The sequence below is a fragment of the Photorhabdus kleinii genome (assembly GCF_025384885.1).
In the GTDB taxonomy this organism is placed as follows: domain Bacteria; phylum Pseudomonadota; class Gammaproteobacteria; order Enterobacterales; family Enterobacteriaceae; genus Photorhabdus; species Photorhabdus kayaii.
This window is the reverse complement of the sequence record NZ_JAJAFY010000025.1, coordinates 1-57,671: the sequence shown is the minus strand read 5'-3', so window position 1 is coordinate 57,671 and position 57,671 is coordinate 1. Positions and strand designations below refer to the sequence as shown.

At 39.2% G+C, this 57,671-nt stretch carries 54 protein-coding genes (1 of these 54 running past the window's edge); 21 read left to right on the top strand and 33 right to left on the bottom strand.

Annotated features, from left to right (window positions below; translation table 11 throughout):
• Both envZ and ompR read right to left on the bottom strand, forming a co-directional pair.
• Positions 1–469: the 5' portion of a two-component system sensor histidine kinase EnvZ gene (envZ, locus tag LG003_RS13170; protein WP_112879604.1), read on the bottom strand. The gene continues 863 nt to the left of window position 1, outside the view; 469 of the gene's 1,332 nt are visible here — the first part of the coding sequence; the start codon lies at positions 467–469; its stop codon lies beyond the left edge, outside the window.
• A complete protein-coding gene (gene ompR, locus LG003_RS13165; RefSeq protein WP_011144612.1) occupies positions 466–1,185 on the bottom strand; it encodes an osmolarity response regulator transcription factor OmpR in 720 nt (239 codons plus the stop codon). Before ompR ends, envZ begins: the two co-directional genes overlap by 4 nt.
• 915 nt (positions 1,186–2,100) lie before the next feature.
• Between ompR and greB the strand changes: the two genes are divergently transcribed.
• From greB to LG003_RS13130, 7 genes are all read left to right on the top strand, one after another.
• Positions 2,101–2,586 carry a transcription elongation factor GreB gene (gene greB / locus LG003_RS13160; protein WP_262980926.1) on the top strand — a complete coding sequence of 162 codons (486 nt, stop codon included), beginning with the start codon at positions 2,101–2,103 and terminating at the stop codon, positions 2,584–2,586.
• A gap of 183 nt (positions 2,587–2,769) precedes the next feature.
• Positions 2,770–3,006, top strand: a complete 237-nt coding sequence (locus LG003_RS13155) for a type II toxin-antitoxin system CcdA family antitoxin (RefSeq protein ID WP_088374722.1) — start codon at positions 2,770–2,772, stop codon at positions 3,004–3,006.
• Between the two features lie 2 nt (positions 3,007–3,008).
• Positions 3,009–3,323, top strand: a complete 315-nt coding sequence (locus LG003_RS13150; protein WP_262980925.1) for a CcdB family protein — start codon at positions 3,009–3,011, stop codon at positions 3,321–3,323.
• Between the two features lie 666 nt (positions 3,324–3,989).
• Positions 3,990–6,314, top strand: coding sequence for a Tex family protein (locus LG003_RS13145; RefSeq protein ID WP_262980924.1), 2,325 nt, complete (start codon positions 3,990–3,992; stop codon positions 6,312–6,314).
• 394 nt (positions 6,315–6,708) lie between these two features.
• Complete coding sequence (gene feoA / locus LG003_RS13140; RefSeq protein WP_112879608.1) at positions 6,709–6,942, top strand: ferrous iron transporter A; 234 nt, start codon at positions 6,709–6,711, stop codon at positions 6,940–6,942.
• A 52-nt stretch (positions 6,943–6,994) separates the two neighbouring features.
• Complete coding sequence (gene feoB, locus LG003_RS13135) at positions 6,995–9,307, top strand: Fe(2+) transporter permease subunit FeoB (RefSeq protein WP_262980923.1); 2,313 nt, start codon at positions 6,995–6,997, stop codon at positions 9,305–9,307.
• Positions 9,308–9,316: 9 nt separating this feature from the next.
• Positions 9,317–9,556 (top strand): FeoC-like transcriptional regulator, encoded by a 240-nt coding sequence (locus tag LG003_RS13130; RefSeq protein ID WP_112879610.1) that lies wholly within the window; start codon positions 9,317–9,319, stop codon positions 9,554–9,556.
• Positions 9,557–9,676: 120 nt separating this feature from the next.
• On the opposite strand, the gene LG003_RS13125 is transcribed toward LG003_RS13130, so the two are convergent.
• The 8 genes from LG003_RS13125 to LG003_RS13090 form a co-directional block, all read right to left on the bottom strand.
• The gene (locus LG003_RS13125; RefSeq protein WP_262980922.1) at positions 9,677–9,979 is read right to left on the bottom strand and encodes a helix-turn-helix domain-containing protein; all 303 of its coding nucleotides are present in this window, start codon (positions 9,977–9,979) and stop codon (positions 9,677–9,679) included.
• A gap of 126 nt (positions 9,980–10,105) precedes the next feature.
• A complete protein-coding gene (locus tag LG003_RS13120; RefSeq protein ID WP_262980921.1) occupies positions 10,106–11,098 on the bottom strand; it encodes a sterol desaturase family protein in 993 nt (330 codons plus the stop codon).
• Positions 11,099–11,119: 21 nt separating this feature from the next.
• Positions 11,120–11,599 carry a hypothetical protein gene (locus tag LG003_RS13115; protein WP_112878433.1) on the bottom strand — a complete coding sequence of 160 codons (480 nt, stop codon included), beginning with the start codon at positions 11,597–11,599 and terminating at the stop codon, positions 11,120–11,122.
• Between the two features lie 12 nt (positions 11,600–11,611).
• Positions 11,612–12,142: a Gfo/Idh/MocA family protein gene (locus LG003_RS13110; protein WP_262980920.1), complete on the bottom strand. Its 531-nt coding sequence runs from the start codon at positions 12,140–12,142 to the stop codon at positions 11,612–11,614.
• A complete protein-coding gene (locus LG003_RS13105) occupies positions 12,135–12,377 on the bottom strand; it encodes a pyrimidine/purine nucleoside phosphorylase (protein WP_262980919.1) in 243 nt (80 codons plus the stop codon). The genes LG003_RS13110 and LG003_RS13105 overlap by 8 nt, the downstream gene beginning before the upstream one ends.
• A 48-nt stretch (positions 12,378–12,425) precedes the next feature.
• A complete protein-coding gene (locus LG003_RS13100; RefSeq protein ID WP_112878436.1) occupies positions 12,426–13,028 on the bottom strand; it encodes a hypothetical protein in 603 nt (200 codons plus the stop codon).
• Between the two features lie 218 nt (positions 13,029–13,246).
• Positions 13,247–13,903 carry a ferritin-like domain-containing protein gene (locus LG003_RS13095; protein ID WP_262980918.1) on the bottom strand — a complete coding sequence of 219 codons (657 nt, stop codon included), beginning with the start codon at positions 13,901–13,903 and terminating at the stop codon, positions 13,247–13,249.
• Entirely contained in the window at positions 13,887–15,065 is a 1,179-nt protein-coding gene (locus LG003_RS13090) for an MFS transporter (protein ID WP_112878438.1), read from the bottom strand. Before LG003_RS13090 ends, LG003_RS13095 begins: the two co-directional genes overlap by 17 nt.
• Positions 15,066–15,550: 485 nt before the next feature.
• On the opposite strand from LG003_RS13090, the gene LG003_RS13085 reads away from it, so the two are divergent.
• Complete coding sequence (locus LG003_RS13085; protein ID WP_112878439.1) at positions 15,551–16,009, top strand: Abi family protein; 459 nt, start codon at positions 15,551–15,553, stop codon at positions 16,007–16,009.
• 280 nt (positions 16,010–16,289) lie between these two features.
• Here LG003_RS13085 and bioH read toward each other — a convergent pair whose 3' ends face one another.
• Positions 16,290–17,066, bottom strand: a complete 777-nt coding sequence (gene bioH, locus LG003_RS13080; protein ID WP_112878440.1) for a pimeloyl-ACP methyl ester esterase BioH — start codon at positions 17,064–17,066, stop codon at positions 16,290–16,292.
• Between the two features lie 39 nt (positions 17,067–17,105).
• On the opposite strand from bioH, the gene gntX reads away from it, so the two are divergent.
• The 7 genes from gntX to LG003_RS13045 all read left to right on the top strand — a co-directional run bounded on the left by gntX (position 17,106) and on the right by LG003_RS13045 (position 23,075).
• Complete coding sequence (gntX, locus tag LG003_RS13075; protein ID WP_112878441.1) at positions 17,106–17,789, top strand: DNA utilization protein GntX; 684 nt, start codon at positions 17,106–17,108, stop codon at positions 17,787–17,789.
• A gap of 59 nt (positions 17,790–17,848) precedes the next feature.
• Positions 17,849–18,424 (top strand): Fe-S biogenesis protein NfuA, encoded by a 576-nt coding sequence (gene nfuA / locus LG003_RS13070; RefSeq protein WP_112878442.1) that lies wholly within the window; start codon positions 17,849–17,851, stop codon positions 18,422–18,424.
• A 127-nt stretch (positions 18,425–18,551) separates the two neighbouring features.
• Complete coding sequence (gene glpE, locus LG003_RS13065; RefSeq protein ID WP_112878443.1) at positions 18,552–18,887, top strand: thiosulfate sulfurtransferase GlpE; 336 nt, start codon at positions 18,552–18,554, stop codon at positions 18,885–18,887.
• Between the two features lie 8 nt (positions 18,888–18,895).
• On the top strand, positions 18,896–19,744 hold the full coding sequence (gene glpG, locus LG003_RS13060) for a rhomboid family intramembrane serine protease GlpG (protein ID WP_262980917.1): 849 nt from the start codon (positions 18,896–18,898) through the stop codon (positions 19,742–19,744).
• Positions 19,745–19,761: 17 nt separating this feature from the next.
• The gene (locus LG003_RS13055) at positions 19,762–20,520 is read left to right on the top strand and encodes a DeoR/GlpR family transcriptional regulator (RefSeq protein ID WP_112878445.1); all 759 of its coding nucleotides are present in this window, start codon (positions 19,762–19,764) and stop codon (positions 20,518–20,520) included.
• 240 nt (positions 20,521–20,760) lie between these two features.
• On the top strand, positions 20,761–22,263 hold the full coding sequence (gene glpD / locus LG003_RS13050) for a glycerol-3-phosphate dehydrogenase (RefSeq protein ID WP_262980916.1): 1,503 nt from the start codon (positions 20,761–20,763) through the stop codon (positions 22,261–22,263).
• Between the two features lie 332 nt (positions 22,264–22,595).
• Complete coding sequence (locus tag LG003_RS13045; protein WP_112878447.1) at positions 22,596–23,075, top strand: Hcp family type VI secretion system effector; 480 nt, start codon at positions 22,596–22,598, stop codon at positions 23,073–23,075.
• Between the two features lie 244 nt (positions 23,076–23,319).
• Here LG003_RS13045 and LG003_RS13040 read toward each other — a convergent pair whose 3' ends face one another.
• Both LG003_RS13040 and LG003_RS13035 read right to left on the bottom strand, forming a co-directional pair.
• Positions 23,320–24,015: a hypothetical protein gene (locus tag LG003_RS13040; RefSeq protein WP_112878449.1), complete on the bottom strand. Its 696-nt coding sequence runs from the start codon at positions 24,013–24,015 to the stop codon at positions 23,320–23,322.
• A 273-nt stretch (positions 24,016–24,288) separates the two neighbouring features.
• Positions 24,289–24,522 carry a ribbon-helix-helix protein, CopG family gene (locus LG003_RS13035; protein ID WP_232832401.1) on the bottom strand — a complete coding sequence of 78 codons (234 nt, stop codon included), beginning with the start codon at positions 24,520–24,522 and terminating at the stop codon, positions 24,289–24,291.
• Between the two features lie 426 nt (positions 24,523–24,948).
• Between LG003_RS13035 and LG003_RS13030 the strand changes: the two genes are divergently transcribed.
• On the top strand, positions 24,949–25,824 hold the full coding sequence (locus tag LG003_RS13030; RefSeq protein ID WP_262980915.1) for a hypothetical protein: 876 nt from the start codon (positions 24,949–24,951) through the stop codon (positions 25,822–25,824).
• 478 nt (positions 25,825–26,302) lie between these two features.
• On the opposite strand, the gene LG003_RS13025 is transcribed toward LG003_RS13030, so the two are convergent.
• Both LG003_RS13025 and LG003_RS13020 read right to left on the bottom strand, forming a co-directional pair.
• Complete coding sequence (locus LG003_RS13025; protein ID WP_262980914.1) at positions 26,303–26,509, bottom strand: hypothetical protein; 207 nt, start codon at positions 26,507–26,509, stop codon at positions 26,303–26,305.
• A 174-nt stretch (positions 26,510–26,683) separates the two neighbouring features.
• Positions 26,684–26,827 carry a hypothetical protein gene (locus tag LG003_RS13020; protein ID WP_262980913.1) on the bottom strand — a complete coding sequence of 48 codons (144 nt, stop codon included), beginning with the start codon at positions 26,825–26,827 and terminating at the stop codon, positions 26,684–26,686.
• 88 nt (positions 26,828–26,915) lie between these two features.
• On the opposite strand from LG003_RS13020, the gene LG003_RS13015 reads away from it, so the two are divergent.
• Positions 26,916–27,188: a type II toxin-antitoxin system TacA family antitoxin gene (locus LG003_RS13015; RefSeq protein WP_046396352.1), complete on the top strand. Its 273-nt coding sequence runs from the start codon at positions 26,916–26,918 to the stop codon at positions 27,186–27,188.
• Positions 27,179–27,667 (top strand): GNAT family N-acetyltransferase, encoded by a 489-nt coding sequence (locus LG003_RS13010; RefSeq protein ID WP_262980912.1) that lies wholly within the window; start codon positions 27,179–27,181, stop codon positions 27,665–27,667. The genes LG003_RS13015 and LG003_RS13010 overlap by 10 nt, the downstream gene beginning before the upstream one ends.
• A gap of 215 nt (positions 27,668–27,882) precedes the next feature.
• Here LG003_RS13010 and LG003_RS13005 read toward each other — a convergent pair whose 3' ends face one another.
• The 6 genes from LG003_RS13005 to LG003_RS12980 are packed head-to-tail and all read right to left on the bottom strand — an operon-like array spanning position 27,883 to position 34,248.
• Positions 27,883–28,512 (bottom strand): bifunctional 4-hydroxy-2-oxoglutarate aldolase/2-dehydro-3-deoxy-phosphogluconate aldolase, encoded by a 630-nt coding sequence (locus LG003_RS13005; protein ID WP_262980911.1) that lies wholly within the window; start codon positions 28,510–28,512, stop codon positions 27,883–27,885.
• 15 nt (positions 28,513–28,527) lie between these two features.
• On the bottom strand, positions 28,528–29,472 hold the full coding sequence (locus LG003_RS13000; RefSeq protein WP_262980910.1) for a sugar kinase: 945 nt from the start codon (positions 29,470–29,472) through the stop codon (positions 28,528–28,530).
• Complete coding sequence (gene uxaC / locus LG003_RS12995) at positions 29,469–30,893, bottom strand: glucuronate isomerase (RefSeq protein ID WP_262980909.1); 1,425 nt, start codon at positions 30,891–30,893, stop codon at positions 29,469–29,471. Before uxaC ends, LG003_RS13000 begins: the two co-directional genes overlap by 4 nt.
• A gap of 22 nt (positions 30,894–30,915) precedes the next feature.
• A complete protein-coding gene (locus LG003_RS12990) occupies positions 30,916–32,370 on the bottom strand; it encodes a fructuronate reductase (protein ID WP_262980931.1) in 1,455 nt (484 codons plus the stop codon).
• A 42-nt stretch (positions 32,371–32,412) separates the two neighbouring features.
• Complete coding sequence (locus LG003_RS12985; protein WP_262980908.1) at positions 32,413–33,714, bottom strand: TRAP transporter large permease; 1,302 nt, start codon at positions 33,712–33,714, stop codon at positions 32,413–32,415.
• 27 nt (positions 33,715–33,741) lie between these two features.
• Positions 33,742–34,248 carry a TRAP transporter small permease gene (locus LG003_RS12980; RefSeq protein WP_112878457.1) on the bottom strand — a complete coding sequence of 169 codons (507 nt, stop codon included), beginning with the start codon at positions 34,246–34,248 and terminating at the stop codon, positions 33,742–33,744.
• A gap of 296 nt (positions 34,249–34,544) precedes the next feature.
• On the opposite strand from LG003_RS12980, the gene LG003_RS12975 reads away from it, so the two are divergent.
• From LG003_RS12975 to uxuA, 3 genes are all read left to right on the top strand, one after another.
• Positions 34,545–35,525, top strand: coding sequence for a TRAP transporter substrate-binding protein (locus LG003_RS12975; RefSeq protein ID WP_112878458.1), 981 nt, complete (start codon positions 34,545–34,547; stop codon positions 35,523–35,525).
• Between the two features lie 117 nt (positions 35,526–35,642).
• The gene (locus LG003_RS12970; RefSeq protein ID WP_112878459.1) at positions 35,643–36,404 is read left to right on the top strand and encodes an FCD domain-containing protein; all 762 of its coding nucleotides are present in this window, start codon (positions 35,643–35,645) and stop codon (positions 36,402–36,404) included.
• Positions 36,405–36,489: 85 nt separating this feature from the next.
• On the top strand, positions 36,490–37,677 hold the full coding sequence (gene uxuA, locus LG003_RS12965; protein ID WP_112878460.1) for a mannonate dehydratase: 1,188 nt from the start codon (positions 36,490–36,492) through the stop codon (positions 37,675–37,677).
• 337 nt (positions 37,678–38,014) lie between these two features.
• Here the strand turns inward: uxuA and LG003_RS12960 are convergent, their stop codons facing one another.
• From LG003_RS12960 to LG003_RS12905, 12 genes are all read right to left on the bottom strand, one after another.
• On the bottom strand, positions 38,015–38,185 hold the full coding sequence (locus LG003_RS12960) for a hypothetical protein (protein WP_158537786.1): 171 nt from the start codon (positions 38,183–38,185) through the stop codon (positions 38,015–38,017).
• A complete protein-coding gene (locus tag LG003_RS12955; protein ID WP_262980907.1) occupies positions 38,182–39,639 on the bottom strand; it encodes an anti-phage dCTP deaminase in 1,458 nt (485 codons plus the stop codon). Before LG003_RS12955 ends, LG003_RS12960 begins: the two co-directional genes overlap by 4 nt.
• A gap of 535 nt (positions 39,640–40,174) precedes the next feature.
• Positions 40,175–41,767 (bottom strand): serine hydrolase domain-containing protein, encoded by a 1,593-nt coding sequence (locus LG003_RS12950; protein WP_112878462.1) that lies wholly within the window; start codon positions 41,765–41,767, stop codon positions 40,175–40,177.
• A 171-nt stretch (positions 41,768–41,938) separates the two neighbouring features.
• Entirely contained in the window at positions 41,939–43,534 is a 1,596-nt protein-coding gene (locus LG003_RS12945) for a serine hydrolase domain-containing protein (protein ID WP_262980906.1), read from the bottom strand.
• 177 nt (positions 43,535–43,711) lie between these two features.
• Positions 43,712–45,307, bottom strand: a complete 1,596-nt coding sequence (locus LG003_RS12940; protein ID WP_262980905.1) for a serine hydrolase domain-containing protein — start codon at positions 45,305–45,307, stop codon at positions 43,712–43,714.
• A gap of 307 nt (positions 45,308–45,614) precedes the next feature.
• A complete protein-coding gene (locus LG003_RS12935; RefSeq protein WP_112878465.1) occupies positions 45,615–47,210 on the bottom strand; it encodes a serine hydrolase domain-containing protein in 1,596 nt (531 codons plus the stop codon).
• A 301-nt stretch (positions 47,211–47,511) separates the two neighbouring features.
• Positions 47,512–49,104, bottom strand: coding sequence for a serine hydrolase domain-containing protein (locus LG003_RS12930; RefSeq protein WP_112878466.1), 1,593 nt, complete (start codon positions 49,102–49,104; stop codon positions 47,512–47,514).
• Between the two features lie 370 nt (positions 49,105–49,474).
• Entirely contained in the window at positions 49,475–51,064 is a 1,590-nt protein-coding gene (locus LG003_RS12925) for a serine hydrolase domain-containing protein (RefSeq protein WP_262980904.1), read from the bottom strand.
• A 160-nt stretch (positions 51,065–51,224) separates the two neighbouring features.
• The gene (locus LG003_RS12920; protein ID WP_262980903.1) at positions 51,225–52,817 is read right to left on the bottom strand and encodes a serine hydrolase domain-containing protein; all 1,593 of its coding nucleotides are present in this window, start codon (positions 52,815–52,817) and stop codon (positions 51,225–51,227) included.
• A 678-nt stretch (positions 52,818–53,495) separates the two neighbouring features.
• The gene (locus LG003_RS12915) at positions 53,496–54,596 is read right to left on the bottom strand and encodes an amidinotransferase (RefSeq protein ID WP_112878469.1); all 1,101 of its coding nucleotides are present in this window, start codon (positions 54,594–54,596) and stop codon (positions 53,496–53,498) included.
• Positions 54,597–55,249: 653 nt separating this feature from the next.
• Complete coding sequence (locus LG003_RS12910; protein WP_112878470.1) at positions 55,250–55,555, bottom strand: Cro/Cl family transcriptional regulator; 306 nt, start codon at positions 55,553–55,555, stop codon at positions 55,250–55,252.
• 803 nt (positions 55,556–56,358) lie between these two features.
• Positions 56,359–57,297, bottom strand: coding sequence for an alpha/beta hydrolase family protein (locus LG003_RS12905; protein ID WP_112878471.1), 939 nt, complete (start codon positions 57,295–57,297; stop codon positions 56,359–56,361).
• Between the last annotated feature and the right edge of the window lie 374 nt (positions 57,298–57,671).

Genomic DNA, 57,671 nt, shown 5'->3' with positions numbered 1-57,671 from the left:
ATTGATTTTGTTCGATCTCAGTCAGAGGAACCCTGACCCAAATATCGGGGGCCAGATAAGAATTAAGCCAAAGTATAGGGCTATCTGTGTTTATCTCCAGACGAAGATCAGCCTTGCCGCCAAGGTACTCGCCCATCTTCTCACTCAGGAAATCATAACGTTTGGCCCAACGTAAACCTTGTATCTCCGCGTCAGATTCAGAATAGAGCGTAATACCCAACTCCTGATAAATCTCCCGGCGAACTACCGGCGATATCACCAGAAAAGAGCCATCCTCTAGCTTCAACTTTTCAGCCATTAGGGTACGAACTTCATACGCTAATACCTTATTGAACTGCTGCAAACTTGGCATAATAACGAAATTCACAACAACCAAGTAGCTGGTTACCAGACTGATGAACAGCATAGCCATAATCAAGAATAAAGTATGGGTAAACGTGCTGCGAGGGGAGAATCGCAATAATTTCATACACGAATTCCGTCTGGCACAAAGACATAGCCCAGACCCCAAATAGTCTGGATATAACGAGGATGTGTAGGATCTTCTTCAATCACACGGCGCAGACGTGAAACCAAGACATCAATCGATCGCTTCATCGTACTATATTCCCGGCCACGAGCTAAATTCATCAGTTTATTACGGGACAGTGGCACGCCAGGATAAGAAACCAGTACTTTCAATACGGCAAATTCTCCACTGGTTAATTGAATATGTTCATCTCCCTGAAACATTTCCCGCGTACTCAAATTGAGGCTAAACTTACCAAAATTAATAATCGCATCATCCTCAGCCGGTAGGCCCAATAACTTATTCGCCTGACGACGTAATACCGCCCGGATACGCGCTAATAGCTCACGGGGATTAAATGGCTTCGGAATATAATCATCAGCGCCAATTTCCAGCCCAACAATACGATCTACCTCTTCTCCTCTCGCCGTCACCATAATAATCGGTACCGGATTACTTTGGTTTCTCAGCCTTTGGCAAACAGAAAGCCCATCCTCTCCTGGTAACATTAAATCCAATACGATTAAGCTAACAGATTCCCGTGTCAGTAAGCGGTCCATCTGCTCCGCATTAGCAGCACTACGTACCTGAAAACCTTGTTCTGTCAGATAACGCTCTAATAACGTTCGTAAACGCATGTCATCATCCACCACAAGGATCTTGTTATCTACTTGCATTATCAAACTCCAAAAAACACTACATGCTTTGATAAATTTATCATTTTGAAAGAGATTAACCCAAAGATAGAAACCAGATATCTGTATTTTGAGACTATTCCTAATAGGACTTATTTCCACGGTTATTAATTCGAATGATTAATTTAGTGGTTTATTACTGACAATGAGAACGCAGTAATTCACTGTCAACTATCGAATTTCTACCGTTATTTTGCCACCCACCAACCCACCAATTAGCGCCCTGGTTACCGGCAAATCGATAGAAATCTATTTATTAGCTGGATTAAATTCATCAGGCAGACTAAACGAAAAATGCCCTTTGCTGCATATTATCTGCTTACCTCCGCCACGGTTTTTCCTTACTAACGAGGATCTGGATCGATAATGTTCAGTTCACCAACGTTTGAACAAAAAACTACTCGACGGTCGACTTTTCGTCACCTTTTCTCACTATAGTAAGCAATTTCGCTTGTTTTTTCTTCACTTAAACCTTAACCGCCTGTTTCATCACCAGCAAGATTCACAGCATACATACTATTCAGTACACAGAACCATAAATTATATGATGAACATTATAAATATTAGAGCCAAATATCATAATGAGTAGACAGGTAAAGCAATCTTGTTACCGAAAATGCTAACTCGAAACCGTCTGTTAACCATTTATCTCTCGTTTTAACATCCATGTTCACCGCAGTGGGAGCGTATCGTATTCTCTTGCCACGCAGCCGAATCCATCAACAGTGATAAATTTATTCAACCGACAACGCCCCAAATGTCACTAATGCGTTAATCTTGCAAAACAGCCGGGATTTATTGATTAATGACTAAAAACCGAGTCTTAATTTGACATCTACCAAAATGGGCGGTTTTATACACTTATGAGGTTAACTACAGTATCTACATCAAGATAAAATGAAAACTAAACTGATAACCCGCGAAGGCTACAACAAATTAAAGGAAGAACTGGATTATCTCTGGCGTGAAGAGCGCCCAGAAGTGACTAAAAAAGTGACTTGGGCAGCAAGCCTCGGTGACCGGAGTGAAAACGCAGATTATCAATATAACAAGAAGAGGCTACGGGAGATTGATCGCAGAGTCCGATATCTAACCAAAAGCTTAGAGGAATTGCGGTGTGTTGATTATTCCCCTCAACAAGATGGACGAGTGTTCTTCGGTGCATGGGTAGAGATCGAAAATGATCAAGGTGAGATTAAACGCTTCCGTATTGTCGGGTACGACGAAATTTTTGGTCGCAAAGACTACATATCCATCGATTCTCCAATGGCCCGGGCTTTATTGAAAAAAGAAGTTGGAGATAGTGCAATCGTTCATACACCAACAGGAAAAGTGTTGTGGTACGTGAATGAAATCGAATATATAAAATATCTTTCGACATGACGTAGTTAGCTATATATCGAAGAATAACAACCGAATGAATCGCACTCCAGCGATTCATTCACTCTGCAAAGGCGCAGGAAATGAATTAATAAGCATAACAAGCAGAAAAAACCGACATTCAGAACTACAATTCGTGTATATATACGTGTAGCATACACGTATACTCAATGCCGGAGATAAATCATGACAGCCAGACAACGCAATACACAGAGCGTCACAATGACTGTAGAACGAAGCTTACTGAGCCGGGCGCGTGAAGCAGGTATTAACTTTAGTGCCACACTGACCGCCGCCTTGGATGCCGAATTACGCAATTACGAAGCGCTGAAATGGCGGGAAGATAATAGGGAAGCTTTGGAGGCGTTAAACCGTTTCCATGATGAACATGGTTGTTTTAGTGATGAACACAGGACATTTTAACAATGCAATTCACCGTTTACCGTAATACTGGGAAAAACGTTGTTTATCCCCTATTGCTGGACGTCACGAGTGACATTATCGGGCAGTTAAACCGCAGAATTGTGATCCCACTGTTGCCAGTTGAAAAATATCCTGACAGCAGTCGCCCTGTTCGAATGATCCCCGTTATCAGGCTGATAGACGACAAAGAATATGCGGTCATGACTCACGAATTGGCCAGTATATCTGTTTATGCTTTGGGTGCTGAATTTTGCGATGCATCGCAATACCGTAATCAAGTAAAGGCGGCATTCGATTTCCTCTTTGACGGTATTTAAGTCGGATAAGAGCAGACTGTTGCCAGACTGCACTTATCGACGGCAGAGATCCAATTAGCATTGAAGAGACTAGAAGAATTAGACAGAATGAATAATCAGAATCCCCACTATTTCAGAGCACTTAGTTTAATTCATGACGCAATCAAAAACGCGAGATCAAATGATTCAACTCACATGCCATGCCGCAATGGGTAAAATCGATTATGTTAGCTGAACAGGTAAGAACTCGAATTTATTCATTAGCCTATTAAAAAATTTAAAATGGGTAGATTCACATAATTAAGTGCAACATTGTTAATCTGGAAGTAAACATGTTCGTATTCCATTAGATAAATTCTTTAGGTAATCCCTCCATTTTTAACGAAAATCAAAAGTAGATTTGTAATTAATTAGTTACCTGCTTCTGGAATAATGCGATGAAACTCAAGTTTTTCCTATTCTAGCTATCCTTTTAGTTTAATTCTGATATTCAGAAACAGCTCATAGCAAATCCGGTAACACACTTATGGTACCAACGACAACTTATCACATTTGAGTTCAATCGCGGTTGCTATAGCGTAACTCGTCAAAATAAGATTAGACGTAAACTGGAAATTATTTCTCTCAGAACGTATAAAGGGGGGTTTTATGAATATTTGAAGCTTATCCACCAGAAGAAAACGCAGCATGAATGAATCTCTGAGCCAAATTATTGCAAATGAGCTACAAGCGCGGCCACAACAGGTACTTTCTGCGATTAGCCTGCTTGATGAAGGGAATACTGTTCCTTTTATCGCACGCTATCGTAAAGAAGTTACCGGAGGTCTGGATGACACCCAACTCCGTCAACTTGAAACCCGCCTTAGTTATCTGCGCGAACTGTCGGACCGCCGCCAGACCATTCTTAAATCCATTGATGAGCAAGGCAAACTGACCCCAGAACTGGCAGAAGCCATTAATGGAACTCTCAGCAAAACAGAGCTGGAAGATCTTTATCTGCCATACAAACCGAAACGCCGTACTCGTGGACAAATCGCTATTGAAGCGGGTCTTGAACCACTAGCGGACGCCTTGTGGCAAGATCCACAGCAAGAACCAGAGCAGGTTGCCGCTACCTTTGTTGATATCGATAAAGGTGTGGCTGATACCAAAGCGGCTCTGGATGGCGCGCGTTATATCCTAATGGAACGTTTTGCCGAAGATGCCGCGTTATTGGCGAAAGTACGTGACTATCTATGGAAGAATGCCCATTTGGTCGCTAAAGTCGTTGTAGGAAAAGAGGAGGAAGGCGCTAAATTCCGCGACTATTTTGATCATCATGAACCTATCGCACAAGTCCCTTCTCACCGCGCATTAGCTATGTTCCGTGGTCGTAATGAAGGAATACTGCAACTTTCGCTAAATGCTGATCCCCAGTTTGATGAACCACCAAAAGAGAGCTATTGCGAACAGATTATTACGCAGCATCTTAATCTGCGCCTGAATAATGCACCGGCAGATAGCTGGCGTAAAGCTGTAGTGAACTGGACCTGGCGCGTTAAGGTATTGCTGCATCTTGAAACTGAATTGATGAGTACCTTGCGAGAGAAAGCGGAAGATGAAGCCATCAAAGTATTCGCCCGCAACCTGCAAGATCTATTGATGGCCGCGCCAGCGGGTATGCGCGCAACAATGGGACTCGATCCCGGTCTGCGTACCGGTGTCAAAGTGGCTGTTATCGATGCAACCGGCAAACTGATTGCCACAGACACGATCTATCCACACACCGGGCAAGCGGCTAAAGCTGCTGCAAGCGTGGCAGCATTGTGTCTCAAACATCAAGTGGAACTGGTCGCCATCGGTAACGGAACGGCTTCCCGTGAAACAGAACGTTTCTTCGCGGATGTGCAAAAGCAGTTCTCAGAGATAAAAGCCCAAAAAGTGATTGTCAGTGAGGCAGGGGCATCGGTTTATTCTGCTTCTGAGTTGGCGGCACTGGAATTTCCTGATCTGGACGTTTCACTACGTGGAGCAGTCTCTATCGCCCGTCGCTTGCAAGATCCACTGGCCGAATTGGTGAAAATCGATCCGAAATCCATCGGTGTCGGTCAGTATCAACATGATGTCAGCCAGAGTCAGCTTGCCAAAAAATTAGATGCCGTCGTTGAGGATTGCGTAAACGCCGTCGGCGTGGATCTCAATACTGCTTCTGTTCCGTTGCTAACCAGAGTTGCCGGGTTGACCCGCATAATCGCCCAAAATATCATCAACTGGCGTGATGAGAACGGCCGTTTCAATAACCGTACACAATTACTAAAAGTCAATCGCCTCGGGCCAAAGGCTTTTGAGCAATGTGCTGGATTCCTGCGGATTAATCACGGTGATAACCCGCTGGATGCATCGACCGTTCATCCAGAAGCTTATCCGGTAGTGGAAAAAATTCTGGCGGCCACTGAGCAGAAACTCCAAGAATTGATGGGTAACCCTGCTTCATTACGTGGATTGCAACCTCAGGATTTCACCACCGAGCGATTTGGTGTTCCAACCGTTACCGATATTTTGAAAGAGCTGGAAAAACCTGGCCGAGATCCACGACCAGAGTTTAAAACCGCGACTTTCGCGGAAGGCGTGGAAACCATGAATGATCTGCGTCCGGGAATGGTGCTGGAAGGTGCAGTCACTAACGTGACTAATTTTGGCGCATTTGTCGATATCGGCGTTCATCAAGATGGTTTAGTTCATATCTCTTCGCTGTCCGATCGTTTTGTAGAAGATCCCCATACCGTGGTAAAAGCGGGTGATATCGTTAAAGTAAAAGTGTTGGAAGTTGATCTGAACCGCAAGCGCATCGCTCTGACCATGCGTCTTGATGAGCAACCGGGAGAAACTCCCTCACGCCGCAATAACAGTGCACAAGCTGACCGCCATCCTGAACGTAATGACAGGAACCGTAACACTTCCCGTTCTTCTACCTCAGCCGGAAACAGTGCTATGAGTGATGCGCTAGCTGCCGCATTCGGAAAAAAACGTTAAGATTCCCATCACGGTAAGATGCACTGCTTCGGCAGTGCACGTTTCATGGTTCCTGCCAGAAAGAATCCAAACTCACAGATTCATATCAACTCTGAGTGACTAAGTGATTAAATTAACACCAAAAATGAAAATAGGATTAACATTGAAATTAATGTTGGTTATTATTCTCATTTGCAATTATTATGAATTGGATGCAAATCATACTTCATAATAATGAGTATGACTAATTTTCGATATTATACCCTACGGATTTCAAGATGCATCGCGACGGCAAGGGAGCGAATCCCCGGGAGCATAGCGAACTATGTGACCGGGGTGAGTGAGTGCAGCCAACAAAGAGGCAACTTGAAAGATAACGGGTATATCTTACTTACCACATATCCCGGAAAGTTATATGCAACTTCTTCCAGACCATAGTTACAAGATCATTGGTTTTTCTCCGAAGATCAGCCCAGCTTACCGACAGAAATTGCTGTCATTAGGTATGTTGCCCGGTTCTTCATTTCATGTTGTCCGCTTAGCGCCTTTAGGTGATCCGATACAAATTGAGACTCGCAGAGTCAGCCTGATTCTGAGAAAAAAAGACTTGGAATTTCTCACATTAGACAGCGTTCAATGCAACGCATAATTCGTTGCAAGCAACGAAACGGTTACTCTTAATTTAATCTGGCACCAAAAACATGAAAGCACTGACCATTGGCCTAATTGGCAACCCTAATGCCGGCAAAACAACATTATTTAACCAACTTACTGGCGCCCGACAACGTGTAGGCAACTGGGCTGGCGTTACAGTAGAACGAAAAGTTGGCCGTTTTACCACCGTGGAACACAAAATTGAGTTAGTTGACCTGCCGGGAACCTACTCTCTAACCACGATTTCTGAGCAAACATCACTGGATGAGCAGATAGCCTGCCACTATATCCTGAGCGGTGATGCTGACATGCTGATTAACGTCGTAGATGCTTCTAACCTTGAGCGAAATCTCTATCTGACGTTACAACTGTTGGAATTAGGTATTCCATGCATCGTTGCGCTTAATATGCTGGATATCGCTGACAGTCAGCATATCCAAATTGATATTGCTGAACTGGAACAACGCCTCGGCTGTCCAGTCATTCCAATGGTTTCAACCCGAGCAACGGGACTAAATGAGCTGAAACGGGCAATTGACCGCCATAAGCAGAATTCCGGGCAGTCACTGATTCACTACCCTGATTGCCTGTTGCAAGAAATTGAGACGTTATCTGGTGCAATGTCAGACAATTTTCATGCTCAACAACGCCGCTGGCTAGCGCTTCAGATGCTTGAAGGGGATATTTACAGCCTGGAACGTTCCGGTCTTGCTACCTCAATGCTGATTGAATCCAAAGAACGCTTGCAACAACAGCAACATGAAGAGCCCGAACTGGTGATTGCCGATGCGCGCTATCAAAGCATCAATACATTGTGCATGGCCGTGATTGATACCCAAAAAGCCATGCCAAACAAACTCACTCAGGCAATTGACAGAATTATCCTTAATCGTTGGTTAGGCGTACCTATTTTCCTGGCAGTTATGTATTTAATGTTCGTGCTGGCAATTAATATCGGTGGTGCGCTACAACCTATCTTTGACAGTGGTTCTGTCGCTATTTTCATTCATGGGGTTCAATGGCTTGGGCATACCTTAAGTTTTCCAGAATGGCTGACGGTTTTCCTCGCGCAAGGCATCGGTGGTGGTATCAACACCGTTTTGCCGCTGGTACCACAAATCGGCATGATGTATTTATTCCTCTCTTTTCTTGAGGACTCCGGTTATATGGCGCGGGCGGCATTTGTCATGGATCGTCTGATGCAAGTTCTTGGACTACCGGGTAAATCGTTTGTCCCGTTGATCGTTGGCTTCGGTTGTAACGTCCCATCCATTATGGGGGCGAGAACGCTGGATGCGCCGCGTGAACGCTTGATCACGATTATGATGGCCCCCTTTATGTCTTGCGGTGCACGATTAGCCATCTTTGCCGTATTTGCCGCCGCATTCTTTGGCAAAAACGGGGCAACCATTGTTTTTTCCCTTTATATATTGGGCATTGTCGTCGCTATTCTGACTGGCCTGATGTTGAAATACACCATTATGCGTGGCGAAGCTTCACCGTTTGTTATGGAACTCCCGGTTTACCATATTCCACATCTAAAAACCTTGCTTCTGCAAACCTGGCAACGCCTGAAAGGTTTTGTTATCCGTGCCGGTAAAGTAATCGTTATCGCCAGTATGTTCATCGGTGCACTCAACAGCTTCTCATTCTCTGGTAAGGCGGTGGATAGCATCAACCAATCCGCTCTGGCTTCAGTCAGCAAGGTTATTACGCCTGTGTTACAGCCAATTGGCGTTCACTCTGATAACTGGCAAGCAACTGTTGGTTTGATAACTGGTGCTATGGCAAAAGAAGTGGTAGTTGGGACACTAAATACGCTGTATACCGCAGAAAACATTGCTAATGAACCGTTTAATGCAGATGAGTTCAACCTATTTGCTGAACTGAAAGATGCAGTTGGTGAAACTTGGGATAGTTTGAAAGATACCTTCACTCTGAGCGTGCTTGCCAACCCAATCGAAGCTAATAAAGGTGACGGTGAGATAGATAGCGGTTCTATGGGAACCATGAGCGCCAAATTTGGCTCCGCTATTTCAGCTTACAGTTATCTGATCTTTGTTCTGTTATATGTACCTTGTGTTTCGGTGATGGGCGCGATTGCTCGTGAAACAAGCCGTGGTTGGATGACATTCTCCATTCTGTGGGGACTGAACGTGGCTTATTCAATTTCAGCTTTGTTCTACCAGATGGTGACTTTCTCACAACATCCACAAAGCGGCCTGATTACCATTCTGACCGTCGTCATATTTAACGCGCTAGTGTTCTACTTCCTGCGTCGAGCACGCAGCCGTGTGACGATGAAGTTAATCAGCAACCCGGGAAATAGCTGCCACTGCTCCAGTGGAAACTGTCACTAGGAGTTGAAAATGATTAGCCTATTACAAGTAAGGGATGCCGTTGCTCTGAATGGACGGGCAGATGCTAAATTGCTGAGCCACCAGCTTTCTGCTTCATTATCGATGGTAGAAGCGATGCTTGAACAACTTACAGTGATGGGCAAATTGGAAAAGGTTGATGCAACTGCCTGCCTAAGCGGGGGTTGCAAACAATGCCCTGAAGCACAGAAATGTGATATGGCGGTTTATCGGATCGCTGGGGAGTGTTGAGCCATTTATAGAATGGCTAACATATATAGTTAGTTTGAGACAAACCCCATTTTTTTAAAGTGGGGTTTGTCAATATCTGTTGGTCCAAAAAGTCATAAGTCATAACTAAACACATACAGTCTATTGATTTACAGGCATTTGAAAAACAAATTCTCCCCCAAGCGCAGCAGCATAGCGGCTTAAAGTATCCAGATTTGGCACACTCTTACCATTTTCCATACGACTAATGTTTTGCTTCTGAGTACCAATCTTCTGAGCAACATCTTGTTGAGTAAGATGTAACGTTTTACGTGCATCTTTAAGCTGTTTCATCAATTTTTTGCGGATCTGGATATCGTTATATGCTGCCAGAGTCGCGACGTCTTCTAAGAGAAGCGTTTTAGCTTCAGAAAACGGGATAATATCGTAATCATTATCAGACATTTTTAAGACTCCGTTTAACTTCTTTCATTCGTTTTAACAAATTCAGTTAATTACAGGATACACAATGGATAGCAGTATATTCGTCGCTCTAACGCACTTGACAAAAGTGTGTATTTACAGGGACTGCTACCGGAGACCTACAATCATTTTCTTCAGTCGTTTTACAACTCGTTTAAAAGGAGTTACATACATATTTTTCACACCAGAATAATCATCGTATTTTTCGCCAGTTGCACCAAAAGTCAACACTTCATCTGCCTGAGGCATAATTTGTGTTTTAAATAAGCGATCCCAAAATGAAAAAATAAAACCAAAATTTTTATCATGGTGTTTAACAGAACTACTATGATGTAATTGGTGATATGCAGGGCTAACAAGAATATCTCTAATAAAAGGAGGATATCTTAAGTAAACCATAGAATGTTGTAAATTCAAACCAAACATAAGAAGTAAAAACATAAATACATTTTGCCCAGCAAAAAGAATATACTCGTTCTGAGCATTGAAAAAATAAGACACTCCACCTGCATATACACCTGTAAATAAACTTGCTATCAGAATAAAAGATCCTTGATTTACAGGGTGCGACCTATAAGCAGTTAAAGGTGTAAGATTTTCAGCAATGTGATGAATTTTATGGAATTCCCACAACACCCTGATTTTATCAGATATAAAATGTTCGAAAAAAACTGCAAAGTCAAAAACAATAATTGCTCCTAAAGTCAAAACCAAGTTGAGAGCTATGCCAGGAATAACATGAAAATGAGGAATGCCAATGAATGACAGGAGATTTATAGTTCCTTCTTTAAATAATAAAGCTGACGATAAAATAAGGGAATATGTAAATCCAAACACTATCTTGTCGACAAAATAAAAAATGAAATCATCCTTTGATGATTTAGATGTTAATTTATGCGCTTTAACTACTATTTTGCTGACTTTTAATGGATTGACCGATTTATTTTTATAGGAATAAAACAAAACGGCAATCAAAAAAGCCATAAACAAATAGCCAATGAACAACCCATGACTTGGTGCAAAAAACACAGTTAATCTTTTAAAAAAAGGAATAGCAATATCCTGATATATAAAATCAAAATAACTACTGAGATTCTCCATATTTTTTCCATTTGTTTTAGTTTAAATTTGCAGAGAATCTGATTGACATTGTATGGTTTCAATCAGTCTTATAGCATCTAAAGATTTTTTTTGAAGTTCATCAAGTATATATTTGTCTTTATTTCCTTTGATGAAATCAATAAAATTATATACCATTCTGTGATGTTGTAGATCTTTAAGGAATATTTTTTTATATTCCTTATCAACCAATGGCTTTAGTCCCGATGTCATTTTTACTCTCAAAAATGGCAGCATCTTACCATAGACAAAGGAGCCGCAATATGGCATTACAAAATCTTGAATGCTAATCTCGCCCTTTTCACCAGATATTGTTACTTCCTGCCTAGCTGTAGAACCCCGATAGGATGAAGCTATACTGAAAGTTATATTAGAGCTTGTTAAACCTATAGCATTAAATTCGAGAATAGCTCCTGTCTCTTTCTTCAAAACAAATGAGTTTAATTTAGATATCTCTTTTCTTTCAATAAGCGATAAAATCATACGAATAGGGTATCAACCAAGATCGCCAAGGGCACCTTTATCCTCAAGATAAAGGTTAAATTTTATATGTGAATAATCAGTACTCGGCCAAAAAAAATTTGAGTCGATTCTGACAATTTTGCCCACATGTTTATTTATTAGTTTCGGTAATGAATTATATAACTCATTATGCACAAAGTGCGTTGCATCCATCCAAATAATATTTCTCTCTTTTGAGCGTTCAATAAATTCCGAGAGAAACACAGATGAAGGCAAAGGCTTTTCAACTAAAGTATGCTTTTTATACTCGAGACATAATCTCATATAAAACTCTTTTGTTGAACTGGGAGTTGCAATATAAACTGCATCCAGTCCCGGATCTTCGAAAAAAGCTTCAGGTACATTGTAGCCTTTTCCTTTTCTGCTACAGAACTCGCCACAAAATGATTCTGCGTTATTTTTACTTCTTGATAATACAGAATAAATTTTAACACCAATATTAGCACAACTCTTAGCTATGACTTTTGCCATTAATCCTGTGTCAATAATTCCTAAATTAATCATAAAAGCACCTATAATCTAAATGTTCTGTTACTTCGACTTCAAAGGTTAAATTTTTAGGAACAATAATTTCATCATCAGATTGTACTAATGTCCTCTTTCCCTCAATGATAAAATAGGCTTCTCCACTATAAATCCTAAAATGCTCAGTAGTTTCCGCAAGCCAGCGATATTTACCTTTTACCATAAAACCAAAGGTCACCAGATTATCATATTCATCTTGAAAATTTCGGATCACAGATCTCCCGTCAAAAAAATATATGTCTCTATAAATTTATATCGGCCATTACACATAGTAAGTACTTAGCTCCTTTATATAATCATCGTCGATACTTAGTTTTTCTTTAAAAGGTGATGTGATAACTTCAGGTACAGGATCGTAACCAAGATGTAACCTTTTATCGAATCTTAATGATAAATCCCGTGTATAACACAAAATAAGTTGTAATCTATTTTTATATGGACAAGGCTCTCTCCAGTGTTCAAATTTCTTCCCGTCTAAAATCAGAAGGTCACCAGATTTCATATTTACCGGTTTGTTTTCTACGTATAAACTCCAATCAGCTTCCTCTTTAGTATGTATGCCAATCGAGATAATGTAATCTACAGAGTTTCTATCCTTATGCTTTGGAAGTGCATATTCCTTTTTATAATTCCATAAAAAAGAATAACTCGGATATACTTTTTCATTTACAATGTCTGATACTAAATCACAGTAATGGCTCAGCATGGCTTCAAAATAAGGTGTGGCATAATACATATGGGCTCTGGTTGAGTCATTATTCCCCTTTAAATGACCTAAATTTTCTGAGATAGCTAAATATCTGTAAATAATATTTATTTCTCGTTCTGTTATTGCATTTTCGATAACATGAACACCATTGAACATTAATCATCTCTCCATTATTTTATTAATGAAGTTATCATGTCGGTTTTTAATTCTGGTTTCAATTTCATCAGCCGGGATACCGCTGATATCTGACAGCCAGTTAACCCCATCTTTATTAACGTGCAATATTTTCTTAAAAGTAGTCAGATGATCTATACCCTATGGATTTCAAGATGCATCGCGACGGCAAGGGAGTGAATCCCCGGGAGCATAGCAAACTATGTGACCGGGGTGAGCGAGCGCAGCCAACAAAGAGGCAACTTGAAAGATGACGGGTATATAACCATTTCTTTTTTAGCGGGTGACTGCTCGATAAGCTCCCTAAAGTATGTAATTCCCATTTGAACATGTCTCGCTTCATCCTGCATTGCTCCCTTATATATCTGGCCGATTAAGCTTTTATCACCGAAAGCGTGAATAAAAATGTTAAATTGCTCTAGAGCACCATTCTCAAGAAAAACATGACTGAGAAATGTTTCATCAAAACTTCTTAATTTGGCAAAGTGTTCAATACATATATCCCTAGTTTTCGGTAAATCCTTTATGCTGCCATTTGCTAAAATTGCATATTTCGCGAAAAGTTCAGAGTGTCTGGCTTCATCATTAACAGCTTGGGCTAGTCCTATTTTCAACGAAAAATCACCACATTGAAGCAGTAACTCCACAGCATTTTGCATTCCCAAAATTTCAACATGAACAGATAAACTCGCAACGACTATAGCTATCTCGTATAAGCTTTCAGGGATCAAATCTCTCCCGGCCAAGTTCCAATTCAGATTGCTATCCCATGTTTGCTTAGTTTTTCCTTTCAAGTACAAGTCATAGTGTTTTGCATTGATAAAATCAATATTACTAAGCTTATTTTGGTTGTACATATTTATTCCTCTCCTCAGTTAATTTATGCTTTTTAAATAAAAAATACAGAAATATCACAGCAAGCAAGATGCTTGTTAATCTAAAAGTGAATTCGATAGAAATGAGTTTTGCAATATACCCACCAATAATTGGCATCAAAATTGCCACTACAGATGAAATCTTCTGTATATCTCCTGTAGCTTTTCCTACGTGCTCAAAACCAATAATATTTCTTACACCGTATCTAATTGCGAAAAACGTCACACCAGAGGCGATACCAACGAGAAAAACCAATAAATAATATGTAGCATAGTGATATGTTTTTGCGTCTAAAAAACCAAATCCCCAAAAAGCCACAAAATTAGCCATAACGGAAAATAATAAGACATTCTTGGCTGACAACCTTTTAAGTAACCAGCCAGAAACTCGCGTTCCGACTATGCCACCGACCCCGAGAAGTGAAATTATGTAGCCTATACTACTTTGATTTTGCCCAATCTTCTCGAAGAAGATACCGAGCATATCATTGCTAAGAAAAAAGGCTAAGTTTGACAAAGTATAGGCCGAAACAAGTAAATATAAATCCGGTTTATTTCGCAATTGCTGTACGAATGAGAAACGTTCTACAGCAGTAACATTTATACTTTTATTTACATCAAGCCGAGAAGTATTATCAAAGTACGATGTCAACATGCCGACCAGATTAAATGCCATTGATAATAACAGGACAAACCATAACCCATAGTTTGTGTTTAGATATACAACAAGCAATGGAATGATTATTCTGCTAAAGTTGGTAATATATCCATAAATCTCATAAAATCTTTGAGATTCATTATTATCTACATTCAATTTTGTGTTTGATATTCCAAGCCCACACCGACAGGTTGTCTTGATTAATGTAATAACATAAAGAAATATAATTGGATCAGCTACAGATAGAAAAGGCATGGTAATGCCATTAATAAAGAACAACAATGTCCTCCAATTTAATACATTTCCTTTGTCAAACAGCTTGCCGAATAATCTACTTGCCACCAGAAATGGAGCAGCGAAGCAAGCACCCAATATCCCCATTTCGGATGGAGTAGCATGCAGGCTATATATAGCTATGATGCTTAAAATAGCGTAATCAAGATAAGTATCAAGTTCGTGGACACCTATACTAATGTACTTTTTCATCAGTTATCACCCAAGTGAGGATAGGTATAAATAAATTTTTACACCTATCCTTGGTTTTTAAAGTTTTATATTAGCTAGCTAGAGGTTGATAGTCCATGATGTCTCATTTTTAAACTTTAGGTTGATATATTGCCTTTAAAAATCATTCAAATACATACCACATAAAAGATTGAATAATATTTTCTCGTATTAATCTCATTGCCCACTTTGCTTTTATTTAATATATCTATTTAGTAGTATCACTAAACTCTGAGCTAACTGCCCTTTAAACAGATCTGAGGTTAATTAAAAAAATAATCAATTCAATGTGAGGTAGTCATCACCTGACCTTGCTGAAAAGATACTATAGATTGTGAATATCAACACCCGCGATAGCGTCAATCCACCGACGAGATCAGCGGGTTTTTTTCATGTACAGAAAAAACTTAGTAGAATTATTTTGTTAATAACACTTTCTCAACACTAATCATATGAGATTCTATTAAATTTCTGTTTATAACAAACCTTTCTTAACTCCAGCAGAGCTGGTAAATATTCATCTTGAGGATAAAGGTGTTTTATTTACTCATCCCTTTAATAAAGTTTTCGCTGAGAAAGCGCTATCCCTAATTAATTGGTATAGATTCAAATCATACTTATATCCTTATTTAAATCATTCAACGAAAGAATATTTGCCAGGTACTGAATTTAAAAATGGCTTTGACTTATATTTGTTTGACTGTGAATTAATAGAACTATGTAACAAATACATATTAAGAATAGAAGTTAAAGCAAAAAGTATTTTTGACCAAATCATAACAAAGTATCTAAACGACCCTTTTTGGTATCTCAGTGATGATGTATTCACACCAAATAAAGCACCATATCAGGAAAGAATGGAAATAAAAGCGCTCATGGAGAAATCTACTCAGGAATTCGCTGTTTACTATAAAAATAATGTCTAAGACTTTGATAAGCCCATCAGAAAAGTTCGAAGTTGAATTTAAAAATCTCATAAATAAATACAGTTATATAAATATTTTAACTCATTCAATGGGAATTCCCTCAGGATGGGACAAGGAAAATATATGGAATTAAAAGATAGAATTTGCCTTTCTTAGTAACAAATTGAATCCCTATGATTTATCTAATCGTCAGAAGAACTAACATTGAGCCGCCGCATTCACTCGGCGGACGCTTCACTTTTCCAAACTACGCCAATAAAAATCTGTTATCTCATCAACCTTACAATGCTTCTCTACTAGCAAAATCAGTCAACAACCCAACAAACTCATCAGGATGAGAAATAAAAGGCGCATGAGCGGCATGACGCATCATAGCTGAAACTGAACTCGGCCATTTTTCATCAAGAATATTGAGGATTTTTCTTGGCACCAACCCATCCAGATAACCGTAAATCCGCAGGAATGGGATGGCAAGATCAGCCAAAGGCTCCCTTAAATCTTCGGTACGCAAAATTTCCAGACCAACATGCAGCACTTCGACAGAAGGCATCGGCTGCGCCAGCACAACAGATTTCAACAATCGCGCATCTTGACGGGCGCTATCTGTGCCTAATGTCTGTAAAGCAAGAAAACGCTCAACTGTGCGCTGGAAATCTTCACTAAGCTGATGTTCGAAATCGCGCAAAACCTCCGGCTTAATCCCCGGCCAGTCACTTTCTGCGCTAAAATGCGGTGAAGAAGCCACGGTAATTAATCCGGCAACCTTATCCTGATGGTCAAGGGCAATCCGGCTGGCAACTAATCCTCCCAACGACCAACCTAGCCATAGCGCATTTTCAGGCGCATATCGCCAAACTTCATCCGCCATGTCAGCAAGATTCATCGGGCCATATTTCTGGCTACGGCCATAACCCGGTAAATCCACCAGATGCAAACGAAAATGCGGAGCGCATCGCATTTCAATGGAACGCCAAACTTCCGCATTCAGCCCCCATCCGTGCAGCAACACAAGATCACGCGAATCTCCCGCAGAAGTCTGCCAAAATAGATCAGCCATTGTTATTCTCAACTTTATTTGCCATCAAGGAAGAAACCTATGCTAACAATGGTTGGGTACTGTTGGCTATGCCGTCAGCCTCTTTGGTTTCCACATCATGGAGTATGCAGTTTTTGCAACAAGCGGCTGAAACGTTTGACAAACATGTGCCCGTGCTGCGCTCTACCCTCAGAACTCTCTTCACTGCCTTGTGGACGCTGCCTCAAAAAACCGCCTCTATGGGAAAATATGATAGCGATTACCGACTACTGCCCACCACTGAGTGGCCTGATTCGTCGCTATAAATATCACGGTACCCCACAACTTGCGTCAGTTCTGGCGCGTCTGTTTCTGCTGCACTGGCAACAGGGCTATCGTGATGGACGATGGTATAAACCCAACATTCTGCTCAGTGTGCCACTGCATCGACGCCGGCGCTGGAAACGGGGATTTGATCAAAGTGTATTAATGGCAAAGCAGTTATCAGAATGGCTACAATGCGATTACCAGCAAAGCTTTCTACAGCGGACGCATGCTACACTACCGCAAAGAAATTTATCGGCAGCACGGCGTAAAATTAATCTCAGGAAAGCATTTCAGCTTTGTGGCTCCGTCGCAGGACAACATGTCGCCATACTTGATGATGTGATTACCACCGGTGCGACCATGACTGAAATTTCCCGTTTGTTAATTCGTGCTGGTGCCCATTCAGTGCAGGTCTGGGCGATTTGTCGAACCTTGTAGTCAATACGAGAATGGGCGTATTATAACCAACTATAGCAGTCAACTATTGAGCAAATGATATGATTAATATTACTGAAGCAGCACAAGCTCATTTTGCCAAATTACTGGCAAACCAAGAACCGGGTACACAAATTCGTGTATTTGTCATCAATCCAGGCACACCTACCGCTGAGTGCGGCGTATCTTACTGCCCGCCTGATGCTGTTGAAGCAACAGATACTGAATTGAAATTTGATCAACTGTCAGCTTACGTTGACGAACTGAGCGCCCCTTTCCTTGAAGAAGCTGAAATTGATTTTGTCACCGATCAGTTAGGCTCTCAGCTAACATTAAAAGCCCCTAACGCCAAAATGCGTAAAGTTTCTGATGATTCCCCACTTGTCGAACGTGTGGAATACGTTTTGCAGTCACAAATTAATCCACAGTTAGCCGGTCACGGTGGCCGCGTTAGCCTGATGGAAATCACGGATGATGGTTTTGCTATCCTTCAATTCGGCGGCGGCTGTAATGGCTGTTCAATGGTTGATGTCACCCTGAAAGAAGGGATTGAAAAAGAGTTGCTGAACATGTTCCCGGAACTAAAAGGGGTAAAAGACTTGACTGAACACCAACGCGGTGAACATTCTTATTACTAATAACGTATTACTGATCACTTATTACTGATAACAAATTTTCCCGCTCGGATAATCGTCGGGAAAACATTATTACAATAATAATCTAACGGGATAATCTCTAAGTTTTCAAGAGCAAGTCAAAATATATATGGAACATTTTCAAACCATCAGCCCTGAGCAGGCTTATCAACACTGGCAGGATAAATCCGCCATTATGGTGGATATCCGCGATCCACAGAGTTTCCGGGCGGGTCATGCATGTAATGCTTTTCATTTAACCAACGACACATTGAATGAATTTATGTTACAGGCCAATTTCGAGCAGCCGGTTATGGTTATGTGTTATCACGGTCATAGCAGCCAGAATGCCGCTCAGTATTTATTAAACATCGGTTTTGAAGCTGTCTACAGCATTAATGGCGGTTTTGAAGCTTGGCGCAGAGACTATCCTCACGCTGTTGACTCCTTACCTAATCCGGCATAACACACCTCATGATCCGCGTAATCGCTATTTCAAACCCGCGTCTAGCGCAAGCCTTTATCGATTATATGGCAACCCATCAGGTCCATCTCACTATGCGCCCCAGTCACGATGGGCAACACGTCGAACTATGGCTGGAAGATGACACTAAACTTACTCTAGTTCAACAAGAGCTAGAGCAATTTACCCGCGATCCGCTAAATGAACGTTATCAAGCGGCCAGTTGGCAATCTGGCGATGTGAATCACCCATTGAAGTACCACAATAATCTGAATTGGCAATATTTAAGTCGTCAGGCAGGTCCGTTAACCATCACGGTTTTGTTCCTAAATATCGTCGTTTATCTCTGGATGCAATTTGCCGGTGATGATCAGGTGATGTCTTGGCTGGCATGGCCTGACGATAGCCAACATATGGAACTATGGCGTTGGGTCACTCACGGCTTACTGCACTTCTCACTACTGCATATCATCTTTAATCTCATGTGGTGGTGGTATCTTGGCGGGCAAACAGAAAAGCACCTCGGTACAGGAAAACTGTTTGTCATTATGATTGTTTCCGCTGTTTTCAGCGGCTGGGGACAATCATTATTCAGTGGTTCTCATTTTGGCGGCCTTTCTGGGGTTGTTTACGCTTTAATTGGTTATGTCTGGCTAACCGGTGAACGTGCTCCCGAACGTGGTATCGGTGTTCCCCGTGGTTTGATGGCTTTTTCGATCTTCTGGCTGATTGTTGGATACTTCGATGCATTTGGACTATCGATTGCCAACGCCGCCCATTTCTCCGGTTTAATTATCGGTTTACTGATGGCGTTGTGGGATAACCGTCATACATTCAAAAATAATAACCGACACTTTTAGACACTTAGAGGACTATCGTGAAGCAAACTCAACGGCATGATGCAATAGTTGAGCTGGTACGCCTTCAGGGCTACGTCAGCACTGAAGAGTTGGTTGAACACTTTAATGTCAGCCCCCAGACTATCCGCCGTGATTTGAACGACTTGGCAGATAAAAACAAAATACAGCGGCATCACGGCGGTGCCGCATTGCCATCAAGTTCGGTTAATACTGCCTATCATGACCGCAAGATCATGTGGTCAGAAGAGAAAGCACGTATTGCGCAACGTGTTGCTAGCCATATCCCGGATGGCGCAACGCTGTTTATTGATATTGGCACCACACCCGAAGCTGTCGCTCACGCACTGTTAAATCATAAAGCTCTGCGGATTGTCACTAACAACCTCAATGTCGCTACCCTGTTGATGACAAAAGAAGACTTTCGTTTAATTCTGGCGGGTGGGGAGATTCGTTCCCGTGATGGCGGGATTATCGGTGAAGCCACACTGGATTTTATTTCTCAGTTTCGGCTTGATTACGGCATTCTCGGCATCAGTGGCATTGACATGGATGGCTCATTACTGGAATTTGATTACCATGAAGTACGCATAAAGCGCGCAATTATCGAAAACTCCCGTTGTGTTATGTTAGTCACTGACCATTCTAAATTTGGCCGCAATGCTATGGTTAATCTGGGTAACATGAATCTCATTGATCATCTATTTACTGACCAACTTCCCCCGCCAAGCATCCAGAAAGTGATTGAGCAATATAACGTGCAGCTCGAACTCTGCTAAGAATTTTTTCTATATTCAGGGGATAGCACTATCCCCTATCTCCTTGCCGTTCCACAATTACACCATCTTTTAGCTTCTTCATTAATACCATGTAAATCATATGGATAAGGTAATATTTGTTATCTATATCACGTGAACATATTTTTTCTTAGCAAATAGTTGGCTATTGATCGATTTCTGATTACAATCTTGAGCGAAAGCGAGCATTAAAGAACTATTTCGAACATTTTAGGGGGATGCATGGAGACTAAAGACTTGATTGTGATCGGCGGCGGGATCAACGGTGCCGGAATTGCGGCAGATACTGCTGGCCGGGGACTCTCTGTTCTGTTGCTGGAAGCACAAGACTTAGCCAAAGCCACATCATCCGCCAGTTCAAAACTGATCCACGGTGGCTTACGCTATCTAGAACATTATGAATTCCGTCTGGTCAGCGAAGCGCTGGCAGAACGTGAAGTTTTACTGAACCTTGCACCACACATCGCTTTTCCGATGCGTTTCCGCCTGCCGCACCAGCCACATTTGCGTCCAGCATGGATGATCCGTATTGGACTGTTCCTCTATGACAATTTGGGCAAACGTGTCAGCCTGCCTGGCAGTAAAGGGCTAAAATTCGGTGCCAATTCTGTTCTGAAACCAGAATTGGTCCGTGGCTTTGAATATTCTGACTGCTGGGTTGATGATGCTCGTTTAGTTGTCCTTAACGCTCAAGAAGTCAAAAAACGTGGCGGGGAAGTCCGTACCCGAACAAAAGTGACCCGTGCATGGCGCGAACAAGAGGGTTGGATGGTCGAAGCCGAAGATCTGCGTACAGGTAAGACCTATACTTGGCGTGCAAAAGGTCTGGTTAATGCTACCGGCCCCTGGGTTAAAGAATTCTTTGACGATGGCCTGAAATTGAAATCACCTTATGGTATTCGCCTGATCAAAGGCAGCCATATTGTGGTGCCAAGAGTGCATGATGAGCCGCAAGCTTATATTCTGCAAAACGAAGATCACCGTATCGTATTTGTTATTCCTTGGATGGATGAATTTTCCATTATCGGAACCACCGATGTAGAATATCAAGGTGATCCAAAAGAAGCGAAGATTGACGATCAAGAGATTAATTATCTGCTGAGAGTTTACAACGACCACTTCAAGAAACAACTTAGCCGTGACAATATCGTCTGGACCTATTCTGGCGTACGTCCACTGTGCGATGATGAATCCGATTCACCTCAGGCAATTACGCGCGACTATACCCTTGACATTCATGATGAACAGGGCAAAGCACCATTACTGTCTGTGTTCGGCGGTAAATTAACTACTTACCGTAAGCTGGCAGAACACGCAACCGAGAAGCTCATGCAATATTATCCCAATGCCGGAAAAGCCTGGACCAAAAATGGTCAGTTACCGGGGGGTAATCTGGAAGGGTGCGATCGTGATGGTTATGCCCGTTTATTGCGTAAACGTTACAACTGGTTACCGGAAGGTGTTGCTGTACGTTATGCGCGTACTTACGGCAGCAACAGCGAACTGATTCTGCAAGGTGCTAATAATCTGGCAGATCTGGGTGAATCTTTCGGCCACGGTTTGTATGAAGCAGAGCTTCGTTATCTGGTTGATAATGAGTGGGTTGTTGAACTGGATGACGCAATCTGGCGCCGGACCAAATTGGGTATGTGGCTGAATGAAGAACAGAAGCAGCGCGTTGCAGCATGGTTGGCGGAGAATGATAAACCACGTAGCGAGATTTGATTTTTCTTCACAGAAAATCATTGATCTTCCAGTTTAGAAAACGCGACTACCGCGAGAATATTAAAAACTTTCTCGCGGTTTTTATTACGTTGAACTTACGTCCTATTTTTCCTTTAAACGTTATATTAGTCTTTCCAACTCAAAATTGACACAAAAATTAGCAAAATATTATATATATTAAGTGTAAAATACTGCCCTATTCTCCATGTTGGAGCAATTAACCTACGAACATTTTAAGATTCTTATATAAATAATACTTTTGATTCTTTTGTATTATGGAGATAATATAGACACTTCTATTAACTGTTATGGGATTAATATAGGATGTTTATATGAGCTTTTCTATTTACTTAAAACTAACTGGCCGCAAACAAGGGTTAATATCATCAGGGTGTTCAACATCTGACTCCATAGGAAATAGATATCAAATTGGACATGAAGATGAAATTCAAGTTTTATCTTTCGTTCATAGTCTAACTAGAGAACAAAATTCTGATCATCACCCAGTAGATTTCATAAAAATAATAGATAAATCATCTCCTCTACTTGGCATAGCTATTTCTAATAATGAAGTTTTAAATGCTTTTTTTGATTTTTACAGAATTAATTCTTTTGGTGTTATGGAAAAGTTCTACACCGTTGAGTTAAGAGATGCTTCTATTGTTGATATATGTGCTAATTATCCTCACAGTATAGACAGTTCAAATGCAATACCATTTGAAACTATTTCTCTAGCATACAAAAGCATAACATGGAAACACCACATAGCTGGAACTTCAGGCTATAGCATATGGGATGATAGAGTGTACTAACACATTATTAATCAATGCCATACCTTATTGTTGAAGTTATTTTAACTTCAACAGTTTTTTCTTTACTTTTATTGTAACAAAATACGACGCTATAAGAATAATTATCCCTCCAATTATACCAAACCCTTCTGGGGTAATTACAAACCATGCTAAACAAAGAGCAAATGTTATGAAAATTCCAACAAGATCTATTACAAAAGATTTAATCAAGTCCATTTTTCTTCACCAATTATCTCATGTTAAGTTAAAGGTAAATTAGTCTTTCTATTTCATCTAAAAGTAATTTTTCATCTTCTAAGGTTATGATATTTTTTCTATAAATATTTATTAATTTCGACATGTATGGTTCAACCAAAAAATAAAGCATTTCTAACCCCTTTTTCTTTAAGGCTAAATATGTCACAGGGGATTCTATTTTTAATTTTCGTGCAGATCTAGCTGCTTTTTCAAAGATCCCATAAATAGCAAGGGAGTTTATTGATATGTTTAAAAATGTTGCTATTTTTGCCTTTACAGATGGAAGTGCATTTATCTTAACCGATATTAAACTTGTTATTGCAGTAGCTACACTAATCTTTGTTGCTGTTTGAACGCCATATGTTGCTACTACTAAATTAAATTTCTCAGATATAATTCTTTGTGTTCTCTCAGGAATAAAATCATACATTGTATTTATGATTGTAAACACAATATCATAAATGACATCTCCTTTTTTAAAAATCGTCTTAATAGCTGCATCAATCATTCTCTGGTCTTCATTGGATATCTGCTTACCATAAATATCTTTATACAAAAAAGCTTGAGAGTTTCTCAATCTAACTAAACCTAAATAAATATCCTCCATAGTTGAATATACAATTGGTGCAGATTTTCTTGTTACATTATCTATGTTTTTTGCTATAACATGATCAGCCTGTTTTTTGTATGACAGATAATCCATAATAGAACTCCTTAGCCACCTATAGAATAGTCATTACAACATAGACATTTTCATTAATATAACTAATATGTCAATAGAAAAAGATAATAGATGTCACAGTTTCTCATAGATAGTAAGTGCAACATAACTACGCTACGAGCAAATAGGCCCGTATTCCTTTAAGCCATTCATAATCTCATTGGCATGATCTTTAAACCTTATGTTATGCAATACTTGCAATCATACCGTCAATATCCTATAAATATTTAGTATCAAATAACGACTTCATAGCAGTCATTGCCACTCCTTGCGTAAATTATTTTGATATTCCAATCCATCCGATTTTTTATCCCCCCACAAACCGAAAGCACTATTATTCTGTTCTGAAATATTAGCATCAAGATAAGCATCTATTGCTTTTCGGATCTGTGCAGCACGTGACTTATCAGGAGAACGTTCCTTCAAAATCTCAAGCTTCCTAATCGTTTCTTCCGGTAAATCTATATTAATTCTTACCATAGCAACCATATTTATTTCCTCTTATCAGATATCAGGTGTATGTATCGTATACCTCATTAGTTCGACTGTCTATTTTTTGGTCCAAAAAATTATTTTGATAACTAATCAACAAATTTTACTCTGAAAATAGCAATTGATCATGTAAACAAAACATTTAAAACATGTGACTTTTCCATTTGCAATAATACCTAAAATAGCCTATAAATAAAGCTATTACATACATATTGATACGGCTTTTTTAATTCTATCTTTGATTAATATACGGAGATGAGAATAATCATATTTGATACTACTGCCAACTATCTCTTTGATTAACTAAAAATTCAAATAAAAACAAATTCTTAAGTTATTTTTAGGGAATAAAATTAACAAACGACTTGGTAGCAATAGGTCCCCCCCAAATTATAACTAGCGAGATATTACATGATTATAGATATGAATATTAATGAATTATTAACAGCCGAAGCCTCATTTATGCTGGGAACCCTGACGTTAGAATCTAACATTATCGGGGTTATGAAATACGAAGATGGCGCCATTTTGATAACCCAAGATAGTCCGTTCTACCCGAAGAACTATAAGTGGCCAGACCAACTACATGATAATGGCATAATCTCAATAGATGATAAAGAACTCGCCGTGACAAAAGTTTATACCGCTGGCCTTATTGATGGTCATTTATATATAGACCAGGAAATAACGAAACAAGCAACACCGCCAGCTAAAATTATGCCAGCACACTACTTACCTGATTTACAGGGAATTTCTGAAAGAGATCTCATAGGGAAAACGGTAACTCTATCTGTGAACGATAAGACAAGATATAGGGTAAGTGCCACACACTCGATGGCTCACTTTATGTCTCTTGCTTTGAATAAAGCAACTAATCATATATGGTCTAAAGTATACGATACCGATGATTTAGGAAACTATAATTTAGATAAAGCCGCCATTTACCAATCTTCTATCACAGAACTTCAATCCGTTGATACTTATCGCTTTGGTAAATCGATCAAAAAGAAAGGATTTGATGAAAATATATTAATTGAAAACCTAGATAAAATTAATAGGGAAGTTAATAACACACTTAATAATTGGTTATCTCAGGGTGCGGAAATAACCATTGAATATCAATCAAAAGAGATTAATGATACCAGATTATGGAAATCTACAATTGATTCTACGGTGGTCACTATCCCATGCGGAGGCACTCATATAAATAATATTAATGAGGTCAAAGGCGTAAATGTTGAAATAAAGATCGGTGAATCTGCTGATTTTATTCAAATAACGACTCGTTGTGAAATATAGAGCCATGAGCCTCAATTTGCTTTATTTATTTTTTATCTTATACCCTATGGATTTCAAGATGCATCGCGACGGCAAGGGAGCGAATCCCCGGGAGCATAGATAACTATGTGACCGGGGTGAGTGAGTGCAGCCAACAAAGAGGCAACTTGAAAGATAACGGGTATATATAATACTGGGCCAAAATTGGCCTATTATCAATAAATCGGTGCTAAGATTATGACATATTATAACTATCAAACATCGCTAATCTAAAGTTTATTCTTTATAATAAATAAAAAAGAAAAACCTTATCATAAATCTATTTTATTTTCTATTCGATAAGGATTGAATGACTAATAGAATAACTGCAAAAAAAGAAGCAGATTTTCAAGTTCCTTCTTATAACCTATATCCCTCATATTCTTACGCAAATAAAATATTTCATGAATATACTTCTACATAAATTAAATACTTCTCTGTTGTTCTACCATAAGAAATATCAATCCTTCTGTAATAAAGCTTTGACAGTATATCCTTGATTGGGATGATTCGGTGTTTGTGGAAATGCCATCATTAGGTTCTGCTTATTAAGCAGTGGTTTTATATGGTGCTGTCTGAGATTCTTTGCAGAACGATTAAGTAGTATGCTTAATACATCAATACGGATATAGTGAGACTCACAAAGTTTCATAATAATCGATTGCATTTGTTCTAGCTCTAATCGACGATTTTCATAAGCTGGGTTTCAATTGCATTAAGATATTTTCAGGTATCAAGCTCACTGTCGGTAATTCTAACAAAGTTTGTTCTGGTGTCTGACGTTCATATAAATTAGGCCGACGCCAGTCAGCAGAAGACCATCCACTATACCCAATGGATTTCAAGATGCATCGCGACGGCAAGGGAGTGAATCCCCGGGAGTATAGATAACGATGTGACCGGGGTGAGCGAGTGCAGCCAACAAAGAGGTAACTTGAAAGATGACGGGTATATATATTTGTAACCCAGCATGCTTACGTTTCATAAGATTTCAAATGGAAACGCTAAATGTATATCTATCAATTACACAACCGCTATAATGACTGTCTACCAATTTGCTACACAGGTGATTTATGAGAACACAACCTAAAGAAACCCCGATCAACATCCGGGCGAAAGCCTTCCAGCGGGAGCTTATTGACCATGCAGCAAACCTGCTCTCAAAGACCCGAACTGATTTCATCTTGGATGCTGCCTGCCGCGCAGCCGAAGATGCCATACTCGATCAGCGCCACTTTTTCGTTAACGACGAAAAATACCATGTGTTCATGCAGATGCTGGAACAACCGCTTTCTGATAATGAAGGTTTTAAAAAACTGATGGGATATAAAGCTCCGTGGGAATAAGCACACCTGAAATATTAACGGCTGAACATAATATAAATGATTTTTATTGCCAGCATGAAACATTAAACGAATGGCTTTCACGCCGGGCTTTAAAAAATAATAAGCTCGGCGCGAGCCGCACACTTGTTATTTGCAAGGAAGGTACAAAAGACGTTATCGGTTATTATTGTCTAAGCGCCGGTTCAATTAATCATATTGAATCTACACCATCGCTTAAACGCGATATGCCAGATCCTATCCCTGTAGTGCTTCTCGGCCGTCTGGCTGTCGATGTGGAATATCTGGGGAAGAAGCTCGGGGCATTGCTTCTCCAAGATGCTTGGAAGCGTGTCACCAGCACGGCAGAACAGGTGGGCATTTCGGCTACAATCGTCCACGCACTTGATGAGAGCGCTCGAACGTTCTATACGCGTCTTGGCTTCGCCCAGTCACCGTTGGAGCCATACACGCTGATGCTTCCATTAGGCAAACAGAAGTGACTGTTCCCCGCCGTAAAAACGGCGAGTTCTCTTGCTCTGTTTCTAACCGCTTAAGCTTACCAGATAATTAAATAACAGGTCATTAGAAGTTCAAATATCACCACTTAACAAAATTGAAAATTATTAAATACCAAAAAGAATTTTTACTAAATCCTTTCTTCTCTTTGGCATATTATCGGAATAATATTTTATTCCAATGCAATAATAACTACTCCTTAAGTATTAACCAAATCCACCGCTTCACGAGTCAGGCGGCCAATTTCCTGCCAATTTCGGTTATCCACCAGCGCTTGACTAACCATCCATGAACCACCACACGCCACAATACGCGGTACAGCAAGATAATCGCGGATATTGTTTGGTCCGATACCTCCAGTAGGCATAATTTGCAGTTCGGTATAAGGTGCTAATATTGCTTTAATCATTGGCAAACCTCCAGAAGGTTCTGCCGGGAAGAATTTCAGCAGTTTTAACCCCAATTCCATTGCGCCTTCAATCGCACTTGGATTATTCACACCCGGAATAATAGGAATATTTAATTGCTGACAGGCTTTGACCGTATTTGGATTAAAACCCGGAGAAACCATAAAATCGGCGCCAGCCTGTTTCGCAGCAACCACTTGTTCACGATTCAGGACGGTTCCCGCACCAATCAGCATATTCGGCTGAGCCTCTCTCAACAGACGAATAGCTTCCGCCGCTGCCGCAGAACGGAAAGTAATTTCCGCTACCGGCAAACCATTATCAGCTAACACCTTACCTAGCGGAATAATATCTTCCGCACGCTCAACAGTAATCACAGGTACAATTTTTAACTGGCGCAACTGCTCAATCATCTGTCTCATCGATTTTTCCTACTGTTAAAAGAAACCATCAGTCACTGTCTTAGTGTCACTGACTGGAATAATCGCCCCTTTATGCTGAATAACGCTACCAGCCAGACGATGCCCCATGATTGCCGCTTGTTGTATTGGGCAATCCATCAAAAATCCTGCCAGAAACCCAGCATTAAAGGCATCTCCTGCCGCCGTAGTATCGACCACGTCAACAACCGGTGCCGTTGGGATTAGCTCAATCGGCGTGTCCTGTATCAAATGCTGATAATAGCAACCGGCAGGCCCCGCTTTAATAACAGCTTCTTTAACGCCTGCTTGTTTAAGGCGAATCATGGTTGCTGTAACCGATTTATCGCCCCACAACTTACATTCATCTTCATCTGTCACCAGTGCCAGTGAGGTAAAGGCGAGTAATTTCTGATAGCAGTTCTTGGCTTCCTGCACACTTTCCCACAATGTCGGACGGTAATTACTGTCGAAAACGATGGTTTTTCCCTGAGCAGCCAGTTCAGCCAACGAGTTTAGTAACTTTTCACGATCATCAGCAGGCAAAATAGCCAGGCTGATGCCACTGAGATAAATGGCATCCATCCGCTGTAATGCTTGCATAACCGAAGAGAAATCAGGATGGCGCACCATATAACGAGCAGCGGAATCACTACGCCAGTACAGAAAAGTCCGTTCTCCCAGTTCATCGAGTTGAATCAAATACAATCCCGGTTGATGAGCCGGATCACGCAAAACCAGATGGGTACGAATACCCTCGTCTTGCCAACGAGTGATCATCCCTTCACTGAGGGGATCCACCCCTAACGCCGTCACAAAATGAACGGCAATCTCCTGTTGGCTTGCACGTGCTAAATAAACCGCACTGTTCAGGACATCACCACCAAAAGCCTGATACATGGTAGCAAAAGGGACGCCATTAAGTTCAATCATACATTCACCAAGGAATGCAATCTGTTTCATGAGTTTTCTCCCGGCAAGGCAAAATAACGACGGGCGTTATTAAAGCAAATATCCTCAACCATCTGCCCTAACATAGCTTTGTGGTTAGGAATTTCGCCCTTTTCTGCCCATTGCCCCAACAAGTTACACAGAATGCGACGAAAATATTCATGCCGCGTGTATGAAAGAAAGCTACGAGAATCGGTCAACATACCCACAAATTGACTCAGCAGCCCAAGTTGGGAAAGTTGTTCAAGCTGACGCAACATGCCATCTTTCTGATCATTGAACCACCAGCCCGAACCAAACTGAACTTTACCGGCGATACCGCCACCTTGAAAGTTACCGGCCATCGTTGCAATTACTTCGTTATCTCGTGGATTCAAGCAGTAAAGAATCGTTTTCGGCAACTCATCCGTCACATCCATACTGTCCAGCAAACGAGATAATGGCCAAGCGATATTGTTATCACCAATGGAATCAAAGCCGCTATCCGCGCCAAGTAAGCGGAACATACGGCTATTATTGTTGCGAATAGCGCCGATATGCATTTGCATCACCCAACCACGAGCGGCATATTGCCGGCTAAGCCATACCAGAATCGCCGTGGTGTACTGTGCAATTTCAAGCTCAGAGAGCGTTCTCCCTGCCAGCCGTTTTTGCAGGATGCCATTTAATACCGTTTCATCAGGAATAGGAACATAGCGTAGATTTTCTATGCCGTGATCAGCAGCCCGGCAGCCATGAGCAGCAAAATGCTCAAGCCGACGCTCCAACGCGTTCAACACATCAGCAAAAGCAGCGATCGATACATCAGCCACGGCCTCAAGCTGTTTGATATAGTCAACGAAACCCACCAGCTCAATTTTAAACACCCTATCAGGACGCCAGCTTGGCAATATTTCGATATCGAAACTCTCATCTGTCGCGATTTGGCGGTGATATTGCAGAGAATCCACCGGATCATCCGTAGTTCCAACCATACGCACATTCATTTGCTGCATAATGCCACGAGCTGAAAATTCCGGTGTTGCCAGTTTTTCGTTGCATTGATGCCAGATTTCATCAGCAGTTTGCGGCCCGAACAATTTCCCGGTAATACCAAATGGACGACGTAATTCCAAGTGAGTCCAGTGATAAAGCGGATTCCCTAATGTTAGCGGTACTGTTTTTGCCCATGCCTGATATTTTTCAGCATTACTGGTTTGCTTGCCGGTAATCAACGATTCATCAATACCCGCACAGCGCATAGCCCGCCATTTATAATGATCCCCTTCTAACCAAATCTGACTAAGATTATCAAACCGGCGATTTTCAGCAATTTCTCGTGGATTAAGATGACAGTGATAATCATAAATCGGCATATCTGCGGCATGTTCATGATATAGCTGACGAGCAGTTTCACTGTTTAGAAGAAAATCTTCACACATAAAATTTTTCATATCTTTGTTCCTGTCAGCCAAATCAAAGTGTCGCCACAGCATGACGGGCGCCGCGTTCCAATAATAATTGATAAGCTTCGGTAACTGCCCGGACAAGATGCGAATTAGCTAATAATGGGCTGCCGAAAATCGCCAACAGTGCAAGCACTACATCAGCAGATAACCCATGTTGCTGATAAATAGATTTAAATTGCTCAACGAGCGGATCACGCACATTAATCAATTTGCCTTGTTCATCTTTTCCACTGACATAACGCATCCACCCGGCGATACCCAAAGTTAAATGGCGGTAATCGCTGCCGTTTGCCAGATGATAAGTGACAGAATCAAACATACGTTGTGGCAGTTTCTGGCTGCCATCCATTGCTATCTGCCAGGTTTGATGCTTAAGGTTGGGGTTACTAAAACGCTCAATCAGTAGATGAGCATACTGGAAAAGATCGGTTCCTACCGGCATCGTCAAAGTTGGCGCTTGTTCTTTCAGCATCAGATCCAAGGCAGCTTGCCGGTAATCGGGGTTCGCCATTGTGTCAGCAATATATGTATATCCTGCCAAATAGCCCAGATAGGCTAAAAATGAGTGGCTGCCGTTTAACATCCGTAATTTCATAGTTTCAAAAGGCACCACATCTTTAACAAACTGCGCCCCTGCTACATCCCAGTTTGGACGGCCATTGGCAAAGTTATCTTCAATTACCCACTGACGGAAAGGTTCACAGGTGATTGCACACGGATCATATACCCCCAACTGTTCAGCTATCTGCTCCAACGATTCTAATGTGGCCGCAGGAACAATACGGTCAACCATAGTGCATGGGAACGTCACATTCAGTTCAATCCATTGGGCTAACTTTTCATCACGTAAGCGGGCAAAACCCACCACCGCTTCACGGGCAACTTTGCCATTCTCTCTGACATTATCGCAGGACATCACCGTCAATGGCGGCAAGTCACGTTCATAACGCAGACGAAGCGCCTCGACAATATAACCAATGGCCGATGTCGGTTCGGTTGGGTTAGCTAAATCCCGTTGAATGAATGCATTATTCACATCCAGTTTGCCGCTGGCTGCATCGATGCAATACCCTTTTTCGGTAATCGTCAGAGAAATAATCGCCACTTGCGGCTGCGCTATAGTTTCCAGAATACCTTGCTGACCGACAAACTCAGGGTGCAAAGCATCAATCATAGAGCCGATAATTTTCAGCTCCGTTTTTTCCGCCCCTTTCTCCGCAATGGTACACAAGCAATCCTGCTCTTTAAGTTGCTGAATCAACCGATGACCGGAGAACAAACTAACTTCACAAATTCCCCAGTCACTGCCCGTTTTTTCCAACATATGGTGAGTAAAAACCGCCTGATGTGCGCGGTGAAAAGCGCCACATCCCAGATGAACAATACGGGTAACCAATTTTTGACGATCATAAGAAGGCAGAGAAATAGCAGGATTGATGTTGCTGTTGGCTATATTACGGATCATAGAACAATTCCTGTTTAATGACGCGGATTACCTGAATGCTCAGTCATTCAGTAACATCTGAGGCAACCACAAGCTCAGTTGCGGTATAAAGGTCACCAACATCAACGCGATAACCAAAGCGCAATACATGGGGACTAAGGGTTTCAATACCTTATTAATGCTGACCTCACCGATAGAACAACCCACAAACAGCGCACTCCCTACCGGCGGTGTACAGATACCAATAGCCAGATTAAAGGTCATAATGATGCCAAAATGTACCGGATCAACGCCCATATTCTGCGCTACTGGCAGGAAAATCGGCGTAAAAATCAGAATCGCCGGTGTCATATCCATAAAGGTTCCGACCAACAACAGAATGAGATTAATGACCAACAGAATAACCAGAGGGTTTTCAGAAACCGCCATAAGTGCATCAGCGATCAAATAGGGCAGATCCGCATTCGCCATTGCCCAAGACATGCCCATTGATGCACCAATCAACAACAAAACAATGGAAGTGGTCACCGCAGAATCCAAAATGATTTTGGGTAATTGGGTGATACTGACTTCACGATAAATCAATACTGCTAATACAAAGCTATATAACACGGCAATCGCCGAGGCTTCTGTGGCGGTAAAAATACCCGCAATGATCCCTCCCATAATAACCACAACCAGCATCAGAGAAGGCAATGCGCGAACCAATGTGGTGAAAAACTCGTTCCATGTCGGCTTAGGTGATACCGGATAACCACGGCGTTTGGCAATAATTGCCGCCACAATCATCAAGGATAGGCCCATCAAAATACCGGGAATATAACCTGCCAAAAACAGCGCCGCAATTGATGTGCCACCAGAAACCAGTGAGTAAACAATCAAGGTGTTACTTGGCGGGATCAACAAACCGGCAGGGCAGGAAGCAATGTTTACCGCAGCAGAATATTCCGGCTCATAACCCTCTTTTTTCTGCATCGGCGCCATCGTTCCACCGACCGCCGCAGCCGATGCCACCGCTGAACCCGAAATCGCACCGAAAAACATATTCGCCATAATATTGACGTGCACCAGAGAACCGGGCAAACGGCCACCTATGACTTTTGCCAGATTAATCAAACGGGCAGCAATTCCCCCCTGATTCATCATATTCCCCGCCAGAATAAAAAACGGGATAGCGAGTAAAGAAAAGTTATCAACACAGACTGCCATACGTTGCGCAACCACGGTAATCGCCGCTTCCAGTGGCAAAGTCATCATAATTGCCAGTAATGATGATAAGCCAATCGCAAAGGATACCGGTACACCCAGTGCCAGCAACACGGCAAAACTACCAAACAACGCTAAAACCACTTGCCAATCCATAAGCCCATCCTCTTCTGCCTGGTGACTTTATTGATTTTCAGAAATAACCGCGTCTTTACCTGAAAAATTCCGAATCAGAGCAATAATGTCTACCAACACATAGCAAATCATCAGAACACCGCTAATTGGCAGACATAAATAGACATATCCCATCTGTAATCCCAGCGCGGGAGTGATCTGCCCGGTTTCAAGGGTTGAGATCACCAGTACCGATCCGCCATACACCAATACGATCGAAGCAAACAGAGCGATCGCGGCCTGGATCACCAAACCCACACTATTTTTTCCTGTTCCCTTAAGTTTTATCGTTAACAAGTCGATAGCTAAATGACGATGTTGACCTGTGGTATATGCCGCGCCAATCATGGCAACCCACATAAACAGATAACGAGCGAGTTCATCGGTTACCGTACTCGGCGTACCAAACACATAGCGGGAAACCACCTGCCATGTGACACAAAACACCAAAAAAACGGAAAGGCTGACGGTAAAAAATGCCAAACCTTTATTGATGCAATATACAAGGTTTTTCACGGGGCTTTGTCCTTATTGACCTCAATGGATGCCCTATTTGATTGACCAAATGGACAAACTGTCTGACCAAAATCAGTAAAGGAAGCTTTACGTTGCCTGGATTATAAGATCCAGGTCAAAAAAACATCCAGTGAGCGGGATCACAAACTGACTGGTTCACCATTTGGTCCGATTATTTTGTGATATTGGTCAACCAAATTACTTTTACTTTTTGACGAAATCCGAAGTGATGCTTATGGTTTGACCGTCAGTTCAGTTGTGCCCGTAACCTATTTACAACAATTGGAGAACGAATAATGAGCAATGCTAAGCGTATTTTATCTACTGTAATCGGAGCGATATTGGCCTTAGGCGCGTCACAAGTTATGGCAGTAACAACATTAAAACTCAGCCATAACCATAACCGCGATCATGCAGTGCACAAGGCCATGACTCAGTTTGCGGATGAAGTTCGCCAAAAAACGAATGGCGATGTTCGTATTCGGATCTATCCAGACGCACAATTGGGTAACCAACGGGAATCGATGGAACTAATGCAAAATGGCGCGCTGGATTTAGTTAAATCTAACGCCGCAGAACTGGAAGCTTTTTCGCCCGCTTATTCCGCTTTTAACTTACCTTATCTGTTCCGCGATAAAGCCCATTACGAAAAGATTAAAAACGGCGAGATTGGTAAAGAGATTCTGACATCCAGCAAAAACCGTGGCTTTATTGGCATAACCTACTATGAAGCCGGCGCTCGCAGCTTCTACGCCAAAAAACCTATCCGCACGCCTGAGGATCTAAAAGGCATGAAAATTCGGGTTCAGCCTAGCCCAACCGCCATTTCTATGGTGAAAAACTTAGGTGGTAACCCAACACCGCTGGCTTATGGCGAACTGTATACTGCTCTACAACAGGGTGTGGTAGATGCCGCAGAAAATAATATTCCCTCTTTTAGCCTGAGCCGTCACAGTGAAGTTGCCAGATACTTCTCGCTGGATAACCATACTATGGTGCCAGACGTCCTTGTTATTTCTACTAAATCGCTAAATAAGCTGTCAGCAGAGCAACAAAAAATTCTCATCAATGTTGCCATTAACTCCTCTCAATATATGACGCAATTGTGGGAAAAATCAGAGGAGAAAGAGCGCCAGAATGCAGAGAAAATTGGAGTCAAGTTCGTCGATGTGGATCAAAAATCGTTTGAAGAAGCGGTCAAACCGATGTACGACGACATTAAGAAAAGCGACCCAGTGCTTTACCGCATGGTGGAGCGCATCCGCGCAGTCAGATAATTATTGGTGAAGGCCATTTGGCCTTCGCCCTTAAGTGGCATTTTTGGTTGACCAATTTCTATTTTTGATTATTATCTACACAACACCATCGATAATCACGACAACAATAGTGACACCATGAAGCATTTACTTGAGCCAAAACGTCCTTACCAAGAAGTTGGCATTTCATTAAGAGAGATGATTGCCAACCAGCAATATCGTATCGGGGATCGCTTACCTCCAGAGCGAGAACTTGCTGAATTATTAAGAGTTTCCAGAACCGTTGTGCGTGAAGCATTAATTATGCTCGAACTAGAAAACCTTATTGAAGTCCGCAAAGGTTCCGGGATCTATATTATTAACCGCCCTCACCTACCCACTTCCTCTTCATGCTCAGTTAACGCAGCAGGACCTTTCGAGCTATTACAAGCTCGCCAATTACTGGAAAGTAATATTGCCGAATTTGCCGCCATGCAAGTGACGCCAAATAACATTGCTAATATGCGTCGAGCATTACAAAAAGAATCCGAAGATTTGGCCTCCGGTGAAGATGAATCCGGCGACAGAGAATTCCATCTGGCGATTGCGGAAGCAACCCATAACAGTATGTTAGTTGAACTGCTTAAACAATCTTGGGCATGGCGGGAAAATAATCCCATGTGGCAGAAACTGCACACGCGAATTACCGATAAAGATTATCGTAAAGAATGGCTGGATGATCATCAGATCATTTTATCCGCCATGATCAAAAAAGATCCGGCGGCAGCGAAACAAGCCATGTGGCAACATTTGGAGAATGTGAAATTACGTTTACTGGAATTATCTGATGTTGATGATCCCTATTTCGACGGTTATCTCTTTAATTCATATCCCTATGAAATAGCAAAGAGGCGTAATTAATTTAACGAAATAATTAATAATTTTTTATATCCAATTATTCTGGTGGATTTTTTTCATTCTGGCATTTGCATAAAGGTAAATAACAATGGAACAAACCTGGCGTTGGTTCGGCCCAAATGACCCTGTTTCTTTAGATGATATCCGTCAGGCTGGTGCAACCGGCATCGTTACCGCATTACACCATATTCCTAACGGACATGTTTGGAACAAAGATGAAATCCTGACTCGCAAAACCCTCATCGAAAATAAGGGGCTTATCTGGTCAGTTGTTGAAAGTGTGCCTGTTCATGAAGAGATTAAAACCCAGACCGGTCACTATCAGCAATGGATTAATAATTACAAAACTTCACTGAAAAATTTGGCGGAATGTGGCATCGATACCGTCTGCTATAATTTTATGCCCGTGCTGGACTGGACACGCACCGATCTTGAATACACACTCCCTGATGGTTCTAAAGCCCTACGTTTTGATCAAATTGCCTTTGCCGCATTTGAAATCTATATCCTCAAACGTCCAAGTGCAGAAGCTGATTACACTGTCGAAGAACAAGCTCAGGCAAAAGTCTATTACGACAACCTGTCTGCTGCTGATATTGAGAAACTCACTGCGAATATTATTGCTGGCCTGCCGGGGGCCGAAGAGGGCTATACGCTAGCAGAATTTCAGGCGCAATTAGATCGCTACAAAGATATTACCCGCGATAAACTGCGTGAACGCTTAGCTTATTTCCTGCACCAGATTGTTCCTGTATGTGAAGAATATGGTTTACGTCTGGCAATTCACCCGGATGATCCGCCGCGTCCTATTCTGGGCTTACCACGTATTATTTCCACTATTGAAGATATTGAATGGCTAGCAACCATTGAACCAAGCCCGGTTAACGGCATTACCATGTGTACTGGTTCCTACGGCGTTCGTGGCGATAATGATTTGGTTGAGATGATTAAGCGCTATGGCAACCGAATCTATTTCACTCACCTGCGTTCTACCCAACGGGAAGAAAATAGTAAAACTTTCCATGAAACCGCTCATCTGGCAGGTGATGTGGATATGTATAACGTAGTGATGGAAATCCTGCGTGAAGAATATCGCCGTAAGGCGGCTGGAGATAATCGTTTAATTCCAATGCGCCCTGACCATGGTCATCAAATAATTGATGACCTGAAAAAACAGACTAATCCCGGCTATTCCTGTATTGGCCGATTAAAAGGTTTGGCAGAAATTCGCGGTCTGGAATTAGGTTTAAGGAGAGCGTTTTTTGAAAATAAATAATGGGTTTGAGTAATTAGCTATATACCCTATGGATTTCAAGATGGATCGCGACGGCAAGGGAGCGAATCCCCGGGAGCATAGGTAACTATGTGACCGGGGTGAGCGAGTGCAGCCAACAAAGAGGCAACTTGAAAGATAACGGGTATATTTATTAGTAACCCTATAAAGGGTTACTTTATTTAGATGAAGTTACATTAAAGTAATTGACTACAACTTTATATACAGGCTCATTTTAAGCTAAAATTTTAATTTATTATTTTAGTTGATTTATTAAGATATAAATTTGGAGTGAAAAAATTCCTATCGGACCACATATTTTACAATAAATAATAATAGGTTATGCCAATTTATTTTTAGCTTCATCTGTCGTATAAACCTTAGACTTATCTTCACCAGATGTCTGCGGATTACGAAAGGATTTCAATCCACCTTTCTTCCAATCTGGCCATTGTTCAACTATTTTACTCGCTTCATTTAAATAAGCTAAGAACTCTTCTCTCTTAGTCATTTTTTTAACTCCTTTATTAAATTATTCACGTTAGCTGCTGACTCGGTCTCTTTTTCTATATAAGATAATGATAGCATCTTCATCCTCAACCTTCCATCCTTCCTATACCATTTAATAACTTTACCATCCTTATTTTTTCTTTTTATTTTATATCCTATCCCCAAATTTGTTGAAAACAAATTAAAGAAACAGCGAGGCCCAACACCCACAAATGGTTCAAAAATCACTTTATTATCAGAAGATTCATCTTCAGGTGTTGAAATAGAATCAACATGGAAATCAAAAGCTTTACTTTTAGGATAAGGTTCAATATATACAACTCGCCTTATACCACTAGCAACAATATGTTTTGCACAATTATGACAAGGAAACGTAGTACAATATAATATCCCATTATGAGTACTAATATTACTTCTCGCACATGCCAAGATTGCTTCCATTTCAGCATGTACAACCCTTCCATATTCGGTAATATCCTTTATCTTGCTTTGCAGGAGATATTCCTTAAATACTTCTTTTTTTTCATCCACAATATCTTTAAGTATATCTTCAATAATTAATCTTTTCTGTTTCGCGTTTGAATCTTCGCCTATTTTATAATCTCTACCATTTTCAGCATCTTCGATTATATCTCCCACATAATCAGGCCAATATAATCCCCCGCCGAACCGTGGCACATCATTAGCCCCAGTTGAGATTATGCTCTTATCTTTCGTTAATACAGCACCAACCTGGCGGGAAAGATCTCCAGATCGTAACGAAGCAGAAAAAGCCATAAACATAGCATACTCATCAAAGGTTGGAGTAACATATGGATTACCAAAAATAAGATCTAATATTCTCCATATATTATTGTCGGTCCTGTTTTTATTTCCATCATAGCTTACAAAAAAATCAGATAACTCATAAGTATCTCTGGTATGCTGCCCCCATTTATTCCCTTCATCGGAATCACGATTAATCAATTCTCTAGCCTTTACTTCATCAATACATTTATCAACGGTAAGATTTCTCAATCTCTGAAATTCACTCGTATATACACCTATCAGGAAAAACCCATTTGCATAAATCTCCCTTAATGCATTGACTTCATCCGGGTGTTTGAGAGAATGTATAATATACGCCCTCCTAATAGACGGTATTGATAAAAAGCGCTTCTTCTCTCTTCTTTTATTTATTTCTACTACCGCAGCTAATGCCAATATAGAATTATCCTGACTAATCTCTCTTAAATAATTACCCTCCGACATTAAACAACTTATCCTTTCATAATTATCCTTCGTTGAGGGAATATCTCTTAATACTGAAATAATTTCAGAAGATATTCTTATCTCCTGTACATCATATCTGAACGCATTAAGCTTCTGTGTTATAGAGTCTTTAATTATATCCAAATCCGTTCCTACAGCACCAACTAACCCAATAACGATCTCAGAATCAAAATCAGGAGACATCTGATCATTCCCAGATAGATATGTTTTATTTATAGTAACCATGTTAAATATTTATTCCTATTATCGTTCTGCTCTATTTAAAATAGCCGTTAATTACATTTATAAAAAATGGACAATAACATTCAAACAAATATAATTCCGTAGCTAAATATAGATTTTTCATTTACTATACACTGTACATTCTGATTTAAACTATTCTTCTAACACTAGGTTAGGAAATATGAACTAACATCACATAATTTACCCTTTTCCATAAATTTACCTCCCTTCTATTATAATAAAAACTAAATTTTATCTCTAATTAGAGGGAAGGTGTATCCTTAACCTATCAAGGACGATGAGAATATAAACCAAAAACAATCTATGAAGCAATTAAAATATCACAATCAGGTCGGACAGGCAGAACATCGTCATAATAGTTCCGCCTGAAAATAAATAGATTAAATAGAAAATATCTTTATGATCTCAATCTAATTCCCTCATCTTTCTAGAAAAATACAGTTCTTAATTCATATTTACAATCCTATCAATTAAACTAAACTGAGATAAACTCTATCTTCCAGCAACGTGAATCATTGAGATAAAGGCGAGGTTTATCCGTATCAGAATTCCATTCGAAATCAACAATAAGTTGAGTACTGGGATGAAAATAACTATTTTCGTAAACCCACCGTAAGACTTCTTTTTCCCCAGGCAAGATAACCGCCTCAATATAAATCTCATCACCCGATACTTCAATATTAATCATTGATTCTGTTTCATGATTATAATATCGACCTGATAATCGCTGAATATCAATATCACCTTTATCAGTCATTTTCCTCAAATAAAAAACATTGCCATTTTCATCAATCTGCTCCAGTGCGATAACACTATTATTTTCAATGACAGGTCTGAATCGAATTTCTCCACCCTTCTCTTGGAATGTTCCATCAGCGTTAAAGGTTATCGGATTACCTTTCTCGAATAAATTACCTAGTAAATAGCAATCTTCTTCCTTAGTAATAATATAGGGATAGGGATCTGCCCCTTTGAACATACCGGTGATATCAATATTACTGGTTCGACAATGCTCTGGCTCAGTCATATCAGTATTAAATAATACATTAAGACATTGATTAGTCAATTCAACGGTATTAATACCTGTTGCAGCAGTAATCACGATACCTAATTTAATATCAGGTAAAACACAAACCTCAGCTTTAAAACCACCATAAGAACCATCGTGACGTATTATCTTTTGCCCTTCACGTTGGCTAAGCATCAAACCGTAAGCATAATTGTTACGATTGCCATTGGTTAAATTTGGTGTATGGGATAATTGCGGCAACATATCCCGAACAATCGATGGTGAATAAAATGCTTTCATCCAGCGACATAAATCACTGACTGTAGAACGTAGCCCCGCACTCCCTATAGTTGAATCGTTATGATCCGATCTTATCCATTGATTTGCATCTTCGTTGTAGACATAACCTATTGCCCGGTCTGAAATAACCTCAGTCACCTCATCATAGAAAGAGGTATTATTCATCTTTAATGGAATAAAAATATTTTCTTTCGCATATTCTCTTAACGATTTACCTGAAACCACTTTGATAATTTCCGCCAACAAATTATAACCCGTATTGCTATAGCGAAAATATTCCCCAGGCGTAAAATTAAGCTTTCGTTGCCGTTGAATCAGTTTTCTCAATAAATCCATACTGCGGTGGTCAAAATCTGAGTTTTTACCTGCCAAGCCATAAGGAACATATTTATCCCGTAACCCACTGGTATGATGAATAAGATGCTCAATAGTAATATCAGAGAAATGTGCTGGGAAATAATCCACATATTTTCCAACTTTATCCTTGACGTTGAGCTTTCCTTCTTTTTCCAGCAAAGCAATACAAAAGGCGGTGAATTGTTTTGAGACACTCGCCATATAGAATTTCGTATTTGGGGTTACAGCAGCAGAATGTTCAATGCTAGATTGCCCGATATAGCGCTTATAAATGGTTTCATTTCCGTGGGTAATAGCAACTGCGAGAGCGCCACCTTTTTTCTTATTTTCAATATCAATTAAATTATCTATTTTATTAAGAAGAGACTTAATATTATCTCTAGATATCGTCAATTTCATCATTAATTTCCTTACTTAAGGTTATATAAACAGAATATATATAGTCTGATAATACGGTGTAACAGGGCAGAACACGAATATGAAAATTCCATCTAAGATAATTACAATCTAATATAATTCAATCCATCCTTCCAAAAAAACACGGTTCTTAATTCATATTTACAACCCTATCAATTAAACCAAGACGAATTCTATCTTCCAACAATATCCATCATTAACATAAACACGAGGTTCATTTGTATCAGAGTTAAATTCAAAATCAATAATCAACTCTGTCGCCGGAAGAAAATAACTGTTCCCATAAATCCACCGTAAAGCTTCTCTCTTTCCCGGTAAGATAATTGCATCAATATAAATCTCATTACCTAATACTTCAATATTGATAATCGATTCTGTTTCATGATTATAATAACGCCCTGACAATCGATGAATATCGATATCACCTTTATCGATCATTTTTTTCAAATAAAAAATATTGCCATTTTCATTAATCTGTTCTAATGCAATAACACGGTCATTTTCAATGATAGGTTTGAAGCGGATTTGCCCACCTTCCTCTTGAAATGTGCCATCCGCGTTAAAGATAATCGGATTGCCTTTTTCGAACAAATTACCTAATAAATAGCAATCTTCTTTGGTAATAATATAAGGAAATGGCTCCATTCCTTTGAAAATACCGGTAATATCAATATTACTGGTCCGACAAGGCTGTTTGTTTGGTTCAGGAACACCGGTATTAAACAACGCATCAAGACACTGCCTGATAAACTTATAGACATTAGTATTTGCTGCGGAGGTAATAGCGATACCTAATTTAGCATCAGGCAAAATGCACATTTCTGATTTGAAACCACTATAAGAACCACCATGTCGCATTATCGTTTGCCCTTCACGTTGGCTAATAATCAAACCGTAGGCATAATTGTTACGATCGCCATTAGTTAGATCTGGCATATGGGATAACTGAGGCAATAACTCCTGAACAATCGATGGCGAATAAAATGCCCTTATCCAACGACACAAATCATTTACCGTAGAATAAAGCCCTGAACCACCAACCACCGCATCATTGAGATCATATCTTCTCCACTGGCGCAACGCCTCGTTATAAGCATAACCCATTGCCCGATCAGAGATAATCTCGGTTATATCATCATAGAAAAAGGTATTTTTCATCTTTAATGGGGCGAAAACATTTTCTTCCGCATATTTTCTCAATGATTTACCTGAAACCACCCTGACTATTTCCGCTAATAAATTATAGCCCGTATTACTATAGAGATAATATTCTCCAGGCATAAAATTAAGCATTTGTTGCCGTTGAACCATTTTTCTCACCAAATCAATATGACGGTGGTCAAAGTCCGAGTTTTTACCTGCCAGATTATAAAGCCCAAATTGATCCTGTAATCCACTGGTATGGTGAATAAGATGTTCAATGGTAATATCAGAGAAGTGCGCAGGAAAATAATCCAAATATTGTCCAACTTTATCCTTGACACTGAGCTTTCCTGCTTTCTCCAACAAAGCTATGCAAAAAGCGGTGAATTGTTTTGAAACACTCGCTAAATAGAATTTAGTATTAGGTTTTACCACCACAGTATGTTCGATGTTAGCCTTTCCTATATGGCGCTGATAAATAGTTTTATTGCCGTAGGTAACAGCAACTGCGAGAGCGCCACCCTTTTTCTTATTTTCAATATCAATTAAATTGTCTATTTTCTTAAGAAGAGATTTAATATTATCTCTAGATATCGTTGATTCCATCATGAACTTCCTTATTTAAGGTTATAAGACAGAGCATATATACGATCTAATATACCCGTTATCTTTCAAGTTGCCTCTTTGTTGGCTGCACTCGGTCACATCGTTACCTATGCTCCCGGGGATTCGCTCCCTTGCCGTCTCGATGCATCTTGAAATCAATAGGGTATATCACTTTATAAATTAAACTGCGACAAATTCTATCTTCCAACAACGTGAATTACTGATATAGAGATGAGATTTATTGGCATCAGTATCTAATTCAAAATCAATAATCAGTTCAGTACTGGGAGAGAAATAACTATTCCCGTAAATCCGCCGCAAGACTTCCTTTTTACCAATATAAATTACCCCATCAATATAAATCCCATCGCCAGAAGCGGAAACAGTAATCGTTGCTTCTGTTTCATGACTATAATATCGCCCTGCAAATCGCTGAATATCGATACCTCTGTCATCAACCCTCTTTTTAAGATAAAAAACATTGCCATTTTCATTAATCTGTTCCAATGCAATAACACTGTCATTTTCAATAACAGGTCTGAACCGGATTTTCCCATCCTCCTCTTGGAATGTTCCATCAGAGTTAAAGATAATCGGATTACCTTTCTCGAATAAATTACCTAATAAATAACAATCTTCTTTGGTAATAATATAAGGATAAGGTTTTATTCCTTTGAAAATACCCGTAATATCGATACCACTAGTCCGACAAGGCTGTTTTTCCAGTTTAGTACCATTGGGATTAAACAATACATCAAAACACTGTCGAACAAACTTAGAGACATTAGTATTCATTGCAGAAGTAACAGTAATACCTAATTTAGCATCAGGCAAAATACAAACTTCTGATCTGAAGCCGCCATAACCACCATCATGTCGTATTATCTTTTGCCCTTCACGTTGATTGATCGCAAAACCGTAAGCATAATCGTTACGATTGCCATTAGTTAAATCTGGCGTACGAGACAATTGAGGCAATAGATCCTGAACAATCGATGGTGAATAAAACGCTCTCATCCAAAGACACAAATCATTCACTGTAGAATACAGCCCCGAACCTCCTACCACCGCATCGTTGAGATCTTCTCTTATCCATCGGTTCGAGTCCTCGTTATAGGAATACCCCACTGCCCGGTCAAAAATAATCTCGGTAACATCATCATAGAAAAAGGTATCTTTCATCTTTAATGGGGCGAAAACATTTTCTTCTGCATATTCTCTCAGCGATTGACCTGAAACCACTCTGACTATTTCCGCCAGTAAATTATAGCCCGTGTTGCTATAAAGATAATATTCTCCAGGCGTAAAATTAAGCGCTTGTTGCCGTTGCGTCAGTTTTCTCACCAAATCAATATGACGGTGGTCAAAGGCTGAATTTTTACCTGCCAGGCTATAAAGTAAAAATTGATCACGTAATCCACTGGTATGGTGAATAAGATGCTCAATGGTAATATCAGAGAATTCTGCGGGAAAATAATCCAAATATTGTCCAACCTTATCCTTAACGCAAAGCTTTCCTTCTTTCTCCAACAAGGCTATGCAAAAAGCAGTAAATTGCTTTGAAACACTCGCCAAATAGAATTTAGTATTAGGTTTTACAGCAACAGTATATTCAATGTTAGCCTTTCCGATATAGCGCTGATAAATGGTTTTATTGCCGTGGGTAACAGCAACAGCAAATGCTCCACCCTTTTTTTTATTTTCAATATTAACCAATTCGTCTATTTTCTTGAGAAAAGAGTTAATGTTATCTGTAGATATCTTCGATTCCATCATGAACTTCCTTATTTAAGGTTATAAAACAGAACATATATATTCAACCTAATAGCAATACATATGTGGGCAGTACTGTAAGACGTAAACAGGAAACATCCAAGTAATAATGACTATCATTTAATGTATGAATGGCAATATAAAGTAACTACGGAAGCTGATGTTTTCAAAAAACAGACAGAACATAAATATAATAGTTCTGCCTGGAACAAAATGCATCTAATAGGAAATATCTTTAGGCCATCAATAGCATTAATTTCATTCTGCTATAATAATGCCGTTCTTCTATTCTGACTTATCACTTTATAAATTAAACTGCAATAAATTCTACTCTCCAACAACCCCAGTCATTGATATAAAGGTGAGGCTTATTCATATCAGAGTCCAATTCAAAATCGATAACAAATTCAGTACTCGGGGAGAAATAACTATTACCGTAAACCCGCCGTAAAACCTCTTTGTTCTCAGGATAAGTAACCCCATCAATATAAATTTCATCTCCAGAAGCGGAAATAGTCACCGTTGCTTCTATTTCATGACTATAATAATTCCATAACAATTTCTGAATATCGATAATATCGTCATCAGTCATCTTGTTAAAATAAAAAACATTGCCATTTTCATCAATCTGTTCCAATGCGATAACACTATTATTTTCAATGATAGGTCTGAATCGGGTTTTACTTCCCTGCTGTTGGAATGAGCCATCAGAGTTAAAAGTAATCGGTTCGCCTTTTCCGAATAAATTACCCAATAAATAGCAATCCTCTTTGGTGATAATATAAGGATAAGGCGTTGCCCCTCGGAAAATTCCTGTGATATCGATATCACAGGTTAGACAATGTGGTTTTTCCGGTTCAATTATATTCGTGTTAAACAACACATCAAGACACTGTTCAATCCATTGAATGACATTAATATTCGTTGCAGAGGTAATAGCGATACCTAATTTAGCGTCAGGCAAAATACAAACATCAGATTTGAAACCAGCATAGGAACCATCATGCTGTATTATTTTTTGCCCTTCGCGTTGACTGATAATCAAACCGTAAGCATAATTATTGTGATTGCCATTGGTTAAATCTGGTGTACGAGATAATTGAGGCAACAGTTCCTGAACAATGGATGGTGAATAAAATGCTCTGATCCAACGACACAAGTCATTCACCGTAGAATAAGCCCCTGTGCCACCTACCACCGAACCATTGAGATCATATCTTGCCCACCGGTTCGGTTCCTTGTTATAAGTGTAACCCATCGCCCGATCAAAAATAATCTCTGTGACATCATCATAGAAAGAAGTATCTTTCATCTTTAACGGAGCGAAAATATTTTCTTCTGCATATTCTCTCAATGATTTACCTGAAACCACACTGACGATTTCCGCCAGCAAATGATAGCCCGTGTTGCTATAAGTATAATATTCGCCAGGCGTAAAATTAAGCGCTCGTTGCCGCTGCGTCAGTTTTCTTATCAAATCAATATCATGGTAATCAAAACGCGAGTTTTTACCTGCCAAGCGATAAAGTAAAGATTCATCACGTAATCCACTGGTATGATGAATAAGATGTTCAATAGTAATATCATAAAATTCTATCGGGAAATAATCCAAATATTGCCCAACTTTATCTTTGACGCTGAGCTTTCCTTCTTTCTCCAATAAGGCAATGCAAAAAGCTGCGAATTGTTTTGAAACACTCGCCAAATAGAACTTAGTATTAGGTTTTGCAGCCACAGCATGTTCAATGCTGGCTTTCCCGATATGACGCTGATAAATGATTTTATTGCCGAGGATAACCGCAACGGCGAGAGCGCCCCCCTTCTTTTTATTTTCAATATTAACCAGTTCGTCTATTTTCTCGGTAAATAACTTAATCTTATCTGTAGATATAGTAGATTTCATCATGAAACTCCTTATTTAAGGTTACAAAATAAAATATATACGGCCTGATATCAATACATATACAAACAGTACTGTAAGACGTAAATAAGAAATATCCAAGTGATAATGGTTATCATTTAATATGTGAATGGCAATATAAAGTAATTATCGGAGCTGATGTTTAAAAAAACAGACAGAACATAAACATAATATTTCTGCCTGGAACAAAGTGCATCTAATAGAAAATATCTCTAGCTCCTCAATAGTATTAACTCTATTCTGCTATAACCATATCGCTCCTAATTCTAATTTATCACTTTATAAATTAAACTGTGACGAATTCTATCTTCCAACAACGTGAATTACTGATATAGAGATGTGGTTTATTGCTATTAGGATCTAATTCAAAATCAATAATCAGTTCAGTACTGGGAGAGAAATAACTATTCCCGTAAATCCGCCGCAAGACTTCCTTTTTACCAATATAAACTACCCCATCAATATAAATCCCATCGCCAGAAGCGGAAACAGTAATCGTTGCTTCTGTTTCATGACTATAATATCGCCCTGCCAATCGCTGAATATCGATACCTCCGTCATCAACCCTCTTTTCAAGATAAAAAACATTGCCATTTTCATTAATCTGTTCCAGTGCAGTAACACTGTCATTTTCAATGATGGGTCTGAACCGGATTTTGCCTCCTTGCTCTTGGAATGTACCGTCAGAGTTAAAAATAATCGGGTTACCTTTTTCGAATAAATTACCTAACAAATAAGTCTCCTCCTTGGTAATAATATAAGGATAAGGCTCTTTCCCTCGGAAAATACCGGTGATATCGATATCACTGGTTAGGCAATACGGTTCTTCTGGCTTAATATCGGTGTCAAACAAGATATCAATATTCTGTTCCACCCATTTAGAAACATCAACACCTATTGCAGCGGTAATCGCGATACCTAATTTAGCATCCGGTAAAATACAAACATGAGATTTGAAGCCAGCATAAGAACCACCATGTTGTATTATCGTTTGCCCTTCGCGTTGACTGATAATCAAACCGTAAGCATAATTATTGCGATTGCCATTGGTTAAATCTGGTGTACGGGATAATTGAGGCAACAGATCCTGAACAATCGATGGTGAATAAAATGCTCTCATCCAACGACACAAATCATTCACGGTGGAGTGACCCCCACCACCACCCACAGCAGAATTATTGATATCGTCTCTTACCCACTGGTGCAGCTTATTATTATAAGCATAACCTATAGCCCGATCAGGAATAATCTCGGTTATATCATCATAGAAAAAGGTATCTTCCATCTTTAATGGAATGAAAATATTTTCTTCCGCATATTTCCTCAACGATTTACCTGAAATTACGCTGACTATTTCCGCCAGTAAACTATAGCCCGTGTTGCTATAGAGATAATACTCCCCAGATGTGAAATTAAGTGCCTGTTGCCGTTGGACCAGTTTTCTCACCAAATCAATATGACGGTGATCAAAGTCTGAATTTTTACCTGCCAAGTGATAAAGTAAAAATTTATCCCGTAACCCGCTGGTATGGTGAATAAGATGTTCAATGGTAATGTCAGAAAATTCTGCGGGGAAATAATCCAAATATTGTCCGACTTTATCCTTGACCCTGATCTTTCCTTCTTTCTCCAATAAGGCTATGCAAAAAGCCGTGAATTGTTTTGAAACACTCGCTAAATAGAATTTAGTATTAGGTTTTACAGCTACAGCATGTTCAATGCTAGCTTTCCCAATATGACGCTGATAAATGGTTTTATCGCCGTGGGTAACCGCAACGGCAAGAGCCCCTCCCTTTTTTTTATTTTCAATATTAACCAGTTCATCTATTTTATTGATAAATAATTTAATATTATCTGTAGATATTGTTAGTTCCACCATTAATTTCCTAATATTTAAAGTTATACAAGTAGGGCACATATATACAATCTGGTGATACAACATATGCGGGCAGAACTATAAGGCATAAACAAGAAACATCCAAGTGATAATGATTATCATTTAATGTATGAATGACAATATAAAGTAACTGTGGGTGAAAATCAAAATTAGCTAATTTTTACAAATAGTTATTTGATTTCATAAATCATTTTCGATCTAATGTTTACAAAAAATAGGCAGAACACAAATATAACCGTTCTACCTAGGATAAAGTGCATCTAATATAAAATATCTCCAGACTATCACAATAGTATCAATCCTATCCTACTAACGAAATACTGTCCTAAATTTGTATTTACTAACCTGTCAATTAAACCGAAACAAATTCCAAATTCAAGCAGCGCGAATTACTGACATAGAGACGACATTTATTTGAATCTGGATCAAACTCAAAATCAACAATAAGATTAGTTCCTGGGGATAAATAACTATTCCCATAAATATGCCGCAAAACCTCTTTTTTTACCGGATGGATAATCGCATCAATATAAACATTTTCATCAGCCGATATAATATTAATTACCGCCTCTGTTTCGTAACTATAATAACACCCTGACAATAGTTTAATATCGATACTCTCTTCATTATTCATTTTTTTAAAATAAAAAACATTACCATTTTCATCAATCCGTTCCAGTGCGATAACATTGTCATTTTCAATGATAGATCTGAACCGGGTTCTACCTCCTTGCTCTTGGAATGTACCGTCAGGATTAAAAGTAATCGGGTTACCTTTTTCGAATAAATTACCTAAAAAGTAAACATCTTCTTTGGTAATAACATAAGGATAAGACTCTATCCCTCGGAAAATACCGGTGATATCAATATTATCGGTTAGGTAATGCGGCTTTTCTGGCCCAACATCGGTATTAAGCAATATATCAATATACTGATCCACCCATTTAGCAACATTAACACCTATTGCAGCGGTTATCACAATACCTAATTTAGCATCTGGTAAAATACAAATATTATTTCTGAAGCCAGCATAAGCACCACTGTGTTGTATTATCGTTTGCCCTTCGCGTTGACTGATAATCAAACCGTAAGCATAATTGTTACGATTTCCATTGGTCAAATCTGGCGTACGGAATAATTGAGGCAATAGATCCTGAACAATAGATGGCGAATAAAACGCTCTCATCCAACGGCACAAATCATTCACGGTGGAATGAACCCCTGCACTACCCACCACAGAATTGTTAATATCGCTTCTTATCCACCGTTGCGAATTCTCATTATAAGTGTAACCCATCGCCCTGTCAGGGATAATCTCGGTTATATCATCGCAGATAAAGGTATCTTTCATCTTTAATGGGGCGAAAACATTTTCTTCTACATATTTTTTCAACGGCTGACCTGAAACTACGCTGATGATTTCCCCCAGCAAATAATAGCCCGTGTTGTTATAAAGATAATATTCCCCAGTGGGAACATTCAATGCCTGTTGTCGTTGAATCAGTTTCCTTACTAAATCAGCATGGCAGTAGTCAAGATCTGAATTTTTACCTGCCAGACCATAAAGTAAAAACATATCCCGTAACCCACTGGTATGATGAATAAGATTTTCAATGGCAATATCAGAGAAATGCACGGGTAAATAATCCAAATATTGTTTGATTTTATCCTTGACGTTGAGCTTTCCTTCTTTCTCCAGCAAAGCTATACAAAAAGCCGTGAATTGTTTTGAAACACTCGCTAAATAGAATTTAGTATTAGGTTTTATAGCCACAGCATGTTCAATGCTCGCTTTCCCGATATGACGCTGATAAATGGTTTTATTACCGTGGGTAACCGCAACGGCGAGAGCGCCACCCTTTTTTTTATCCTCAATATTAACTAATTCATCTATTTTTTTGATAAATAATTTAATATTATCTGTGGATATTGTCAGTTTCATGATTAATCTCCTAATATTTATAAAAAACAGACAGAACATAAATATAATAGTTCTGCCTGGAACAAAGTGTATCTAATGGAAAATATCTTTAGGCCCTCATAATATTAATTCTATCCTACTCACGAAATGCTGTTATAAACTTATATTTACTAACCTGTGATTAAATTTCAACGAATTCCACATTCAAGCAACGTGAATTACCGATATAAAGACGAGATTTATTCGTGTCAGGATCAAATTCAAAATCAACAACAAACTCAGTACTGGGAGAGAAATAACTATTCCCATAAATACGTCGCAAAACCTCTTTTTTTACCGGATGGATAATCCCATCAATATAAATATCATCACCAGACACTATAATATTAATTACCGCCTCTGTTTCGTGACTATAATATCGCCCTGACAATAACTGAATATCAACACTACTTTCATTGTTCATCTTTTTCAAATAAAAAATGTTACCAATTTCATCAATATGTTCCAGCGCGATAACTCTGTCATTTTCAATGACAGGTCTGAACTGGATTTTACTTCCTTGTTCTTGGAATGTACCGTCAGAGTTAAAAATAATCGGGTTACCTTTTGTAAATAAATTACCTAAAAAATAAAAATCTTCTTTAGTAATAATATAAGGGTAAGGCTCTATCCCTCGGAAAATACCGGTGATATCAATATCACTGGTTAAGCAATGTGGTTTTTCTGGCTCAGCATCGGTATTAAACAATATATCAATATACTTATCCGTCCATTTACCAACATCAACATCGGTTGCAGCAGTCATCGCGATACCTAATTTAGCATCTGGTAAAATACAAATATTAGCCCTGAAGCCAGCATAGGTACCACTGTGTTGTATTATCCTTTGCCCTGCACGTTGGTCGATAATCAAACCGTAAGCATAGTTGTTACGATTGCCATTGGTTAAATCTGGTGTACGGGATAATTGAGGCAGCAAATCCTGAACAATAGATGGTGAATAAAACGCTTTAGCCCAACGACATAAATCATTCACGGTGGAGTGAACCGCTGCACTACCCGTCACAGAATTATTGATATCGCTTCTTATCCACTGTTGCGAATTCTCATTATAAGTGTAACCCATCGCCCGATTAGAGATAATCTCGGTTATATCATCACAGATAATGGTATCTTTCATCTCTAATGGAGCGAAAATATTTTCTTCTGAATATTTTTTTAACGACCTACCTGAAACCACTCTGATGATTTCCCCCAGCAAATAATAGCCCGTGTTGCTATAAATATTATATTCCCCAATGGGAGCATTTAGTGTCTGTTGTCGTTGGATCAGTTTTTTCACTAAATCAGCATTGCAGTAGTCAAAACTTGAGTTTTTACCTGCCAGACTATAAAGTAAAAATACATCCCGTAACCCGCTGGTGTGATGAATAAGATGCTCAATGGTAATATCAGAGAAATGCTCGGGTAAATAATCCAAATATTGCCTGACTTTATCTTTGACATTGAGCTTTTCTTCTTTCTCCAGCAAGGCTATGCAAAAAGCCGTGAATTGTTTTGAAGCACTCGCCAAATAGAATTTAGTATTAGGCTGTATAGCCACAGCATGTTCAATGCTCGCCTGCCCGATATGGCGCTGATAAATTATCTTATCATCGTGGATAATAGCAACTGCGAGAGCCCCACCTTTTTTTTCATTTTCAATATTAACCAGTTCATCTATTTTTTTGATAAATAAATTAATATTATCTTTAGATATCATCGATTTCATCATGAATTTCCTTATATAAGATTATAAAACAAGACATATATATGCAGTCTGATAGCAATAAATATGTTGTAAGTACTGTAAGACGGAAATAACCAACATCCAAGTAATAATGATTATCATTTAATATATAAAGAGAAACAGAAAGTAACTGCGGTTACTCATCAGAACAGATGAATTCGTACTAACAATGATTCACTACCAGCAATTATTTCAGAACTCATACTTAAATTCAGAATTAAACAGACTGTTACTATTCATAATCATAGCAATGATGGGGAGGAAAAGAAATACAAGCAAAACGCATGCACACTGTGATTAATCTTAACTGTGTGCATGCGGGTATTCATCTCTTACATTTATACCCGTCATCTTTCAAGTTGCCTCTTTGTTGGCTGCACTCACTTACCCCGGTCACATAGTTACCTATGCTCCCGGGGATTCGCTCCCTTGCCGTCGCGATGCATCTTGAAATCCATAGGGTATACATCCGTCATATATAAATGTAGAGGCATATTTAGCTATAGCCAAATATTGGGGAAGCTTTCAATATCACAATCACTTTTACAATAGTGAAATTATCCCAATACACAACTAGTGTAATAGTGGCTACCATATGCAAGATACTTAATGCAAACATTGCTGCATCCCAAAGGGAATATCTCCAGATAGCCATCATTATTCCTAGTCAAGATAAGACTGTAAAGTTCCGCGCCGTCTTACATCCACTGTTGCACAATGGAAGGAACCGCCGAACGTATTAAAATTCCTGAAATTACATGGAATAGGCGTAAAGCCCCAGCGTTTCATCGCAGCGATCATTGGTTCATCCTGCTTTTCAACAATCACTCGCTGTTCATCCAACATCAGAATATTCATGTTGATCCATTTACTGGTCGTATACAGAGGATGATCATCAGGAATAACTGGTTTCGGTGCATGTAATACATCCCAGTTCCTAAACAATTCAGGAATTTTTAATACTTTTTCTGGGTGAATTAACAGTTTTCCTGGCGCCATAGGAACAAAGGTGGCATCAATGTGCATAGGGCTATCATCGTTAAATTCAAAAACATGAATACGATATTCATCACCTATATGACGACGAAGCCATTCAATACCAAATTCGTTTGTAACATGGCTCTTTTGAGCAATGATGTCTCTCCCACATCGAATAAAATCCGCAGCATCAAAAGTCGGTTCAAACTCAGTTATAGCAAGGGGAACACGCTCCTTGCTATTAGGCTGATGCCATTCGAAATTATATTGTTCCTCGGTCAACTGTGGCTTTGGCCCGGCGCTCCATTTTGCACCTTTCTTAAAGTAATCTTTAAGTAAAGTCTTATATGCCGCTGTCTCAAAATAACGGGAACGCCATGCTAGCGGGCATTCAATAATATCATTTCCAATAACTAACAGCACATCGCGAGGCATTGCACAATAAAACCCTGTACTACTCCAGCCTGGTGCGCCAAATACCTGAGATTGGTCTTGCGGATCTGGACGACGTACTGTCACACCTTCACCTTCAAGAATATGGACAAACTCTTCTAACTCTCTAGATGCTGCATCAATTTGCTCTTGCGGGAATGACCGACCTGCATACCGATGAAAATTAGCAATCTGATTCGGTGGTAATATTGGCTCTATCGCCATATGCCAACCGGGAAATCTGGCGCCATCAACGACACCGACAATAACCTCCTCAAGTGGATCCCATTCATTAAAAGAACAAACTGGGGAAGTATTCTTACTATTACAATCTGTTACATTTGAATCAAGCATGTCGTCTCCTGATATTTTAATATTATGTCGCTTTAAAACTATAACAATTGTATTAATTGCGACCCTATTTTCATCAAAATAAACCTCTTAGAAAAAATTCAATTTCAATATATCATCATACATAATATTATGGATTTACATTTCTTTCTGTTTAAAAAGTCAAATTAACTATGATTTTTTTAGATCTGCCAAATCCAACAAAAAAATCATAACATTAGCTATTTAAAACAGTAAAAAACTATTAAAAAATTTATTTTTTCATCATAAAACTTTCAATTAAGGTAATAATATAAAAAACAACTTTATAGTTTCACTTTGATTTTATCACTCTAAAATAATAATATAAATTTGTCTTCGAGCAATAATATATGGACATTTAAATTTGTAAAGGAATTAAATTTAAGCATTGTAAAATAGAGTTAATGTGATTGTTTGCTTTATAATTATCACCGTTAAAACATTACCATAAATAAACCACAATTTATTTATAAAATATAGATTATTTAATTTCACAATAATTCATTCAAATAGGAACAGGAAGAACGTAAATATTCACGTTCTTCCTACGGTTAGGTGCATTTGATAATTGATTATATCGCTCAAACTAAATCCAATTATTCTACGCACTCACTTAGAAATTTAACAAATACTTCTTAAATTTCAACACCTACTATATATTTGATCTTAGTAAGATTACTTTTTGCGACTTTTACTTTTACATCTAATTTTTCATGAAGAACACGTAACAGAGAAAGATAGAGTAACACAATCTTGTCTTTATCTTTATCACCATCAACAAGTAATAGATGAAAATCATCAACTACGCCTAAAATATTTAGACTAACGATAACTGAGCTGGGTGACAGAATATCAATATTGACCTTCTCTACTTTACCCACTTTAAGCTCATCATCGACAATCAGCTCTTCATTTAATAAAATATCTTTCTTAATTATCATAGCATAAACTCCAAAATTTAATCTAATCAATTGATAAATAACTTATATCGCTCAAAAACACATACAATAAGCTATTTATCTTGCCCACACAAAACGGTAACCATTTTCACTAGAAAACAAGGTGTTTATCAGGAATTTATCCAGCATTTAGATAATATCTACAGCATTTTTGGTGCCATATTGATGCTTTATCTAATACATATAACTATAGATGCCATTAATGTATTGTCAATAAAATAAAAAAATAAATTTAATTAATTTAAAATCAATATTTTATTACCCAATAGAAAATAAAAAAGATATTACATCCTATAATGAGCAGGATATTTCAGTAATTTTTTCAATCGAATATAATGACAGAGATAAATAATAATGAGAAATAAACAGCTATTTCTCTCTACTCTACAAAAGCTAAAGTCGAGAACATCATTTCATAAACAACAAATAATTCATAACGTTTTAATACTATATTTTATAGAAATAACGAGCGGTATATTAATCAAGTGATGATTTATAGTAAATATTATAATTACATCCCATTCACCCATTATAATAACAAGAATATAAAATAAATCTCAAGCAATTATATTATTAAATTTATTACAAATCACTAATCATCAATTTGTTATTTATATATATTTTATTAACAAATGAGATATGGAATTAACAACAATCACTACGAAAAAATAATATCCAAAAAACGTGGTGTCAATTTTGACTATACCACGTTTTATTTCCAAATTTAATATCACTTCCCAATATGAAAAAATCGATGAATTAATACTATTTTAGATAACAGACGGTTATCCATAATCCCTAGATAACCAATTCTTTATATCTTCAACTATAGGAGTAATTTGCAAAACACCTTCACTATTCCTAAATCCATGACTGAGACCTGGGTATTGATAAAAGGTAATATTATCTTTCTTTAATTGTTCTTCCATTTTTATCGCTGAGCCAGGGCTGACGGAATTATCATTTAGTGTTTGAATAATCAAGATAGGTCTTTTAGTTTGACTTAACACTTTATATTGATCAATACCAAGTGAGATTCTCCACCAATTAGCACCGTGATTACTCATCTCTATATGACCCATATTATTCCCGGTAGCTATTTTTTGCTGAAAATCCCTAAATCCTTTAATTGCTTCATCGATATGCTCTGGTGGCACCTCACTCCTCATACTATGAATAACATCATCAGCGAAATACCGACCTCCACCATTCAGTGACACTGTTTTATCAATATAATTGACTTGTGATGTCATTAAATTAGCAACCACAGCTCCTTCACTTCCACCTAAAATAACGATCTTCTTATATTTATTCTGATGTTTCAGATAATCAATGATCTGAATATAATCCTTAACTCGCTGCTCTGGTGTATCCAACCGAATATAAGCCTTAGGACAATCTAAACGCTCAACAACATCAGACCAAGGGAGTGATGCATTAATGCCATATTTTTCCACAGTCAGAACATCACTATCGGGATAAATATCACTGAATGTGTTATTCACAAACTTATTATTAGCGATACTATTACAATCAGAACCCTGTATCAGCACCAATAGATTCTTACCACCTCTTTGCTTAAGATAGTAAGTTATTTCACTACCATCATGACGGAAAAACTGTTTATGCGTATTTGTATTTGAGTAAGCGAAACCTATACAACACGAAAAAAGTAAAACAGATGTCAGAATTTTCTGTTGTAAATTAAAACAATATGCTTTCATTAATCTCTCCTTTAATTAACATATACAAAGACCACAAATTGACGATATTGTTCCCGTCAAAAAAACTTTTAAAATTTGAAAGCAAGGTTCAGAGTTTTTTATCCAAAGTGCTAACTATAATCACTAAACAACCATATATTTGGAGAGAAGAAATGAAAACGACTTTATCCATAAAACTCTATTAGCCGCGCATTTCTGGCGACAAGAATCAAGTGCAGGGTATTGATGTTGTTGTTAGTTTTCATTTATTTAGCTGGTATGGTGTATTGTTGCTATTATTTAGTAAACCCGGCAAATATCACCGGGTATTATGATGCGTTTTTTAACATCAAGACATCATGATGGTTTTCGGAATGATGAAGGGTTCCTCTGAA

Excerpts from the sequence above, each read along its gene's own strand:
- ompR (WP_011144612.1), bottom strand. The coding sequence starts at position 1,185 with ATGCAAGTAGATAACAAGATCCTTGTGGTGGATGATGACATGCGTTTA.
- greB (WP_262980926.1), top strand. The coding sequence starts at position 2,101 with ATGAAAACTAAACTGATAACCCGCGAAGGCTACAACAAATTAAAGGAA.
- LG003_RS13155 (WP_088374722.1), top strand. The coding sequence starts at position 2,770 with ATGACAGCCAGACAACGCAATACACAGAGCGTCACAATGACTGTAGAA.
- LG003_RS13150 (WP_262980925.1), top strand. The coding sequence starts at position 3,009 with ATGCAATTCACCGTTTACCGTAATACTGGGAAAAACGTTGTTTATCCC.
- LG003_RS13145 (WP_262980924.1), top strand. The coding sequence starts at position 3,990 with ATGAATGAATCTCTGAGCCAAATTATTGCAAATGAGCTACAAGCGCGG.
- feoA (WP_112879608.1), top strand. The coding sequence starts at position 6,709 with ATGCAACTTCTTCCAGACCATAGTTACAAGATCATTGGTTTTTCTCCG.
- feoB (WP_262980923.1), top strand. The coding sequence starts at position 6,995 with ATGAAAGCACTGACCATTGGCCTAATTGGCAACCCTAATGCCGGCAAA.
- LG003_RS13130 (WP_112879610.1), top strand. The coding sequence starts at position 9,317 with ATGATTAGCCTATTACAAGTAAGGGATGCCGTTGCTCTGAATGGACGG.
- LG003_RS13125 (WP_262980922.1), bottom strand. The coding sequence starts at position 9,979 with ATGTCTGATAATGATTACGATATTATCCCGTTTTCTGAAGCTAAAACG.
- LG003_RS13120 (WP_262980921.1), bottom strand. The coding sequence starts at position 11,098 with ATGGAGAATCTCAGTAGTTATTTTGATTTTATATATCAGGATATTGCT.
- LG003_RS13115 (WP_112878433.1), bottom strand. The coding sequence starts at position 11,599 with ATGATTTTATCGCTTATTGAAAGAAAAGAGATATCTAAATTAAACTCA.
- LG003_RS13110 (WP_262980920.1), bottom strand. The coding sequence starts at position 12,142 with ATGATTAATTTAGGAATTATTGACACAGGATTAATGGCAAAAGTCATA.
- LG003_RS13100 (WP_112878436.1), bottom strand. The coding sequence starts at position 13,028 with ATGTTCAATGGTGTTCATGTTATCGAAAATGCAATAACAGAACGAGAA.
- LG003_RS13095 (WP_262980918.1), bottom strand. The coding sequence starts at position 13,903 with ATGTACAACCAAAATAAGCTTAGTAATATTGATTTTATCAATGCAAAA.
- LG003_RS13090 (WP_112878438.1), bottom strand. The coding sequence starts at position 15,065 with ATGAAAAAGTACATTAGTATAGGTGTCCACGAACTTGATACTTATCTT.
- bioH (WP_112878440.1), bottom strand. The coding sequence starts at position 17,066 with ATGGCTGATCTATTTTGGCAGACTTCTGCGGGAGATTCGCGTGATCTT.
- gntX (WP_112878441.1), top strand. The coding sequence starts at position 17,106 with ATGCTAACAATGGTTGGGTACTGTTGGCTATGCCGTCAGCCTCTTTGG.
- nfuA (WP_112878442.1), top strand. The coding sequence starts at position 17,849 with ATGATTAATATTACTGAAGCAGCACAAGCTCATTTTGCCAAATTACTG.
- glpE (WP_112878443.1), top strand. The coding sequence starts at position 18,552 with ATGGAACATTTTCAAACCATCAGCCCTGAGCAGGCTTATCAACACTGG.
- glpG (WP_262980917.1), top strand. The coding sequence starts at position 18,896 with ATGATCCGCGTAATCGCTATTTCAAACCCGCGTCTAGCGCAAGCCTTT.
- glpD (WP_262980916.1), top strand. The coding sequence starts at position 20,761 with ATGGAGACTAAAGACTTGATTGTGATCGGCGGCGGGATCAACGGTGCC.
- LG003_RS13045 (WP_112878447.1), top strand. The coding sequence starts at position 22,596 with ATGAGCTTTTCTATTTACTTAAAACTAACTGGCCGCAAACAAGGGTTA.
- LG003_RS13040 (WP_112878449.1), bottom strand. The coding sequence starts at position 24,015 with ATGGATTATCTGTCATACAAAAAACAGGCTGATCATGTTATAGCAAAA.
- LG003_RS13035 (WP_232832401.1), bottom strand. The coding sequence starts at position 24,522 with ATGGTTGCTATGGTAAGAATTAATATAGATTTACCGGAAGAAACGATT.
- LG003_RS13030 (WP_262980915.1), top strand. The coding sequence starts at position 24,949 with ATGAATATTAATGAATTATTAACAGCCGAAGCCTCATTTATGCTGGGA.
- LG003_RS13025 (WP_262980914.1), bottom strand. The coding sequence starts at position 26,509 with ATGCAATCGATTATTATGAAACTTTGTGAGTCTCACTATATCCGTATT.
- LG003_RS13020 (WP_262980913.1), bottom strand. The coding sequence starts at position 26,827 with ATGAAACGTAAGCATGCTGGGTTACAAATATATATACCCGTCATCTTT.
- LG003_RS13015 (WP_046396352.1), top strand. The coding sequence starts at position 26,916 with ATGAGAACACAACCTAAAGAAACCCCGATCAACATCCGGGCGAAAGCC.
- LG003_RS13005 (WP_262980911.1), bottom strand. The coding sequence starts at position 28,512 with ATGAGACAGATGATTGAGCAGTTGCGCCAGTTAAAAATTGTACCTGTG.
- LG003_RS13000 (WP_262980910.1), bottom strand. The coding sequence starts at position 29,472 with ATGAAACAGATTGCATTCCTTGGTGAATGTATGATTGAACTTAATGGC.
- uxaC (WP_262980909.1), bottom strand. The coding sequence starts at position 30,893 with ATGAAAAATTTTATGTGTGAAGATTTTCTTCTAAACAGTGAAACTGCT.
- LG003_RS12985 (WP_262980908.1), bottom strand. The coding sequence starts at position 33,714 with ATGGATTGGCAAGTGGTTTTAGCGTTGTTTGGTAGTTTTGCCGTGTTG.
- LG003_RS12975 (WP_112878458.1), top strand. The coding sequence starts at position 34,545 with ATGAGCAATGCTAAGCGTATTTTATCTACTGTAATCGGAGCGATATTG.
- LG003_RS12970 (WP_112878459.1), top strand. The coding sequence starts at position 35,643 with ATGAAGCATTTACTTGAGCCAAAACGTCCTTACCAAGAAGTTGGCATT.
- uxuA (WP_112878460.1), top strand. The coding sequence starts at position 36,490 with ATGGAACAAACCTGGCGTTGGTTCGGCCCAAATGACCCTGTTTCTTTA.
- LG003_RS12960 (WP_158537786.1), bottom strand. The coding sequence starts at position 38,185 with ATGACTAAGAGAGAAGAGTTCTTAGCTTATTTAAATGAAGCGAGTAAA.
- LG003_RS12955 (WP_262980907.1), bottom strand. The coding sequence starts at position 39,639 with ATGTCTCCTGATTTTGATTCTGAGATCGTTATTGGGTTAGTTGGTGCT.
- LG003_RS12950 (WP_112878462.1), bottom strand. The coding sequence starts at position 41,767 with ATGATGAAATTGACGATATCTAGAGATAATATTAAGTCTCTTCTTAAT.
- LG003_RS12945 (WP_262980906.1), bottom strand. The coding sequence starts at position 43,534 with ATGATGGAATCAACGATATCTAGAGATAATATTAAATCTCTTCTTAAG.
- LG003_RS12940 (WP_262980905.1), bottom strand. The coding sequence starts at position 45,307 with ATGATGGAATCGAAGATATCTACAGATAACATTAACTCTTTTCTCAAG.
- LG003_RS12935 (WP_112878465.1), bottom strand. The coding sequence starts at position 47,210 with ATGATGAAATCTACTATATCTACAGATAAGATTAAGTTATTTACCGAG.
- LG003_RS12930 (WP_112878466.1), bottom strand. The coding sequence starts at position 49,104 with ATGGTGGAACTAACAATATCTACAGATAATATTAAATTATTTATCAAT.
- LG003_RS12925 (WP_262980904.1), bottom strand. The coding sequence starts at position 51,064 with ATGAAACTGACAATATCCACAGATAATATTAAATTATTTATCAAAAAA.
- LG003_RS12920 (WP_262980903.1), bottom strand. The coding sequence starts at position 52,817 with ATGATGAAATCGATGATATCTAAAGATAATATTAATTTATTTATCAAA.
- LG003_RS12915 (WP_112878469.1), bottom strand. The coding sequence starts at position 54,596 with ATGCTTGATTCAAATGTAACAGATTGTAATAGTAAGAATACTTCCCCA.
- LG003_RS12910 (WP_112878470.1), bottom strand. The coding sequence starts at position 55,555 with ATGATAATTAAGAAAGATATTTTATTAAATGAAGAGCTGATTGTCGAT.
- LG003_RS12905 (WP_112878471.1), bottom strand. The coding sequence starts at position 57,297 with ATGAAAGCATATTGTTTTAATTTACAACAGAAAATTCTGACATCTGTT.